Annotated in this window: 58 protein-coding genes, 1 tRNA gene, 2 pseudogenes and 1 riboswitch (1 of these 62 running past the window's edge); of the genes and pseudogenes, 18 read left to right on the plus strand and 43 right to left on the minus strand. The window is 73.9% G+C overall.

What is annotated here, in order from left to right:
* Positions 1–88: 88 nt before the first annotated feature.
* Positions 89–1,084, plus strand: coding sequence for a hypothetical protein (locus ACGFIZ_RS25495; RefSeq protein WP_393423186.1), 996 nt, complete (start codon positions 89–91; stop codon positions 1,082–1,084).
* 118 nt (positions 1,085–1,202) lie between these two features.
* Here the strand turns inward: ACGFIZ_RS25495 and ACGFIZ_RS25500 are convergent, their stop codons facing one another.
* The gene (locus tag ACGFIZ_RS25500) at positions 1,203–1,895 is read right to left on the minus strand and encodes a hypothetical protein (RefSeq protein ID WP_393423188.1); all 693 of its coding nucleotides are present in this window, start codon (positions 1,893–1,895) and stop codon (positions 1,203–1,205) included.
* Between the two features lie 160 nt (positions 1,896–2,055).
* Here ACGFIZ_RS25500 and ACGFIZ_RS25505 point away from each other — a divergent pair, with 160 nt between their 5' ends.
* The 5 genes from ACGFIZ_RS25505 to coaD all read left to right on the plus strand — a co-directional run bounded on the left by ACGFIZ_RS25505 (position 2,056) and on the right by coaD (position 5,284).
* A complete protein-coding gene (locus tag ACGFIZ_RS25505) occupies positions 2,056–2,784 on the plus strand; it encodes an SDR family NAD(P)-dependent oxidoreductase (protein WP_393423190.1) in 729 nt (242 codons plus the stop codon).
* 97 nt (positions 2,785–2,881) lie between these two features.
* Positions 2,882–3,088, plus strand: a complete 207-nt coding sequence (locus tag ACGFIZ_RS25510; protein ID WP_393423315.1) for an FAD-binding oxidoreductase — start codon at positions 2,882–2,884, stop codon at positions 3,086–3,088.
* Complete coding sequence (locus ACGFIZ_RS25515; RefSeq protein WP_393423302.1) at positions 3,088–3,156, plus strand: FAD-linked oxidase C-terminal domain-containing protein; 69 nt, start codon at positions 3,088–3,090, stop codon at positions 3,154–3,156. The genes ACGFIZ_RS25510 and ACGFIZ_RS25515 overlap by 1 nt, the downstream gene beginning before the upstream one ends.
* A 78-nt stretch (positions 3,157–3,234) precedes the next feature.
* Entirely contained in the window at positions 3,235–4,716 is a 1,482-nt protein-coding gene (locus tag ACGFIZ_RS25520; protein WP_393423192.1) for a glycoside hydrolase family 3 N-terminal domain-containing protein, read from the plus strand.
* Positions 4,717–4,846: 130 nt separating this feature from the next.
* Positions 4,847–5,284 carry a pantetheine-phosphate adenylyltransferase gene (gene coaD / locus ACGFIZ_RS25525; protein ID WP_393423194.1) on the plus strand — a complete coding sequence of 146 codons (438 nt, stop codon included), beginning with the start codon at positions 4,847–4,849 and terminating at the stop codon, positions 5,282–5,284.
* 253 nt (positions 5,285–5,537) lie between these two features.
* Here coaD and ACGFIZ_RS25530 read toward each other — a convergent pair whose 3' ends face one another.
* Positions 5,538–6,173, minus strand: a complete 636-nt coding sequence (locus ACGFIZ_RS25530; RefSeq protein WP_393423196.1) for a hypothetical protein — start codon at positions 6,171–6,173, stop codon at positions 5,538–5,540.
* On the opposite strand from ACGFIZ_RS25530, the gene ACGFIZ_RS25535 reads away from it, so the two are divergent.
* The 3 genes from ACGFIZ_RS25535 (at position 6,168) to ACGFIZ_RS25545 (ending at position 9,272) form a co-directional block, all read left to right on the plus strand.
* Positions 6,168–7,178 (plus strand): tyrosine-type recombinase/integrase, encoded by a 1,011-nt coding sequence (locus tag ACGFIZ_RS25535; RefSeq protein ID WP_393423198.1) that lies wholly within the window; start codon positions 6,168–6,170, stop codon positions 7,176–7,178. The two genes, ACGFIZ_RS25530 and ACGFIZ_RS25535, sit on opposite strands and share 6 nt — an antisense overlap.
* Before the next feature lie 123 nt (positions 7,179–7,301).
* Positions 7,302–8,183 (plus strand): bifunctional 5,10-methylenetetrahydrofolate dehydrogenase/5,10-methenyltetrahydrofolate cyclohydrolase, encoded by an 882-nt coding sequence (locus ACGFIZ_RS25540; RefSeq protein ID WP_393423200.1) that lies wholly within the window; start codon positions 7,302–7,304, stop codon positions 8,181–8,183.
* Between the two features lie 309 nt (positions 8,184–8,492).
* Positions 8,493–9,272 carry a sulfite exporter TauE/SafE family protein gene (locus ACGFIZ_RS25545; protein ID WP_393423202.1) on the plus strand — a complete coding sequence of 260 codons (780 nt, stop codon included), beginning with the start codon at positions 8,493–8,495 and terminating at the stop codon, positions 9,270–9,272.
* 53 nt (positions 9,273–9,325) lie between these two features.
* On the opposite strand, the gene ACGFIZ_RS25550 is transcribed toward ACGFIZ_RS25545, so the two are convergent.
* Positions 9,326–9,925, minus strand: coding sequence for a malonic semialdehyde reductase (locus tag ACGFIZ_RS25550; protein ID WP_393423204.1), 600 nt, complete (start codon positions 9,923–9,925; stop codon positions 9,326–9,328).
* Positions 9,926–10,019: 94 nt separating this feature from the next.
* On the opposite strand from ACGFIZ_RS25550, the gene ACGFIZ_RS25555 reads away from it, so the two are divergent.
* Positions 10,020–10,382 (plus strand): winged helix-turn-helix transcriptional regulator, encoded by a 363-nt coding sequence (locus ACGFIZ_RS25555; protein ID WP_393423206.1) that lies wholly within the window; start codon positions 10,020–10,022, stop codon positions 10,380–10,382.
* A 316-nt stretch (positions 10,383–10,698) separates the two neighbouring features.
* Positions 10,699–10,839 (plus strand): annotated as a pseudogene (locus tag ACGFIZ_RS25560) (IS256 family transposase); the annotation flags it as partial.
* Between the two features lie 124 nt (positions 10,840–10,963).
* Here ACGFIZ_RS25560 and ACGFIZ_RS25565 read toward each other — a convergent pair.
* Complete coding sequence (locus ACGFIZ_RS25565; RefSeq protein WP_393423208.1) at positions 10,964–11,743, minus strand: SDR family NAD(P)-dependent oxidoreductase; 780 nt, start codon at positions 11,741–11,743, stop codon at positions 10,964–10,966.
* Positions 11,744–12,228: 485 nt separating this feature from the next.
* Between ACGFIZ_RS25565 and ACGFIZ_RS25570 the strand changes: the two genes are divergently transcribed.
* Entirely contained in the window at positions 12,229–13,803 is a 1,575-nt protein-coding gene (locus ACGFIZ_RS25570) for a VWA domain-containing protein (RefSeq protein WP_393423210.1), read from the plus strand.
* A 51-nt stretch (positions 13,804–13,854) separates the two neighbouring features.
* Here the strand turns inward: ACGFIZ_RS25570 and def are convergent, their stop codons facing one another.
* Both def and ACGFIZ_RS25580 read right to left on the minus strand, forming a co-directional pair.
* Positions 13,855–14,364 carry a peptide deformylase gene (gene def, locus ACGFIZ_RS25575; protein ID WP_393423212.1) on the minus strand — a complete coding sequence of 170 codons (510 nt, stop codon included), beginning with the start codon at positions 14,362–14,364 and terminating at the stop codon, positions 13,855–13,857.
* Between the two features lie 9 nt (positions 14,365–14,373).
* Positions 14,374–15,585 carry a chorismate-binding protein gene (locus ACGFIZ_RS25580; RefSeq protein WP_393423214.1) on the minus strand — a complete coding sequence of 404 codons (1,212 nt, stop codon included), beginning with the start codon at positions 15,583–15,585 and terminating at the stop codon, positions 14,374–14,376.
* 123 nt (positions 15,586–15,708) lie between these two features.
* Here ACGFIZ_RS25580 and ACGFIZ_RS25585 point away from each other — a divergent pair, with 123 nt between their 5' ends.
* Positions 15,709–15,909 carry a DUF5999 family protein gene (locus ACGFIZ_RS25585; RefSeq protein WP_347669485.1) on the plus strand — a complete coding sequence of 67 codons (201 nt, stop codon included), beginning with the start codon at positions 15,709–15,711 and terminating at the stop codon, positions 15,907–15,909.
* A 109-nt stretch (positions 15,910–16,018) separates the two neighbouring features.
* Here the strand turns inward: ACGFIZ_RS25585 and gcvP are convergent, their stop codons facing one another.
* The 17 genes from gcvP to ACGFIZ_RS25670 form a co-directional block, all read right to left on the minus strand.
* The gene (gene gcvP, locus ACGFIZ_RS25590) at positions 16,019–18,841 is read right to left on the minus strand and encodes an aminomethyl-transferring glycine dehydrogenase (RefSeq protein WP_393423216.1); all 2,823 of its coding nucleotides are present in this window, start codon (positions 18,839–18,841) and stop codon (positions 16,019–16,021) included.
* A gap of 82 nt (positions 18,842–18,923) precedes the next feature.
* Positions 18,924–19,021: riboswitch (glycine riboswitch) on the minus strand.
* A 95-nt stretch (positions 19,022–19,116) separates the two neighbouring features.
* Entirely contained in the window at positions 19,117–19,974 is an 858-nt protein-coding gene (locus ACGFIZ_RS25595; protein WP_393423218.1) for an NAD-dependent protein deacetylase, read from the minus strand.
* An 88-nt stretch (positions 19,975–20,062) separates the two neighbouring features.
* Entirely contained in the window at positions 20,063–20,695 is a 633-nt protein-coding gene (locus ACGFIZ_RS25600; protein ID WP_393423220.1) for a DivIVA domain-containing protein, read from the minus strand.
* On the minus strand, positions 20,692–21,924 hold the full coding sequence (locus tag ACGFIZ_RS25605) for a globin domain-containing protein (RefSeq protein WP_393423222.1): 1,233 nt from the start codon (positions 21,922–21,924) through the stop codon (positions 20,692–20,694). The genes ACGFIZ_RS25600 and ACGFIZ_RS25605 overlap by 4 nt, the downstream gene beginning before the upstream one ends.
* Positions 21,925–21,927: 3 nt before the next feature.
* Positions 21,928–23,121, minus strand: coding sequence for a nitric oxide synthase oxygenase (locus ACGFIZ_RS25610; protein ID WP_393423224.1), 1,194 nt, complete (start codon positions 23,119–23,121; stop codon positions 21,928–21,930).
* A 360-nt stretch (positions 23,122–23,481) separates the two neighbouring features.
* On the minus strand, positions 23,482–24,063 hold the full coding sequence (locus ACGFIZ_RS25615) for a MerR family transcriptional regulator (protein WP_393423226.1): 582 nt from the start codon (positions 24,061–24,063) through the stop codon (positions 23,482–23,484).
* A gap of 208 nt (positions 24,064–24,271) precedes the next feature.
* Positions 24,272–24,736, minus strand: coding sequence for a bifunctional nuclease family protein (locus tag ACGFIZ_RS25620; protein WP_073833177.1), 465 nt, complete (start codon positions 24,734–24,736; stop codon positions 24,272–24,274).
* 226 nt (positions 24,737–24,962) lie between these two features.
* A complete protein-coding gene (locus ACGFIZ_RS25625) occupies positions 24,963–25,667 on the minus strand; it encodes a MerR family transcriptional regulator (RefSeq protein WP_393423304.1) in 705 nt (234 codons plus the stop codon).
* A gap of 50 nt (positions 25,668–25,717) precedes the next feature.
* The gene (locus tag ACGFIZ_RS25630; protein ID WP_347669478.1) at positions 25,718–26,167 is read right to left on the minus strand and encodes an FHA domain-containing protein; all 450 of its coding nucleotides are present in this window, start codon (positions 26,165–26,167) and stop codon (positions 25,718–25,720) included.
* Between the two features lie 212 nt (positions 26,168–26,379).
* A complete protein-coding gene (gene gcvH / locus ACGFIZ_RS25635) occupies positions 26,380–26,760 on the minus strand; it encodes a glycine cleavage system protein GcvH (protein ID WP_393423228.1) in 381 nt (126 codons plus the stop codon).
* 61 nt (positions 26,761–26,821) lie between these two features.
* Positions 26,822–27,745, minus strand: coding sequence for a DUF881 domain-containing protein (locus ACGFIZ_RS25640; protein ID WP_393423230.1), 924 nt, complete (start codon positions 27,743–27,745; stop codon positions 26,822–26,824).
* A 10-nt stretch (positions 27,746–27,755) separates the two neighbouring features.
* Positions 27,756–28,088, minus strand: a complete 333-nt coding sequence (locus ACGFIZ_RS25645) for a small basic family protein (RefSeq protein ID WP_347669475.1) — start codon at positions 28,086–28,088, stop codon at positions 27,756–27,758.
* The gene (locus tag ACGFIZ_RS25650) at positions 28,085–29,050 is read right to left on the minus strand and encodes a DUF881 domain-containing protein (protein ID WP_393423232.1); all 966 of its coding nucleotides are present in this window, start codon (positions 29,048–29,050) and stop codon (positions 28,085–28,087) included. Before ACGFIZ_RS25650 ends, ACGFIZ_RS25645 begins: the two co-directional genes overlap by 4 nt.
* Entirely contained in the window at positions 29,047–29,691 is a 645-nt protein-coding gene (locus tag ACGFIZ_RS25655; RefSeq protein WP_393423234.1) for a CDP-alcohol phosphatidyltransferase family protein, read from the minus strand. Before ACGFIZ_RS25655 ends, ACGFIZ_RS25650 begins: the two co-directional genes overlap by 4 nt.
* A gap of 301 nt (positions 29,692–29,992) precedes the next feature.
* Positions 29,993–30,454 (minus strand): MarR family winged helix-turn-helix transcriptional regulator, encoded by a 462-nt coding sequence (locus tag ACGFIZ_RS25660; protein WP_393423236.1) that lies wholly within the window; start codon positions 30,452–30,454, stop codon positions 29,993–29,995.
* Positions 30,455–30,500: 46 nt separating this feature from the next.
* Positions 30,501–31,688, minus strand: a complete 1,188-nt coding sequence (locus ACGFIZ_RS25665) for a PP2C family protein-serine/threonine phosphatase (RefSeq protein WP_347669472.1) — start codon at positions 31,686–31,688, stop codon at positions 30,501–30,503.
* A gap of 221 nt (positions 31,689–31,909) precedes the next feature.
* The gene (locus tag ACGFIZ_RS25670) at positions 31,910–32,656 is read right to left on the minus strand and encodes an SAM-dependent methyltransferase (protein WP_393423306.1); all 747 of its coding nucleotides are present in this window, start codon (positions 32,654–32,656) and stop codon (positions 31,910–31,912) included.
* Between the two features lie 120 nt (positions 32,657–32,776).
* Between ACGFIZ_RS25670 and ACGFIZ_RS25675 the strand changes: the two genes are divergently transcribed.
* From ACGFIZ_RS25675 to ACGFIZ_RS25685, 3 genes are all read left to right on the plus strand, one after another.
* Complete coding sequence (locus ACGFIZ_RS25675; RefSeq protein ID WP_393423238.1) at positions 32,777–33,652, plus strand: universal stress protein; 876 nt, start codon at positions 32,777–32,779, stop codon at positions 33,650–33,652.
* A 90-nt stretch (positions 33,653–33,742) separates the two neighbouring features.
* Entirely contained in the window at positions 33,743–33,952 is a 210-nt protein-coding gene (locus tag ACGFIZ_RS25680; RefSeq protein ID WP_347669470.1) for a phosphatidylethanolamine-binding protein, read from the plus strand.
* Positions 33,949–34,422 carry a hypothetical protein gene (locus ACGFIZ_RS25685; RefSeq protein ID WP_393423240.1) on the plus strand — a complete coding sequence of 158 codons (474 nt, stop codon included), beginning with the start codon at positions 33,949–33,951 and terminating at the stop codon, positions 34,420–34,422. Before ACGFIZ_RS25680 ends, ACGFIZ_RS25685 begins: the two co-directional genes overlap by 4 nt.
* Before the next feature lie 4 nt (positions 34,423–34,426).
* Here the strand turns inward: ACGFIZ_RS25685 and ACGFIZ_RS25690 are convergent, their stop codons facing one another.
* Complete coding sequence (locus tag ACGFIZ_RS25690) at positions 34,427–34,633, minus strand: hypothetical protein (RefSeq protein ID WP_347669468.1); 207 nt, start codon at positions 34,631–34,633, stop codon at positions 34,427–34,429.
* A gap of 122 nt (positions 34,634–34,755) precedes the next feature.
* Between ACGFIZ_RS25690 and ACGFIZ_RS25695 the strand changes: the two genes are divergently transcribed.
* Positions 34,756–35,409, plus strand: coding sequence for a hypothetical protein (locus ACGFIZ_RS25695; protein WP_393423242.1), 654 nt, complete (start codon positions 34,756–34,758; stop codon positions 35,407–35,409).
* Positions 35,410–35,418: 9 nt separating this feature from the next.
* Here ACGFIZ_RS25695 and ACGFIZ_RS25700 read toward each other — a convergent pair whose 3' ends face one another.
* The 17 genes and pseudogenes from ACGFIZ_RS25700 to ACGFIZ_RS25780 all read right to left on the minus strand — a co-directional run bounded on the left by ACGFIZ_RS25700 (position 35,419) and on the right by ACGFIZ_RS25780 (position 52,481).
* Positions 35,419–35,604 (minus strand): hypothetical protein, encoded by a 186-nt coding sequence (locus tag ACGFIZ_RS25700; protein ID WP_347669501.1) that lies wholly within the window; start codon positions 35,602–35,604, stop codon positions 35,419–35,421.
* An 89-nt stretch (positions 35,605–35,693) separates the two neighbouring features.
* Positions 35,694–36,971, minus strand: a complete 1,278-nt coding sequence (locus tag ACGFIZ_RS25705) for a hemolysin family protein (protein ID WP_393423244.1) — start codon at positions 36,969–36,971, stop codon at positions 35,694–35,696.
* A 46-nt stretch (positions 36,972–37,017) separates the two neighbouring features.
* Positions 37,018–37,215: a hypothetical protein gene (locus tag ACGFIZ_RS25710; protein ID WP_347669465.1), complete on the minus strand. Its 198-nt coding sequence runs from the start codon at positions 37,213–37,215 to the stop codon at positions 37,018–37,020.
* 77 nt (positions 37,216–37,292) lie between these two features.
* On the minus strand, positions 37,293–39,059 hold the full coding sequence (selB, locus tag ACGFIZ_RS25715) for a selenocysteine-specific translation elongation factor (RefSeq protein WP_393423246.1): 1,767 nt from the start codon (positions 39,057–39,059) through the stop codon (positions 37,293–37,295).
* Between the two features lies 1 nt (position 39,060).
* A complete protein-coding gene (gene selA / locus ACGFIZ_RS25720; protein WP_393423248.1) occupies positions 39,061–40,365 on the minus strand; it encodes an L-seryl-tRNA(Sec) selenium transferase in 1,305 nt (434 codons plus the stop codon).
* A 76-nt stretch (positions 40,366–40,441) separates the two neighbouring features.
* A tRNA-Sec gene (locus tag ACGFIZ_RS25725) sits at positions 40,442–40,537 on the minus strand.
* A 66-nt stretch (positions 40,538–40,603) separates the two neighbouring features.
* Positions 40,604–41,752 carry an NrfD/PsrC family molybdoenzyme membrane anchor subunit gene (gene nrfD, locus ACGFIZ_RS25730; protein WP_393423250.1) on the minus strand — a complete coding sequence of 383 codons (1,149 nt, stop codon included), beginning with the start codon at positions 41,750–41,752 and terminating at the stop codon, positions 40,604–40,606.
* Positions 41,749–42,660 (minus strand): 4Fe-4S dicluster domain-containing protein, encoded by a 912-nt coding sequence (locus ACGFIZ_RS25735; RefSeq protein ID WP_393423252.1) that lies wholly within the window; start codon positions 42,658–42,660, stop codon positions 41,749–41,751. Before ACGFIZ_RS25735 ends, nrfD begins: the two co-directional genes overlap by 4 nt.
* Complete coding sequence (fdh, locus tag ACGFIZ_RS25740; protein WP_393423254.1) at positions 42,653–45,925, minus strand: formate dehydrogenase; 3,273 nt, start codon at positions 45,923–45,925, stop codon at positions 42,653–42,655. The genes ACGFIZ_RS25735 and fdh overlap by 8 nt, the downstream gene beginning before the upstream one ends.
* Positions 45,926–46,417: 492 nt before the next feature.
* Positions 46,418–47,011 (minus strand): hypothetical protein, encoded by a 594-nt coding sequence (locus ACGFIZ_RS25745; protein ID WP_393423308.1) that lies wholly within the window; start codon positions 47,009–47,011, stop codon positions 46,418–46,420.
* Between the two features lie 826 nt (positions 47,012–47,837).
* A complete protein-coding gene (locus ACGFIZ_RS25750; protein WP_393423309.1) occupies positions 47,838–48,137 on the minus strand; it encodes a MazG-like family protein in 300 nt (99 codons plus the stop codon).
* A gap of 284 nt (positions 48,138–48,421) precedes the next feature.
* Positions 48,422–49,198 (minus strand): hypothetical protein, encoded by a 777-nt coding sequence (locus ACGFIZ_RS25755; RefSeq protein ID WP_393423256.1) that lies wholly within the window; start codon positions 49,196–49,198, stop codon positions 48,422–48,424.
* A gap of 218 nt (positions 49,199–49,416) precedes the next feature.
* A complete protein-coding gene (locus ACGFIZ_RS25760) occupies positions 49,417–49,638 on the minus strand; it encodes a DUF3626 domain-containing protein (protein ID WP_393423311.1) in 222 nt (73 codons plus the stop codon).
* Positions 49,639–49,677: 39 nt separating this feature from the next.
* Positions 49,678–50,111 (minus strand): annotated as a pseudogene (locus ACGFIZ_RS25765) (DUF3626 domain-containing protein); the annotation flags it as partial.
* A gap of 292 nt (positions 50,112–50,403) precedes the next feature.
* Complete coding sequence (locus tag ACGFIZ_RS25770) at positions 50,404–50,598, minus strand: hypothetical protein (RefSeq protein ID WP_393423258.1); 195 nt, start codon at positions 50,596–50,598, stop codon at positions 50,404–50,406.
* 168 nt (positions 50,599–50,766) lie between these two features.
* Positions 50,767–51,396 carry an MBL fold metallo-hydrolase gene (locus tag ACGFIZ_RS25775; RefSeq protein ID WP_393423260.1) on the minus strand — a complete coding sequence of 210 codons (630 nt, stop codon included), beginning with the start codon at positions 51,394–51,396 and terminating at the stop codon, positions 50,767–50,769.
* Positions 51,393–52,481 carry an S-(hydroxymethyl)mycothiol dehydrogenase gene (locus ACGFIZ_RS25780; RefSeq protein WP_393423262.1) on the minus strand — a complete coding sequence of 363 codons (1,089 nt, stop codon included), beginning with the start codon at positions 52,479–52,481 and terminating at the stop codon, positions 51,393–51,395. The genes ACGFIZ_RS25775 and ACGFIZ_RS25780 overlap by 4 nt, the downstream gene beginning before the upstream one ends.
* A 192-nt stretch (positions 52,482–52,673) precedes the next feature.
* Here ACGFIZ_RS25780 and ACGFIZ_RS25785 point away from each other — a divergent pair, with 192 nt between their 5' ends.
* Positions 52,674–53,096 (plus strand): hypothetical protein, encoded by a 423-nt coding sequence (locus tag ACGFIZ_RS25785; protein WP_393423264.1) that lies wholly within the window; start codon positions 52,674–52,676, stop codon positions 53,094–53,096.
* A 19-nt stretch (positions 53,097–53,115) separates the two neighbouring features.
* Here the strand turns inward: ACGFIZ_RS25785 and ACGFIZ_RS25790 are convergent, their stop codons facing one another.
* Complete coding sequence (locus ACGFIZ_RS25790) at positions 53,116–54,432, minus strand: nitrate/nitrite transporter (RefSeq protein ID WP_393423266.1); 1,317 nt, start codon at positions 54,430–54,432, stop codon at positions 53,116–53,118.
* On the minus strand, positions 54,429–54,917 hold the 3' portion of the coding sequence (locus ACGFIZ_RS25795) for a GntR family transcriptional regulator (protein ID WP_393423268.1). It continues 174 nt past the right edge of the window; 489 of the gene's 663 nt are visible here — the last part of the coding sequence; its start codon lies off the right edge, out of view — the gene reads right to left on this strand; the stop codon is at positions 54,429–54,431. Before ACGFIZ_RS25795 ends, ACGFIZ_RS25790 begins: the two co-directional genes overlap by 4 nt.

A 54,917-nucleotide genomic window follows, 5' to 3' on the forward strand; every position in this document is an offset into this window, starting at 1 on the left:
GCGGCGAATGGGCTATCCCTGACCTGCTCCGCAGGGGTTCCGTTTCCTCCCCACGGCTAAAGCCGGGGGTTTCCACGGAAGACATTCGATGAACGGCCTGGGCCTGGGCCAGTTCGACTACGGCAGCGGCGCCACCGGCTGGCGGGAACTCACCCTGCCCGTGGACAAGGCCGGCGACACCATCCAGGTCGACCTGGGCGTGGCCAACGTCGCCGACGACCTGTTCGACTCCCAGGTCGTCGTCGACTTCGTCGAGGAGGTACGCGACCAGATCCAGCCGAGCCTGGCCTGGAACAACACCGCCGGCGGCATGGACCTGCGCTACACGGTGGACAACGGCGACCTCAAGCAGGCCGCCACCATCGACGTGTACTGGGCCAACGGGCCCGGCCACGCCAACCGGCTCGGGACGCCCGTCTTCAGCCACTCCGTGCCGGCGGGCACCACCGCCGGCCAGCACGGGCCGATCCGCATCGCCGGGAACCTGCTGGCCGACAACCCGGCCGGCGTCACCCACCTGATCGCCGTGGCCAGCCCCAGCCGGGTGGGCGCCCTGGCCGACGTGCAGGTCGCCTTCGGCGCCAACGCCAACGCCACCGCGGTGAGCGCGGCCACCATCGACATCGTCAAGGACAGCCTGCGCGCCGCCGGCCAGCGCACCGTCACCATCACCAGCACCGCGCGCACTCCCGCCGACCAGGCGCGGGCGATGTTCCAGAACCTCACCAACGCGGCCAACCCGGTGAGCGTCAACGTCGCCAACCAGTTGGCGCTCTACGCCGCGCCCGGCGACGCGGTCGTCAACACCTTCGTCCAGCAGACCCAGGGGATGACCCGGGCGCAGATCCTGGCCAACGCCGCCACCATCCGCGCCGCCATGGAACAGGAAATCAACGATCAGGGCCCGCAGAACGTCTCCCGCCACTGCGCCGACCCCGCCGTCGTCAACGTGGCCGACCTCGGCGCCGGCGCCTTCAACGCCACCAACGGTCCACTGTTCGTCAACGCGATCCGCCCGCGGGTGACCCGCTTCCTCGACGAGCGCGCCACCAACAACTGCTACCACATCGAGGTGACGCAGTAGCCGACAGGCGATCCGGCGGCAGGCGGCGATGCCCGTCTGCCGCCGCGCCGGCTCCAGCCGGTCGGGCGCGGGGAAGCCAACCGACGTCGCCGGTCCGCGACCCCGCGCCGCCCGCGGGTCAGCCCGCCTCGCGCAGCTCCGCCAGCCGCGCCTCGATCTCCGCCAGCTCGGCGCGCAGCTTCTCCGCCTGCTGCTCCACCTCCGCCCGCTCCGCGGCCAGGATCTGCTCCACCGCCTCCTGCACCCCCGGCACGTCCACCAGCGCCACCATCTTCAGCGCCTCCGCCGGCTTCACCACGTACGGCTTCGCCAGGGCCTTGGCGCCCTGCTGCGCGGCCACCGTCCACTCGCCGTCGGCGTACGCCAACGTCACCGTCAGCCCCGCCGGCCCCTTCGGCTTGGCCGCCTTGACCGCCCGCTTCGCCGGCTTCGCCTCCGCCTGCTGCTCCACCCTCGGCTCCTCCCGCCGCGCCACCGGCACCCTCGGCGGGGTGTCCAGCACGAACTCCGGCTCCGCAGCCGGCTGCGGCTGCTCGGCCTCCGACTCCGGCCGCGCCTCGGCCGCCCTGCGCCCCGCCCCACGCGGCGCGATCGCCACGTCGGCGGGGGAGAACGGCAGCTCGTCGCGGCCGAACCGCACCACCACGTACTCGTCGGACTCCGCCGGATCGGTCAGCTCCACCACCTGACCCACCTGCCCGGCGATCTGCCCGGCGGAGGCGGTGAACACCACCTTCGGCTTCCGGCCAGCCGCCAACGCCTCCCGGATGCCCTCCACCTCGTCCGCCGACAAACCCTCGCCGCCGCCCATCGCCACCCTCTTCCGTACACCTGTCTGATTGCTGCCTTGATACCAGCCGGCCCCGACACCCCGAAGATCAGCCCCGCCCGGGATCCACTGTGACGCCGCTGTGTCGATCATCGCCGGTAACGTCAGCGCCAACACCCGCAGGGGGAGGGGAGCGGCCCGGATGAGCCCAGTCACCATCGTCACCGGCGGGGGCCGCGGCATCGGCGCCGCCACGGCCCGCCGCCTCGCCCACGACGGCCATGACGTCGTCGTCGGCTACCGCCGCGACCACGACGCCGCCGCCCGCGTCGTCGCCGACATCCGCGCCGCCGGCCGCCGGGCGACAGCCGTCGCCGCCGACACCGCCGACCCCGACCAGATCCCCCGGCTGTTCGACGCCGCCGCCGACCTCGGCCCGCTGACCGGCCTGGTCAACAACGCCGGCGTCACCAGCCCCATCGGCCCCTTCACCGACCTGCGTATCGACGACCTGCGCCACGTCGTCGACGTCAACCTCGTCGGGTACGTCGTGGCCGCCCAGCACGCCGCGCGCCGGATGGGCGCCGGCGGGGCGATCGTCAACGTCTCCTCCGCCGCCGCCACCCTCGGCAGCCCGGGGGAGTACGTGCACTACGCCGCCGTCAAGGCCGCCACCGACACCCTCACCGTCGGTCTGGCCAAGGAACTGGCCCCGCGCGGCATCCGCGTCAACACCGTCGCCCCCGGCATCATCCGCACCGACCTGCACGCCGTGTCCGGCGTGCCCGACCGCCCCGACACCGCCGCCGGGCGCGTTCCGCTGGGCCGCGCCGGGGAACCCGACGAGATCGCCGGCGCGATCGCCTGGCTGCTCGGCCCCGACGCCAGCTACACCACCGGCGCCGTCCTGCGCGTCTCCGGTGGCCTCTGACCGCTGCGGCGGGGCCGGCCCGAACCGTCCGGAACCCGTGATCGACTCAACGGCGGCGACATGGGGATATCCGAGTCCTCCGAATGCCCCCATTTCGGTGACACGGGGTGGATCACCGGGATCCGGCACCGGCGTCCTGCGCTACGGCACCATGCGCGACCTCACCCTCGGACTGGAGGTCGTCCTGCCCGACGGACGGATCTGGAACGGACTGCGCACACTGCGCAAGGACAACACCGGCCACGACCTCAAGCACCTGTTCATCTCATCGCCGACTACAAGGACCACCACGAACTGGACCTGATGCGCGGCATCAAACAACTGCTCGACCCGCGCGGGCTGATGAACCCGGGAAAGGTACTGCCCGGCTGACGCCCCCGGAATCGCCCACCAAACCCGGCAAAACAGTGCAAAAATCCCCACCAACGGAGGCCGAGGGGAAGGGAAACGGTGGCAACAGACCGAGGACTACGCCGGCTCGCGCTCGGCACCATCCTGGCCGCGTTCCCCGGGCACACACCACCGCCCTGGGCCGTGGAACTCGTCCGCGACGGCCTGGCCGGGCACGTCCTGTTCGGCCGCAACGTCGACAACCCCGCACAGCTCACCACCTGCGTCGCCGCCCTGCGCGAGGCCCACACCGACGTCCTCGTCGCCATCGACGAGGAGGGCGGCGACGTCACCCGCCTGGCCCACGCCACCGGCAGCCCTTATCCCGGCAACGCCGCACTCGGCGTGGTCGACGACCTCACCCACACCCGCGACATCTACCGCGCCATCGGCGATCAACTCACCGCCGTCGGCATCACCCTCGACCTGGCACCCGTCGCCGACGTCAACTCGGCCGCCGACAACCCGGTGATCGGCCCCCGCTCGTTCGGCACCGACCCGACCCGGGTGGCGGCCCACACCGCCGCCGCCGTCACCGGCCTGCAGGCGGCGTACGTCGCCGCCTGCGCCAAACACTTTCCCGGGCACGGCGCCACAGTCGTCGACTCGCACCTCGAACTGCCCACCGTCGACGTACCCATCGAAGTGCTCAAGACCCGCGACCTGCCGCCGTTCGCGGCGGCCATCGCCGCCGACGCGAAAGCGATCATGAGCGCGCACATCCGCGTCCCGGCGGTGACCGGCGACCGCCCCGCGACGTTCAGCCGGCCCATCCTGACCAATCTGCTCCGCGACGAGTACCGTTTCACCGGAACGGTCATCACCGACGCGCTGGAGATGCAGGCCGCCTCCACACCCGTCGGCGGCATGGGACCCGCCGCCGTGCTCGCCCTCGCCGCCGGAGCGGACCTGCTCTGCCTCGGCGCGACCGAGGACGCCGCCGTCGTCGAACGCGTGGCCGACGAGATCTGCACCGCCACCCGCGACGGACGACTGCAGGTCGCGCGCCTCGAACAGGCCGTGGAACGGTCCACGCGGCTGGCCGCCTGGACCCGCCCGTCGCCCGGGCCGATGCCACCACCGACCCGGCTCGGCTACGACGTCGCGCGCCGGGCCGTACGCGTGGACGGCATACCCCCGTCGGGCACGCCGCTTGTCGTGCAACTCTTCGCCACCTCGACCAACGTGCAGGGCCGCACGCCGTGGGGCCTCGGCCCGCACCTGACCGGCGTGGAGGAGATCCACAAGGTCGCTGCCCAGACCACCGCGGCGGAACTACGTCAGCACGCCGGCGGCCGGCCGATCGTCGTGGTGTGCCGCCGGCTGCGCGGGCTCGCCGGAGGACCGGCGCTGGTGGAGACGCTGGCCGCCGACCATCCGGTCACCGTGGTGGACATGGGCTGGCCGTCCAGCTGGCGCCCGCGGGGCGTGCGGGCGTTCGTCACCACGTACGGCGCGAGCCACGCCAACGGCCGCGCCGCCGCCGAGGCCCTCGGGCTGGTGTCCGCTCTCGGTGATGGGGAGCCACCCCGAGCGGTCTGAGCTGTGGTGGGGCATGACCGATCTGGGAGCGTAGGGCGACGACGGAATCAGGTACGGGCTGCGAGCCACCTCATGGATGGCCCGCCAGCAGGCTGCGGTGAGCCGCCCGGACCGCAGGTAGCATCTGTCGATGCTTCACGAGCCTGTTGGCGATCCTCGAAGCTCCCGCGCTGTCTATCCCGGAACGTTCGCCCCCTTCACCGCCGGTCATCGGGATCTCGTCGACCGGGCGCGGCGCTTGTTCGAACACGTGACGGTGCTGGTCGCGATCAACGATGAGAAGCGGCCCACCAAGACCGGTGCGGAACGCGCGCTGGACATCCGTGCCATCCTCCCGGCGGACTGGGAGAACGTGACAGTCGCAGCCTGGAGCGGGCTGACCGTGGCCTACTGCCAGCAACACGGAGCCGGAGTGATCATCCGTGGCGTGCGGAACGCTGCCGACGCGGTGGGCGAGTGTCGGCTGGCCGCCATGAACGAGACGCTGGGTATCGCGACCCTGTTCATGGCGGCTCGGCCCGAACTGGCGGCGATTTCCTCGACCGTGGTCCGCGCCGCCGCGACCTAGCCGCGGCCCGAACACCCACCCTCTCCCGCCCAACATGGATTCGATAATGTACATTATGTCAAGTTGACGGATCGGCGGCCCCCTCCCGCCCGGTCGAGGCCAACTCGTCACCGGCAGCGACCGCCCGGCCGGCAACCGCGCCGCCACCGCCGCCAGCAGCAACAGAGCGCACAACGCGGGCAACGCCGCGGCCAGACCGAACAGCACCGCGACGGCCGGACCCAGCACCGCGCCCGTGAGCGCCGCGAGCGCGTCACCGGCCTGGAACGCCGCCGCCACCGACGACGCCGTGAACAGCACCAGGAACGCCACGCCGACCGCCGCGTACCCCGCCGCCAGCAATACCCGCGCCGGGAACCGCAGCACCAGCCGCCGACTCAGCAGCGCCCCGCCCAGGTGGCCCACGCCCAGCCCCGCGACCAACCACCCCACCACCGCGCCGGAACCGTGCCGACCCGCCACGAACGGCACCAGCAGCGCGGTCAGAGCGGCGTTGGCCGTCCAGTACAGCCAGCAGCCCGCGCAGCAGCGGCGCGCCGGCCACCTGGGCCAACCCGTCCCGCAGGCCCCCGATCACGGGTACGGCGGGCGGGCGCCGGACGCCACGTACCCGCAGCCCGGCGGCGACCGACGCGGCGCCCAACTGGGCGGCGAGGGCGAGCGCGACGGCGGCCGGGAACCATCCCCGGGCGACGAGGAACGTGCCCACCGGAGGGCCCAGCATCCGCAACGCGTCGGTGCCGAACGCCCACAACGCGTTGGCGGCGGCCAGGTCCGCCTCGCTGTCGACCAGGCTCGGGGTGAGCGGGCGAGTCGACCCAGCCGTCCCGCTCCCCTCGCGGCAGACCCCCCGCCAACACGAAAATCCTGCATAATATCCCTTATGCACGACAAACAGGACGAAGCGGTGACGTCGCTGATCGAGGAGTTCCTGACGGCTCGGGCGACCCGCAAGCCCTCCCCCCACACCCTCGCCGCGTACCGGCGCGACCTGCTGGCCGTCGCCCACCTGGCGGCCGAGGACGGCACCCCTCCCCTCCCCCTCGACGAGTTGACGATCATCGCCCTGTCCCCCCGCCTCATGCGCGCGGCGTTCGCCCGCTTCGCCGCGCCCCGCGCCGCCGCCTCGGTGCACCGGGCGTGGTCGACGTGGAACAGCTTCTTCACGTTCCTGGTGGCCGAGGGGGTCGTGCCGGGAAACCCGATGCCCGCGGTGGGTCGACCCCGCGCGCCGCTCCCCCAGCCCAAGCCGCTGCGCGGCGACGACACCCCGGAGGAACTGCTCGCGGCGGTGGCCCGCGGCGAGGGCCGCCAGCGCGACCCGTGGCCGGAGCGGGACCTGGCCGTGCTCGCGCTGGCGCTGTGCGCCGGACTTCGGCTGTCGGAGTTGCTGGCGTTGCGGGTGGCGTCACTGGCGGGCCGGCCCGGTGAGCGCCGGGTCGACGTGGCGGGCAAGGGTGGGCGGCCGCGGGTGGTGCCGATCGAGGCCGACCTGGACCGGCTGTTGGCCGACTACCTGGACAGCCGGGCCCGCCGGTTCGGTGCCCGCAGCGTGCGGCCGGACTCGCCGCTGCTGGTGGACCGGCGGGGCGAGCCGCTGCGCCGCGGTGGTCTGCAGTACCTGGTGGAGTCCTGCTATCGGCGGGCGGGCATCGGCGACCGGGTGCCGCGTGGGGCGCGGTTGCACGCGCTGCGGCACACGTTCGCGACGCGGTTGGCCGAGGACGGGGCGAGCGCGGCGGAGATCATGCGGTTGCTGGGGCACGCGTCGTTGGCGTCGTCGCAGACGTACATCGAGGTGACGGCGGGTCAGCAGCGGGCGGCGGTGGCGTCGAACCGGACGAACCGGGCGTTGGCGGGGCTGGTGGGTGGGGGTGGCGGCCGGGTGGGGTGACCGGTCGCGGTGGGGTGTGGCAGGGTGGTGGGGTACGCGACTGGCGGCACCGGGGATGGGATCGACCATCGGGGAGCTCGTCGTGGGGGTCGTCCGCCTGGGCTCCCGCGGGCGAGGTGTCGCATGTCTGCTGTGGGTACGACGACCGCTCGGGTGTTGTCCGGCAAGCCGGTGGCGCAGCGGGTGCTGGCGGAGGTCGCCGAGGGTGTGGCGGCGTTGCGGGCGGCGGGGGTGACGCCGTCGTTGGCGACGGTGCTGGTCGGTGACGACGACGCGAGCGCCGGGTACATCCGGATCAAGCAGCGGCAGGCGGCGGAGTTGGGTTTCGCGTCGCCGCATGTGCATCTGCCGGCGTCGGCGTCGCAGGCGGATCTGCACCGGGTGTTGGAGGATTTCAACGCGGACGCGGGTGTGCACGGGGTGTTGCTGCAGCATCCGATTCCGGGGCATCTGGACTACGACCGGGCGTTGCAGGTTCTCGATCCGGACAAGGACGTGGACGGGATGCATCCGGTGAACATGGGCCGGTTGGCGTTGGGGTTGCCGGGTCCGTTGCCGTGTACGCCGGCGGGGATCGAGGCCTTGCTGGCGTTTCACGGGGTGCCGGTGGCGGGTCGCGAGGTGGTGGTGCTGGGTCGGGGTGCCACGTTGGGTCGGCCGTTGGCGATGTTGTTGGCGCAGAAGCGGCCGACGGCGAACGCGGCGGTGACGGTGGTGCACACGGGGGTGGCGGACTGGCCGCGGTACACGCGGCGGGCGGAGATCCTGGTGGCGGCGGCGGGGGTGCCGGGGATCGTGCGGCCGGAGCACGTGCGTGCGGGTGCGGTGGTGGTCGGTGGTGGGGTGCGGTACGAGGGTCGGCGGTTGTTGCCGGATGTGGACGAGTCGTGTGCGCGGGTGGCGGGGGCGATCACGCCGCGGGTCGGTGGGGTGGGCCCGACGACGGTGGCGATGTTGTTCGGTAACGCGTTGGCGGCGGCGCGGCGGGCGGCGGGTCGGGGTTGAGTCGCTTGTGTCCCGGGTCGTGGCTGTTGTCGCGGCCCGGGGTGGGCGTGTGGCGGGGCGTGGGAGGGTTGTCGGATGTTCAGGGTGTTGGTGTGTTCGATGCTGGTGTTCGTGGTGCTGGGTGCGGTGGGGATCTGGTTGCGGCGTCGTCGGGGTCGGTGAGGCGGCGTCGGGGGCGGGCGCTGCGGGGCCGTCGGGGGTCCGACTCCTCCCCTGGTGGCCGGGGTGTCGGGGCCGCGTGGTGAGGGCGGACACAGGGGTTCGTGGTGGTGGGGGCCGGGTGGGGGTGGGTGGGCAGAATGGCCGCCCGTGGATGTCGATCCCCTGTTGCTGACGACCCTGCTCGCTGCGGCCGCGATGGCCGGTTGGGTCGACGCCGTCGTCGGTGGGGGTGGGTTGCTGTTGTTGCCGGCGTTGCTGGTGGCCGCGCCGGGGGTGCCGGTGGCGACGGCGTTGGGCACGAACAAGCTGGCGGCGATCTTCGGTACGGCCACGGCGGCGGTGACGTACGGGCGGCGGACGAAGCTGGACTGGCGGGTGGCGGGGCCGGCGGCGGGGTTGGCGGTGTTGACGGCCGGGGTGGGTGCGGCGTTGGCGGGGGCGGTGCCGGCGGGGGCGTACCGGCCGGTGGTGTTGGTGGTGTTGTTGGCGGTGGCGGTGTTCGTGCTGACCCGGCCCCGGTTGGGGGTGGTGGCGCGTCCGGAGCGGCGTACGCGGGTGCGGGTGGCGGTGGCGGTGGGGGTGGCCGGGTTGGGGATCGCCCTGTACGACGGGTTGATCGGTCCGGGTACGGGCACGTTCCTGGTGTTGGCGTTCACGGCGTTGGTGGGGGCGGATTTCGTGCACGCCTCGGCGATGGCGAAGGTGGTGAACGCGGGTACGAACCTGGGTGCGTTGGTGGTGTTCGCGGCGACGGGGCATGTGTGGTGGCTGCTGGGGGCGGCGATGGCGGTGTGCAACGTGGCCGGAGCCGCGCTGGGCGCGCGGATGGCGTTGCGGCGCGGCTCCGGCTTCGTGCGGGTGGTGCTGTTGGTGGTGGTGGTGGCGTTGGTGGTGAAGTTGGGTTACGACCAGTGGCGGGCCGGTTGAGCGGCTGCGGGTACGCCGGCGGGGCGGCGCGTCGGTGGTCCGCCGCGGGCGGGTCAGGCGTGGCGGACGACGTCGTCGTAGTCGAGGCGGGGCAGTCGGGGGAACCAGGCGTCGGGGCCGGGCTTGCCGATGTTGACCACGAGCAGGGATTTCCAGGAGCTGTCGGCGAAGAATTCCTTGTCGACGCCGGCGGCGTCGAAGCCGCCCATGGGTCCGGCGGCGAGGCCGGCGGCGCGGACGGCGAGCAGCCAGTAGCCGATCTGCAGGCCGGCGTTGAAGCGGGCCATCTGTTCGCGGCCGGCGGGGTCGGTGGCGAGGCCGTCGCGCATCTCGGGGCGGATCGGGAAGATCCGGGGGATGAACTCGTGGAAGTCGGTGTCGGCGGCGAGGACGGCGACGACGGGGGCGGCGGCGGTCTTGGCGCGGTTGCCTTCGGCCATGTGGGTGAGCAGCCGCTGGCGGGGTTCGCCGTCGCGGATGAACAGCACGCGCAGGGGCTGGGTGTTGGCGGCGGTGGGCGGGTACTTGGCGAGTTCGAAGATGGCGCGCAGTTGGGCGTCGGTGACGGGTTCGTCGGTGAAGGTGTTGGCGGTGCGGGCGTCGGTGAACAGTTGGGCCTGCGCCTCGGGGTGCAGGGTGATCAGGTCGCTCATGGGGTCCTCGTTCTCGCGCGGCTGCTCCGCTGATCGGAGCGGCTAGCTTTTTAGTAGCTCCTTGCCGGCTCAGCGTAGCGCGTATCCTGGGGCCATGACGAGTAGGCCCGAGGCGGGTGCTGCCCCCCGCGCGTGCGACGCGGGTCTGGCCCGGGCCTTCGCGTTCCTCGGTAAGCGGTGGAACGGGGTGCTGCTGGGCACTCTGGCGGGCGGGCCGGCCGGTTTCGCGGAGTTGGCCCGGGCGCTGCCGGGCATCAGCGAGTCGGTGTTGTCGGATCGGCTGGGTGAGCTGTGCCGGGTGGGTCTGGTCTCGCGTACGGTGCGCCAGGGTCCGCCGGTGGGGGTCAGTTACCAGCTCACCGACCGGGGGGCGGCGTTGGTGCCGGCTCTGGAGGCGTTGGCCCAGTGGGCGCAGGAGAACCTGCCGCCCGAGGCGGGAGGTGGCGGCGGCTGCTGACCGCCGTCGTGTGATCATGGGCGGATGCCCGTCCGCGCCGAACACGTTGGGTGAGTTGGCGCCGGTGCTGCCGGCGCGGCTGTGGGCGCACCTGTCCCCCGGCCTGGACGCCGCCGTGGCCCGCCGGTGAACTGTCCGGTGATGGGGGCTATCCGTTACGCTGCCGGCCGTGCCGTGCCGTGCTGATCGGACACGCCCGCCCACCGACAAGCAGGACCTGGAAGCGAACCGGCAAATCTTGCTCGACCTCGGGGTGCCGGCCGAACGGATCTACCTCGACCGGGCGTATTCCGGCACCACCCGCGCCCGGCCCGGCTTGGACCAGGCGGGGGCGGTCGAGGTGGCCGCGCCGCGGGTCAACGACAAGCGCGTCGACGAGACGGGTGAGCGGCGGCGGTTCGCCTCGGCGGTCCTGCCGGCCTGGTGCCGCAAGTCCCCGCGGATCAGCGAGGTGCTGCGGGTCAGGCTGGTGATGTACGGGCCGGTCGGTAGGAGGCGGGAGCCGGAGGTGAATCTCCCCCTCCGGCTCCCGCCTCCGGGTTACCCGACCCTGGTCGTACGGGTGGCTGGTCAGCCGGGTTTCACGCCGAGTTCCCCCGCCAGGCCAGCGCGCCGCCGTCGATCAACCACTCGGCCCCGTTGACAAACAAGGCCTTGTCGCTGGCGAGGAAGCAGACGAGTTCTGCGATCTCGTTGGGTTGGCCGAGCCGCGGCACCAGATGTGTCCCGGACATCGCCCGCGCATGGGCCTCGGGGTCGGGGGCGGCGTTCATGTAGTCGGCCACCATCTGGGTCTCGGTAACGCCCGGGGCGATGCTGTTGACTCGTATGCCGTACTTCGCGAGGTCCAGGGCGAGGTTCTTCGTCAAGAGGCTGAGTCCGCCCTTGCTCACGCCATAGGCGATACAGCCGGGAAACGCCACAAACGAGCCGGTCGAAGTGGTGTTGATGATTGACGGATTGCGGCAGCTGGCCTTCAACTGAGGCAGCGCGTACTTGGCGCACAGCCATGCGCCGCGCACGTTCACGCCAAGGACATGGTCGAAGGTTTCGACCGCCATGTCCTCCAGCGACACCCCGCTGGTCAAGGCCGTCTCGTTGATGCCAGCGTTGTTGTGTAGCACGTCAATCCCGCCGTACAACTCCACCGCCCTGGACATCAGCGCCTGGACCTGCTCCGCGTCACGCAAGTCGCAGGCGACGAATGAAGCCTGGCCCCCAGAACTGACGATTTCATTCTCGACTGATTTGCCCGACGCCTCGCTCGTGCCGCTGATTACAACGTTTGCTCCGTAGCGCGCGGCAGCACGAGCGGTACTTGCGCCGATTCCTCTGGTGCCACCCGTGATAACGAACGTCATGCCCCGGAAGTCATATGACATGACCCAGCCTCGATTCGCGAAAGTGCGCGCTGCCTCCGCGCGCCCGACGGTCGCCCCGAAACCTACCCGCCAAGGCAACTTTTCGGAAGAGAGCAATAGATCACCAGGTGGTGAACTCGCGGCGAGTGCCCAAGGGTCTGGCCTGACATGTCGAGTCTGTATGGGTTGGCGGGCATTCTGACAATGAGGCTTTCCGAGTAACGGCGTGTGGCTGAGGCGCGGAAGCGGCTCGGCGGCGTCGGCGGGCGTCCGCGGCTGTGTAGGCAGGTGATTCACTTGCGCGCTGCACCGCCGGGCGTGATGGCGGGGGTCGGCCGGTCCGCCTTGTCCAGCCGCCACGCCGGGTCAACAACCCGACGCTGACCTGGGCCTGTGTCGCACCGGCGGGGACCGGCGCAGCCCCTAGCGTCTGCCTTCGAGGCCGCGCCCGCTGGCGGGCGCGGCGCAGCCGCGAAGGAGACACGATGGGTTTCACAGCAGTGCCCCGCGGGCGTGTCAGGGGGGTGACCGTCGCCGCCGTGACCGCGATGGTGACCGTCGTGGCAGCGCCGGCCTGGGCGGCCCCGGGGGTCGACCCGGGCACGGTGGACCGGGCCGCCGACCCGGGCACCGCCATCCCGATCAGCAAGGTGGTCTCGACCCCGGCGATCCCGCCGAAGCCGGATGTGGTGCTGCTGGTCGACACGACCGGCAGCATGGGCCCGGCGATCGAGAACGTCCGGAGCAACCTCCAGCAGGTGATCAACAGCGTCCGCACCGCGCAGCCCGGCGCCGAGTTCGCGGTCGCCTCCTACCGGGACGAGGAGGACGGGCCGGAGCTGTTCCAGGTCCGGCAGAACCTCACCGCCGACGCCATCGACCTGCAGAACGCCGTCGACGGGCTGCTCGCCGACGGGGGCGGGGACTTCCCGGAGGCCTGGGTGAACGCCCTGTTCGAGGTCTCCGACGGCGCGATCGCCTACCGGTCGGGCAGCAGCCGGATCGTGGTGCTGGTCGGTGACGCCCCCAGCCACGACCCGAGCGCCGGGCACACCCTCGCGCAGGCCACCGCCGCGTTGCAGGCCGACCACGCGCGTGTGCTCGCGGTCGACGTCGCCGGCGAGGGTGGCGGGCTGGACGCCGACGGCCAGGCCACGGCCGTGGCCACCGCCACGGGTGGCCAGGTGGTCGACAGCGCCCCGGACACGGTCACCGCGGCGATCCTGAACGGGCTGCGGGACCTGGACGTCACCGTCACCCCGACGGTGACGTCCTGCGACGCGGGTCTGTCGGTGAGCTTCGACGCGCCGTCGCGGACCCAGCAGAGCGGCACGGACGTGCCGTTCGCCGAGACCATCACGGTCGCCGGGGACGCCCCGCAGGGTGCCGTCCTGCACTGCACGGTGGACTTCCGGCTCAACGGGCTGCCCGGCGGGCCGGAGTTCGTCGAGCACATCACCGTGCGCGTCAACGACGTCACCCCGCCGACCGTCGTCGTCGACGACCGGACGGTCGAGGCGACCGGCCCGGCCGGCGCGGTGATCGACTACCCGGCCAGCGCCACCGACAACGTCGACGGGCCGCTGACCCCGACCTGCGTGCCGCCGCCCGGCAGCACGTTCCCGCTGGGCGCCACGACGGTCACCTGCACCGCCACCGACGCCGCCGGCAACACCGGCAGCGACACCGCGGTGATGCGGGTGGTGGACACCACCGCCCCGACCACGCGGTGCGTGCCGACGAACAACCCGAGCGGGGACAACACCCCCGGCTCGTACAACCCGGACGGGTTCTACGAGCTGACCGCCACCGACGTCGTCGACACGGACGTGGAGGTGTACATCGGTGACGCCGCCGACCCGTCGGTGACGTTCGGGCCGTTCCCCGCCGGCACCAAGATCAAGCTGGTGCAGGCGCCGGGCGCGCAGTCCCGGGTCAGGGACGGCACCGGCGACGTCGACTACAAGGTGACGCTGCGCGGCGACGCGGTGATCACCGGCGTGGACGACTCCGGGAACCGGTCGACCGCGACCTGTCTGGTGGCCCCGCCGCCGAAGTGACCGGGTGAGCGGGTGCGGGGGTGGCCGGCGTGTCCGGCCGCCCCCGCGTCGTCAGGGGCGCCGGCGGGGCGAGTCGAACCGGCCGGCGCGGATCTCCCGCAGCGCCCGCCGCCGCACGTCCCCGCGCAGGGTGTCGACGTAGAGGCGGCCGGCGAGGTGGTCGGTCTCGTGTTGCAGGGCGCGGGCGAGGAATCCGCTGCCGGAGATGGTCAGCGGCTCGCCGTGCTGGTCGACGCCGCGGGCGGTGGCGTGCAGGGCGCGGGGGGTCGGGAAGTACAGGCCGGGAATGGACAGGCAGCCCTCGTCGTCGTCCTGCAGTTCGTCGGACAGCTCCAGGGTCGGGTTGATCATGTGCCCGCGGTGGCCGTCGGCGTCGTAGACGAACACCTGGGCGTTCACGCCGATCTGCGGGGCGGCGACACCGGCGCGCCCGGGGGCGCCGAGCAGGGTGTCCATGAGGTCGCCGACCAGGGCACGCAGTTCGGCGTCGAAGCTGGCCACCGGCTCGCAGGCGGTGCGCAGCACCGGGTCGCCGATGATCCGGATGGGCCGCATCGTCATGGCAGCAGGCTATCGGTGCGCCCGCGTGCGGCCGCCGGCGAGGGCGGCGCGTACGGGGCGGGCCTTGGCGGCGGCCTCGGCGACCTCGGCGTCGGGGTCGCTGTCCCAGGTGATGCCGCCGCCGGCCCAGCCGTGCAGCAGGTGGCCGTCGGCGGCGGCGGTGCGGATGGTCAGGCCCAGGTCGAGGCGGCCGGGGCCGATCCAGCCGAGCGCGCCCATGCCGGCGCCGCGGCCGACGGGTTCGCAGGCGGCGACGAGGTCGAGGGCGGCCAGTTTCGGGGCGCCGGTGACGGACCCGCCGGGGCAGACGGCGCGCAGCAGGTCGGCCAGGCCGAGCCCGTCGGCGCAGGCGGCGGAGACGGTGGACTCGGCCTGCCACAGGTCACACCAGCGGCGTACGGCGAACAGTTCGTCGACGGTGACGCTGCCGGTGGCCGCGACGCGGGCGAGGTCGTTGCGTTCCAGGTCGACGATCATGATGTGTTCGGCGCGTTCCTTGGTGGAGGCGAGCAGGTCGCGGCGGCCGGCGGCGGTGGCGGGGCGGGTGCCCTTGATGGGGCGGGTGACCAGCCGGCCGGCGTGCAGGGCGATCAGGGTCTCCGGGGAGGCGCAGCCGATGGACCAGCCGGGGCCGTGCAGGGTGCCGCCGTAGCGGGCGCCGGGCAGGCGGGCGAGCCGGGCGAGGGCGGGTCGGGGGTCGCCGGTGTACGGGGCGGCGGCGTGGCCGACGAGGTTGACCTGGTAGACGTCGCCGCGGCCGATGGCGGCGCGGACGGCGGCCACGGCGTCGGCGTGCTGGCGGTCGGTCCAGCTCGGGGTCCACGGCCCGATCCACCATCCGCCGCCGGGTGGCGGGGCGGGTGGCGCCGGGGTGGCGGCATGGTCGTAGACGACGACGGCGAGGTCGGGCAGGGCGGGTGCGGGGGTGGGCGCGCCGGGGTGGCCGGCGGCCATCACGGCGCCGGCGGCGGCGGAGACGTACAGGGCGGCCCCGCACGGCCCGTCGAGGTGGTGGGCCGCGGGGCGGCTCAGGTCGTCGGCGGCCAGGCCGTGGCCGGCCAGGAACGCCTCGGCGAGGGCGGCGGGGTCGCCGCCGTCGGCGAGGCGCCACTCGAGTCGGTCGCGTTCGACGAGCCGGTCGCGGCAGCCGTGCGGGGCGGCGGGTGCGTCGACCCGCGTCAGTGGAAGCGCTTCCACGCCGTCTGGCCCATTCTCCATCATCCGTTCAGTGGATTTCCCGCCGACATGACGGGAACCGGCTCGATGCTGCGCGCAAACGCTTGGTACTGTGCGTCACTGGTCATGTGAACCATGACACAGTGCCCCCACAGTCCGGAGAACCCGATGTGCCAGCACCAACCCACCTGCCCCTCCGCCGAAGCCACCGACCGGGAAGCCGCCAGGGTCCTCGCCTGCTTCCCTGAGCAGGGCTGGAGCCTACTCTGCAATGGTGTCATCGTCTTCGAGGACACCGGCGAACTACTCCCTGACGGCCGCACCATCGCCCCCCACCGCGGCCCCGCCCGACACGCCCTCGTCGCCTGACCAGTCACTCAGCGTCAACGCCCGGGCCGGTCACCCGGGCACACCGGCCGGCGCCGGCATCGACGCGCCGGCCGGGGCGGCACCCTCGGCACCGCCCCGGCGCCGCCCGTCACAGCTCGAACGCCTCCGGCGACGGACACGAGCACACCAGGTTCCGGTCACCGTACGCGCCGTCGATGCGCCGCACCGGCGGCCAGTACCGCCCCGCCCGATCCACCCCCGCCGGGTACGCCCCCACCGACCGCGGATAGGCGTGCCCCCACTCGTCGGCCGACACCATCGACGCCGTGTGCGGGGCGTTGACCAGGGGATTGTCCCCCGCCGGCCACTCACCCGAGGCCACCTTGTCGATTTCACCCCGGATGGCGATCATCGCATCGCAGAACCGGTCCAGCTCGGCCAGGTCCTCACTCTCCGTCGGCTCCACCATCAGCGTCCCCGCCACCGGGAACGACATCGTCGGCGCGTGGAAACCGTAGTCGATCAGCCGCTTCGCCACGTCGTCCACGCTCACCCCGCTGGCCTTCGTCAACGGACGCAGGTCCAGGATGCACTCGTGCGCCACCAGGCCCTTGTTGCCGGCGTACAGCACCGGGAAGTGCTCCCGCAGCCGCGCCGCCACGTAGTTCGCCGCCAGCACCGCCACCCCCGTCGCCCGGGTCAGCCCCGCCGCGCCCATCATCCGCAGGTACGCCCACGGGATCGGCAGGATCCCCGCCGACCCGTAGCGCGCCGCCGAGATCGCCACCGCGCCCTCGGCCCGCTCACCCGCCGGGTCACCCGGCAGGAACGGCGCCAGATGCGCGCGCACCGCCACCGGCCCCACCCCCGGACCACCGCCCCCGTGCGGAATGCAGAACGTCTTGTGCAGGTTCAGGTGCGACACGTCCGCCCCGAACCGGCCCGGCTTGGCGAACCCCACCAGGGCGTTGAGGTTCGCCCCGTCGACGTACACCTGCCCGCCGGCGTCGTGGACCTTCGCGCACAGCGACGCGATGCCCGTCTCGTACACCCCGTGCGTCGACGGATACGTCACCATGATCGCCGCGAGCGCGTCCCGATGCTTGTCGATCTTCGCGTCCAGGTCGACCAGGTCGACGTTGCCGTCACCGTCACAGCCGACCACCACCACCCGCATACCCGCCATCACCGCCGACGCCGCGTTCGTGCCGTGCGCCGACGACGGGATCAGGCACACGTCCCGGTGCCCCTCACCCCGCGAGCGGTGGTACGCGCGGATCGCCAGCAGCCCCGCCAGCTCCCCCTGCGACCCGGCGTTGGGCTGCACGCTGACCGCGTCGTAGCCGGTCACCTCCGCCAGCCAGCCCTCCAGCTGCGCGATCATCTCCCGGTACCCGGCGGTCTGCGACTCGGGGGCGAACGGGTGGATGTGCGCGAACTCCGCCCAGCTCACCGGCTCCATCTCGGTGGTGGCGTTCAGCTTCATCGTGCACGACCCCAACGGGATCATGCCCCGGTCCAGGGCGTAGTCGAAGTCGGCCAGCCGCCGCAGGTACCGCAACATCGCCGTCTCCGACTGGTGGCTGCGGAACACCGGGTGGGTGAGGAAGTCACCGGTGCGTCGCAACGCCTCCGGCAGCCGGGTGTCGGTCCCACCGTGCGCGGCCGGCACCCCGAACGCGGCGCACACCGCGTCCAGGTGCGCGCCGGTGGTGGTCTCGTCGCAGGAGATCCCCACCCGGTCGGCGTCGACCAGCCGCAGGTTGACGTTGCGCTGCGCGGCGGCGGCCACCACCTCGGCGGCCCGGCCCGGCACCACCGCGGTGATCGTGTCGAAGAACGGCACGTCGACGACCTCGACGCCACCGGCCCGCAGGCCGTCGGCGAGCCGCGCCGCCATCCGGTGCGTGCGCTCGGCGATCCCACGCAGCCCGTCCGGGCCGTGGTAGACCGCATACATGCCGGCCATCACCGCCAGCAGCACCTGTGCGGTGCAGATGTTGCTGGTCGCCTTCTCCCGACGGATGTGCTGCTCCCGGGTCTGCAACGCCAACCGGTACGCCGGGGCGCCGGCCGCGTCGCGGGACACCCCCACCAGGCGCCCCGGCAGCATCCGCTCCAGACCGGCGCGCACCGCCAGGTAGCCGGCGTGCGGGCCACCGAAACCCATCGGCACCCCGAACCGCTGCGTGGTGCCGGCGGCGATGTCCACGCCGATCTCCCCCGGCGGGCGCAGCAGCGTCAACGCCAACAGGTCCGCCGCCACCGTCACCAGCGCCCCCACGGCGTGCGCCGCGGCGACCAGGCCCGCGTGGTCGCGTACCGCCCCCGACGCCCCCGGGTACTGCAGGTGCAGGCCGAAGAACTCCGCCGGCAACTCGTCGGCGTCCAGGTCGACCACCCGCACCTCGATGCCCAGCGGCTCCGCCCGGCCGGTGATCACCGCCACGGTCTGCGGGAGGGTGTCCGCGTCGACCACGTACACCGGACTCTTGCTCTTCGACGCCCGCCGGGCCAGGGTCATCGCCTCCGCCGCGGCGGTGCCCTCGTCGAGCATCGACGCGTTCGCCGTGGCCAGCCCCGTCAGGTCGGTCACCATCGTCTGGAAGTTCAGCAGCGCCTCCAGGCGGCCCTGGCTGATCTCCGGCTGGTACGGCGTGTACGCCGTGTACCAGGCCGGGTTCTCCAACACGTTACGGCGGATCACCGCCGGGGTGTGCGTACCGTGATAGCCCAGGCCGATCATGGACACGGCGACGGTGTTGCGGGCGGCCAGGGCCCGCAACTCGGCCAGGGCGTCGTGCTCGCTGGCCGGCTCCGGCAGGTCCAGGGTGCCGTGCCAGCGGATCACCTCGGGGATCGCCGCGTCCATCAGCTCGTCGATCGAGTCGTAGCCGACGGCCTGCAGCATGCGACGCTCCGCCTGCGGGTCGGGGCCGATGTGCCGGGCGGCGAACTGCTCTGCGGTCATGGGCGGACACTCCGGGGTGAGGTCGAACAGGTCGGCCTCCCCCTGAGTCGCACCCCACACGGCGTGGGGCTGCTCCACAGTGCCTGCCCACGAGGTCCTTTTGCCTGAGAGGTTCCGGGGAGGGGTCTGCCCCTTCGGCGCCGCCCGCGACACCCGGGCGGTCTCTCCCACGTGGGTGTACCGGCGCACTCCACGCTACCAGCGCCACCCGGCCGGCCGCGCCGCCGGTCCGGGTCGGCGCCCGGCGGCCCGGCCCGGACGCCCCTGCCGCCCGCTCAGACCGGCGACCCGACCGGCTCGCCGGCGACCCGGTCGGCCAGGGCCGGCAGCACCACCCCCAGCGGCGCGTCCACCGTCACCGCCGCGTACCCGTCACCGCGGGTCGCCCCCTGGTTGACGATCGCCACCGGAACACCCCGCCGCGCCGCGCGGATCACGAACCGGCGCCCCGACAGCACCGTCAACGACGACCCGAGCACCAGCAGCGACCGGGCCCCGTCCACCAGGTCGAAACAACGCGCCACCCGCGCCGGCGGCACCGCCTCCCCGAAGAACACCACGTCCGGTTTCAGCATCCCCGTGCCGCAGAACGTGCAGTCGACCGTCGTGAACCCGGCCACCGCCTCGTCCGGCAGGTCCACGTCACCGTCCGGGTTGACCGCCGCCGCCGCGGCCGCGAACCCCGGGTTCGCCTCCCGCAGCCGCCGGTGCAGCTCCCACCGGGAGGTCAGGTTGCCGCAGCCGAGGCACACCACCTCGGCCAGCCGGCCGTGCAGCTCCACCACCGACGGCGACCCGGCGGCGGTGTGCAGCCCGTCGACGTTCTGGGTGATCACCGCGTCGACCAGCCCCGCCCGCTGTAGCCGGGCCACCGCCCGGTGCCCCGCGTTCGGCGCCGCCCCGGCGATCGTGTGCCACCCCAGGTGGCTACGCGCCCAGTACCGCCGCCGGGCCACCGGGTCACCGGTGAACGTCTGATACGTCATGGGGGTGTGCCGGCGGGCCACGCCGCTCGGCCCCCGGTAGTCCGGGATGCCCGACTCGGTGGACAGGCCGGCGCCCGACAGCACCACGACCCCGCCGGCGGCGAGCAGCCCCGCGAGGGCGTCGATCGTCTCGGTCACGCCGTCCATGCTGCCGCACCGCCGGCGGTGACGGCGACCGCCGCCGCACCCGCGTCCACGGGCCCACCCGGCCGGGGCGGCCCGCACCGGCGCCGGGCTACCCGCCGAGCACCTGCCGCAGCTGCGCGCTGGCTGCCCCGGCCGCGACCGCGTCGGCCCGCAACTGCTCCGCCTGCTCCGCCAGCCGCGCCTGCCACTGGCTCAGGTGCTGCTGCGCCGCCGCCACCGCCGCCGACAACGCCGCGTGCCGGCCCTCCAACTCCCGCACCTGCCGCCGCAGATCCTCACCCGCCGGACCCGCCTGCGCGGGCACCGCCCCGGCCCGCCGGTGCGCCTCCGCGAGGATCTCGTCGGCCTGCCGCCGGGCGTCGGCGATGATCTCCGCGCCCTCCTCGCTGGCCTCACCGATCGTCCGGTTCGCCTCGTCCTGCGCCCGCACCGCCAACTCCACCACCATCGGGTCGGGGCCCTGCTGCCCGGCCGCGCCCGGCAACGCCCCGTGCCGCAGCAACTCCACCTGCTGCGCCAGAAGCTCGTTCTCCCGCCGCAGCCGGCCCAGCTCACCGCCGAGGAACGCCAGCCGCTCGTCGGCCGAGCGGACCACGCGCGTCACCTCGTCCGCGTCCAACCACTGGGCGCCGCGGAACCGGCGCGCCTCCAACGCGGCCAACGCCCGCGACGTCTCACCACGCGGGTCGACGGCGACCAGATCGCCATGGTTCGTGCTCATTGGGCACCCATCCAAGTGACGTCAGGCGACGCGGACGCCGCCGCGTTCACCAGAGGCGGATACAGGGAATGGTCGTAACTCTCCACGAGTATCCGGTCCGGCGCGACGCCGGAGGCCGCCAGGGCGGAAAGCGTCGCCTGGGTCATCTCCGGGCTGCCGCACACCAGCACCTCCGCGTCCCGCCACGGACCCAACCGCACCGCCGCGTCCGCGGCCGTACCCACCGCACCCTGCCACTGCCACCCGGTCTCCACCGTCGGCACGTACCGCAGCCACCCGCCGCCGCCACCGGACTGCCACGCCCCCGTCGGCGGCATCGCCGCCAACTCCCGCAACGCCCGGTCGTCGTACAGGTCGTCCGGCGTCTTGCCGCCCACCACCAGCGTCGTCGGCCGCCCCGGCCCCTGCTGCACCGCCTCGGCCACCGCCCGCAGCGGCGCCAGACCCGTACCGCCGGCCACCAGCAGCAGCGGCAGCTGCGGCGACCGGTTGAACGACGACAACGCCGTACCCACCGGCAACCCCAGCAGCAGCTGGTCACCCACCTGCAGCTTGCGCACCAGATGCGTGGAGAACCGGCCCGCCGCGCGGACGTGGAACTCCATCGTCCCGTCCGGACGCGGCGCGTTCGCCGGCGACAGGTACCGCCACGTCCGCAACGCCGGCACCTGCACCGGCAGCGACTGCCCCGGCAGGTACTCGCACAGGTAGTTCGGGCGCACCGTGAACACGCACACGTCCGCCCGCCGCCGCTGGGTCGCCAGCACCTCCGCCTCCCAGTACGGCGGCGACGTCCGCTCCGCCTCCGCCGCGCCGGTGAGCATCATCCGCGCCACCGTCTCGTACGCCGCCGCCCAGTCCGCCCGCAACGCCGGCGTCCACCGCGGCCCCAGGAACCGCTCCAACGTCGACAGCAGCGCCTGCCCGACCCAGATGTAGTGCCACTCCGCCAACGGCACCGGCCGGCCCTGCCGGTCCTCGCCCCGGAACCGCCGGTGGTCGGCGCCCAACCGCTGCGCGAACGCCGTCAACGCCTGCTCGTCGTCGACGTGCGTGATGATGTGCCCCAACGCCGCCAACAGCTTGTCCTGCTGATACTGCATGCTCGTCGGGAACATCGACCGCGTCTCCGGCGCGATCAGGAACAACGTGGCGTAGAAGTACTTCGCCGCCTCGGGGCCCGCCATGGCGAACTGGGCCCAGCTCTGCCGCAGCGCCGCGACGTCCACGGCTCAGCCCTCCCGCAGCCGGGCCGCGACGTGCCGCTGCCGCAGACCCAACTGCGCCACCCCGGTCGGCCCGTACGCGCGCTCCCCCGGCCACAGGTTCGGGTTCGGCACCCGCGTGTCGTAGTAGCGGTGGTGCACCGCGTGCAACGCCGCCCACCCCACACTGCCGTTGAGCCACGACCAGTCACCGTGCACCGGCCGGCCCGCCCGCTCCTCCTGCGCGCAGAACTTCATGAACAGCTCCGACTCGGTGTGCGGATCCGACACCCGCACCCCGGCCAGCTTGAACGAGTACAGCACCGCCTGGTTGAGCACCAGGGCGGCGTGCTCCCGCCACAGGGTGTCCTCCCGGGACGTGTCCAATCCCAACCCCCGCGCCACCGGCAGCAACTGGTCGTAACGGCCCTGGTCGCCCATGTTCCGGGTGCCGATCTCGTCACCCAGATAGTGGCCGTTGAACGGAGCGCAGCTGTAGTCCACCCCACCGATGCGCATCCGCATGTTACTGATCACCGGCAGGGCATGCCAGCGCAGCCGCAGCTGCTCGAACCACCGGTGCTCCGGGTGCACCAGCGCGACCTCCCGCACCAGCTCCCGCGGCGCCTCCACCAGCGTCGGGTCCTCGTACTCCGTCTCGATCACCCACGGCAGCAGGTCGAACCGGCCCAACACCGGCGGCGGACGCCAACCCAGCCGCTGCGCCGCGTCCGTCATCGCCACCTGCGCCGGGTCACCCAGCACCGTGTCGCCGCCCGCCCGGTACCCGCAGTACCGGATCAGCTGGTCGTTCCAGATCCGCGCCCGCGGACCCACCCCCGGCCGGTCCGGCGCGAACACCGTCATCACCGACTGGATCCGCCCGCCGTTGTCCGCCGCCACCAGATGCTGCGCCAACTCCTGCGCGATCCCCGCTACGGTGCCCACGTCACGGCGGTCCCGGACCCGCAACCCCGCCCACCGCACCCGGCCCACGCACCGCACCGAGTTGCGCCACGCCACCTTCGCCCCGTACACCAACTCCTCGGTGGTGTGCCGGTACGTGCCGGTCAGCGCGACCTCCTCCCGCACCTGCGCGACCCGCGCCGCCACCCCGGGCAACCGCCGCTCGTCGTGATACAGGTGCAGGAACTCCACCGCCTCCGCCAGGACCTCGCCGGGCGGCGGCACCAGCGGCGCCGCCGGCCGAGGAGCGTGCATGACCGGGCAACCCGACCCGGTCCCGTTCATGAGACGTCCGTCGACATTCACCAACGTCGTGGTGGCATGACTGTCAGCATGCACTCTGCTTCAAATCCGATCGTCGGGCAGCGTCCTCGCCGTTCCTCGCATCGTCACCGGCTCACCGACCCCACGCAGTGCGGACACGCGCGGCGACAACCCTCCCACCGGGCGACGAGCCGGCCACCAGGATTCCTGGGAACACAAAAACTGTCAACAAGGCGACTTACCCCAGGACCGTGCAGAACCGACACATCTCGCCAGGGGCGCCACAGTGGACACCCGGAACCGGCGGTGACCAGCGCAGACGCCCGTGCGTCCCGCCGAGGATCGCCGCCGTCAGCCCGCGCGGCGACGCGCCCGGCGCGCCGCCAACTCGTCGCCCACCGGGTCCGCCGCCGGCTCCTGCGGCACCGCCGCCGGCTCCGCCGGCAGATGCGACAGCGAACCCTCGATTTCCTTGAACGCCCCACCGATCGCGATACCGAACACGCCCTGGCCGCCCTGCAACAGGTCGACCACCTCCTCCGGCGACCGGCACTCGTACACCGTCGTCCCGTCCGAGATCAACGTGATGCCCGCCAGGTCGGCCACCCCACGCGAGCGCAACGCCTCGATCGCCTTACGGATGTTCTGCAACGACACCCCGGCGTCCAACAGACGCTTCACGACCTTCAACACCACCAGGTCGCGGAACGAGTACAGCCGAGACGTCCCCGAACCCGACGCGTCCCGCACGCTCGGCACCACCAGCGACGTCCGCGCCCAGTAGTCCAACTGCCGGTACGTGATGCCCACCGCGTGGCACGCCGTCACACCCCGGTAGCCCACCGCACCGTCACCCTCAGTCGCCGGCCCCGCCGGCACACCACCCGCCCCCTGCTGCTGCGTACCAGGATCGGGATCTCGCGGCTCGTGCATCCGGACAACCTCCCCGCCAGTGCGGTGACACGTCGTTTCCGGGACGTGCACCCCTCTCGACACGGCAACCCTATAGCGCCCTTGAAGGGTTACCGGGCAGGAAGGGACGCGACACGCCGCGCAGCCACAGCAAAGATCACCAACGCCACCGGGCCGTCACCCACAGTGACCAAGCCGGAACGTGAAAACCGGGAACGGACCGAGCGCCTCAGCCGGCGAAATCCTCCGGACGCACCTGCTCCAGGAACTCCCGGAACTTCTCCACCTCGTCCTCCTGCTCGTCCGGGATCACGATCCCCGCCTCACTGAGGACCTGCTCGGCACAACGAATCGGCGCCCCGACCCGCAACGCCAACGCGATCGAATCGCTCGGCCGCGCCGACACCCGCACCCCGTCACCGATCAACAGATCGGCGTAGAAGACGTTCTCCTTCAACTCGGTGATCTCCACCGCCCGCAACGGCGCCTGCAACGCCGCCAACACGTCCCGCAGAAGATCATGCGTCAACGGCCGGGCCGGCTTGACCCCCTGCTGCTCGTAGGCGATCGCCGTCGCCTCGACCGCGCCGATCCAGATCGGCAGATAGCGGTCCCCCTCGACCTCCCGCAGCAGGACGATCGGCTGGTTGCTGGGCAACTCCACCCGAACCCCGACCACGCTCAGCTCGCGCACCGCCGCCTCCGTGTCGTTGTCACCTACGCCCGCCACCGTGCCCTTCCTGCACGGTACACGGACCGCGACACGCACGTCCCATGCGCTACGTGCACCACGCCCCGCGCCAGAAAGGGGTTACCCCGGCAAGCCTACGACACGCACCCCGACCCAGATCTTTCCCACCGCCCCCGCAGACACCGACGCGGCCCGGGCCAACGCCCGGGCCGCGCCGCACCACACAGGATCAGCGACCCAACGTCGACCGCAACCCCACCCGCACCAACGCCGCGTGCAACTGCTGCGACAACGCCACCAACTCCCGCGCCGTCTCCGCCGCCCGCGCCCGCGCCGCCGGATCACTCTGCCGCGCCAACGGCGCCACCAACTGCGCGAACAGACCGACCTCCCGATCCGCCGCCGTCCGATAACCCCGCAGATGCCGCGGCTGGAACCCGTACGCCGCCAACCCCGCCACCGCCCGCGCGATGATCAACGCATCCCCGTCGTACCAACCCGGCGGATCCGACACCACCAACCCGAGCCGCTCCAACTCGGCCAACGTCGACTCGTCGACCCCGCTACGCGCGATCAGATCCGACCGACCCAGCCGCACCTGCGCCGAATCCGCCGGCTCCGCCGACGCGGCCCGCCCCGGCACCTCACCACCCGGACCCACCGCCACCAACGTCGGCCGCGACGACACCGGCCCGTCACCGGACGCGTCCCACCCGGCAAGCTGCTCACGGATCACCCGCAACGGCAGATACTGGTCCCGCTGCGCGGTCAACACGAACCGCAACCGCGCCACATCGTCCCAGGTGTACTTCCGGTACCCCGCCGCCGTCCGCTGCGGCTCCACCAGCCCCTCGGCCTCCAGGAACCGCAACTTCGAGATCGTGACGTCCGGAAACTCCGCCCGCAGATGCGCCAGCACCTCACCGATGCTCATCAGCGCCTGGGACCGGGCCGCCCCGGCCGGCATCGAAGCCGCAGGCTCGTTCACCCCCGGCCGGCCTCCTCCGGACGCGGACCGGCGATGAACACCACCCGGAACTTACCGATCTGCACCTCGTCACCATTACTCAACGTGGCCGCCTCGACCCGCTCCCGGTTCACGTACGTGCCGTTCAGGCTTCCCACGTCCCGCACCGTGAACGTGCCACCGTCCCGGTGGAACTCCGCGTGCCGCCGGGACACCGTCACATCGTCCAGGAAGATGTCACTGTCCGGGTGCCGACCACTCGTCGTCACATCATGATCCAACAAGAACCGGGCGCCCGCGTTCGGCCCCCGACGAACCACCAGCAGCGCCATTCCCGGCGGCAACGAACCGGACATCCGGCTCGGCACCACATCGGTGTCCGGCCCCTCCAGTACTTCTTCGAGCGAACCGAGATTGAGCGTCGAAGTGACGTCGAGCGGGGTGAACTCGTCGTCTGGGCGCGTCATGGATCACCTCACGGATCTGTTTCGCGTCGGCGTCGGGTAATGGCGGGTCTGGCCGCCGGGCACGTACACACCCGGCGGCTGGCTCCCCGTGCCCGCAAAGGCAATTCCGCAACGCTCAACTATTTGGTTCTCGGTCGACTGGGCGAGCCTAGCCAGCGCCGAAATACAGGGCAACCGGACGCGCGGAAACAACCCGCACGCCCAACGGACACTCAGCTCTCGGTGAGCTCCCGGTACGCACCGGCGGTCAACAACCCGTCCACCGCCGCCGGATCACCCGGCGTGATCTCCACCAACCAACCCGCACCGTACGGATCCGAGTTGATCACCTCAGGGGCGTCCGCCAACGCCTCGTTACGCGCCACCACCGTCCCACCGACCGGGGCGTAGATCTCCGACACGCTCTTCGTCGACTCGATCTCACCCAACGAGTCACCCGCGGCGACCTCCGCGCCAACCTCCGGCAACTGGACGTACACGATGTCGCCCAGCGCGTCCTGCGCGAAGTGCGTGATGCCGACCCGGACCGAACCCGACCCGTCACCCGCCACCCACTCATGCTCGGCGGTATACCGCAGATCCTCAGGAATCACCAGACGTCCCTCACCGTCGTCGACCATCGTCGCACCGGAAGAACCGGCGCCACCGCGCCGGTCAGGAGACCGGACGGGCGTGCTCCAACTTCACAGGCGCGTGCAGCGCCGAAACCTCGGCAACATCACGCTCCTCGACGATCACGGTACCGCCGTCGCCGGCAACCGATGCGGCCACCCCGCCCGGAATCTTCAACGCCGTCGCCATCGTCGCCGGATCACCGATCACCGTGATCGTGAACGGACCCGGCAACCGCCGCCCGTCCACCACCAACGAACCGTCCTCCCCGTCCAGGAAGTACGTCGACGCGATGATCCGCACCGGCGCCTGATCCCCCGCCGAGATCTGCATCGCCTCCGCGCCCGCACCCCGCAACTCCTGCACCGCGTCCAGAATCCGGTACGCCGAAATCGGCTTCGCCCCCGCCTCGAAGCGCACCGCCAACCCCGGCCCCCGCGCCGGCAACGTCCCCGCCAGGATCCCCAACTCGTCCGCCCGACGCGTCGCCTCCTCCAACGCCGCCTGACGACCCTGCTCACCCGAACGCAACTGCCGCTGGCTCTCCTCCAACGACTCGATGTCCTGCCGCAGCCGCTTCTCCCGCGAATCCAGATCCGAGAAGATCCGGACCAGGTCCTCCTGCCGCGTCGCCGCCGTCGTCGGATCCGTCGATGTCGTCCGCAACTGCACCACCAGCGTGAAACCCAACAACCCCAGCAACAGCGCGATCATCACCCCCGCCGAGGTGAACCGCCGCCCCGCCGCCGCCAACCCACCGGCCGAACCCGCCGACCCGTCGGCACCCGGCTCCGCCTCCGGCGACGGCCGCTGCCCGTCACCCGGCTCACCCTCCGGCGCCAACGGACTGATCTCGTCCGCATCGGGCGCCTCCGGCCGCGGATCAGGCTCCCCCGCCGGCCCACCCGCGCGCCCCGGAACCGCCCCCGGCCACCCCGTACCCGTCCCGCCCTGCTCCTCGCTCATCGCCACACACCTACGCCCGGAACAGGTGCCGGCGAATCGCCGCCACATTGCCGAAGATGCGCACCCCGAGCACGACCACCACACCGGTGGACAGCTGCCCACCCACCCCCAACTGATCGCCCAGATACACGATCAGCGCCGCCACCAGCACGTTCGAGATGAACGACACCACGAACTGCTTGTCGTCGAAGATCCGATCCAGCTTCGCCCGCACCCCGCCGAACACCGCGTCCAACGCGGCCACCACGGCGATCGGCAGGTACGGCTGCAACGCCGCAGGAACACTGGGATCGAGGTACACCCCGAGGACCACACCGGCGAGCAACGCCAGCACCGCGATCATCGGCCACCTCCGGAGGGGCTGGGAGACGAACCCGAACCGGTCGGCCCGGGACTGGACTTGGGCGCCACCGGCGAACCCGACACGAGCGGACTCGGACTGACCGACGGCTCGGCGTAGCGTAGCCGTGGCTCCGGAGCCGCCGGCAGGGTGAGGTCGTCCACCTCACGCACCTGGAACGACAACCCCACCGACTCCACCAGGTCCCGCATCAGAAACGCCGCCCGGCTGTCCTCGAACCGCTCCCGCATCGACCCCGGCCCGACCGCCGCCACCTCGTACGGCCCCGTCACCGGACGGAAATCCACCAGGATCGCCTCACCCGCCGCCCGGATCGTCGACGTCGCCGTCAACCGCTGACCGTTGATCGCCACCGCCTCCGCGCCCGCCGCCCACAGGTCGTTGGCCACCTTCTGCAGATCCGTGTACAACACCCGCGGCGGACCGGCCGACGACCCCGTCACCGCGTTCTTGTCCTTCACCGGCGCGTCCGCCAGGCGCACCACCACCCCGTCCCCGCGCACCCGACCCAGGCCCGTGCCCGCCTCCAGCGTGCGCAGCCGCGACGCCTGCGAACCGCTCAACGCCGCGTCCCGCTGCCGACCGACCTCCTCCCGAAGCCGGTCCGCCCGCGCCGCCAACTCGTCCGTCTCCGCCTCGCGCTCCTTGATCTGCGCCACCAGACCCGCCCGCGCCGTGCTGCGCCCCGGCTCCTCCGCCACCGTCTGCCGGTACGCCACCGCGAACAGGAAACCCACCACCACGATCACCAACAGGCTCACCGAACGCGTCGAGGCCGCCCGCCACCCCGCCGGCGGCGGCGACTCCCGGCGCCGGGCCGCCGCGTCCTCGTACCCCGGATCCAACGGCTTGCGGAACAACTCCATCAGGAAGTCCGGCGCGTACACCCGGGTCGCCGGACCCCGGCCCGCACCGCTCGTCCCCGCGCGCTGCGGCCCCGTCATGCCGCCACTCCCCCCGACCCGGCGGCCCGCACCAGCCGCGACGCCTGCACCACGTAGAGCGCCCCGGCCGCCCAGTACAGCACCAGGCCCCACCACGCCAGGCCCCAGCCCACCGCACCGGCCACCGTCGCGGTGACCGCCGTGGTGGCGTGCGCCAGCAGCAGGATCGGGAACGCGGCCAGCAGCAGGAACGTCGCCGTCTTGCCCACGTAGTGCACCGGCGGCGGGCCGTACCCGTGCCGGCGCAGCACCCCCAGCGACCCCAGCAGCAACAACTCCCGGGCCAGCAGCGCCGCCGTGAACTGCCACGGCACCACCTCCCGGGTCGTGAACGCCAGCAGCGTCGCCAGGATGTAGAGCCGGTCAGCGAGCGGGTCCAGCAGCTCGCCGAGACGGCTGACCTGGCGCAGCCGGCGGGCGATCCAACCGTCCACCCAGTCGGTCGTGCCGCCGATCGCGAGCACCACCACGGCGGCCACGTCGGCGTGCGCGACCAGCAGCAGATAGAGGAAGAGCGGCACGCCCAGCAGCCGAACGAAGCTGATCAGGTTGGGCACGGTGAGCACCCGATCCCCGCTCGGCGCGGCGCCCGGGCCGCCGGTGGTCTCCGGGGGCTGCGCCCCCACCGGCCGACGCGACACCGAACCTCCCTCCGCAGCACGATCCGGCGCCGCGGCGGGCGCTGCGGAGGTACGTGCGCGTTGCCGGCCGGCCCTCGCCGGCGCCTTGTGCGATCCCGGGCTGGGACCTCCCCTGGTACGGCCCGAAACCGCGGTGATCACGGGCCGACGCGTTGCGCTGCCACTATATCGGGCTCGCTTTCGCCTCCCCGGAGGCCGCGTCCGCGTCGCCGGGGCGTTCGTGTGACTGTGCAGACGCTCACGTCGCGTAGTTCGTCCTGGGACACCAGCTGTCGAAGGGGGTCGGTCGGCGGGCGGGCGTTCAGGCGGTACGGGCGGACGAGTCCGGCTGTGCCTCCGACGCGGCGGCCCGCGCGAACGCCAGCAGCCCCAGCAGCAGCTCCTGCTGCGTCCGGGGCGGCATCCGGTCCAGCACCGCCCGCACGGCGCGCTGCCGGCGCTCCCGCAGCTCCCGCAGCAGGGCCTCGGCCGCCGGCGTGGGCACCAGCCGGACCTCGCGGCGGTCCCGGGGATCGGTCACCCGGCGCAGCAGGCCGACCGCCTCCAGCCGGTCGCACAGCCGGCTCGCCGACGAGGGCACCACGTCCAGCAGCTCGGCGAGCCCGTTGACGTTGGTCACCGGGCGGCTGCTGATCAGCGACAGCACCCGCAGCTGCGTCGGCGAGACGGTCATCCGGTGCCGCACGCCCGCGGCGTCCAGCACATCGACGAGCGCCACGGCGGCAGCGTCGATCGCCGCGGCGAGATCCGAAGATTGCTCCACCCGACGTCCCCTGCGATTTCCCGCTCGTGTCCCGCTACGGCCCGTCTCACCGCGTCCCGCCGCCCGCTCCCCCGCCCCGGCCGTGCCAGTCGAGGCAGACGACCACCGCGTCGTCACGCAGATCGCGCTCGGCGTGGTAGGACTGCAGTCCGCGCATAACCGTACCAACCGCCTCGGTCGCCGGCTGCAGGCGCGTCGCGCGCATCGACCGCGCCATCGCCGCCTCCCCGAACGGCTCCCGGCCGCCGGGGGCCGCCGCGTACACGCCGTCGCTGACGACGAACAGCCGGTCGCCCGGCTCCAGGCCGAACTCCTGCACCTCGTAGCGGGTCTCGGCGAACATGCCCAGCGGCAGCTGCTGCTCCAGCGGCACCCGCACCACCGAGCCGCCGCGCAGTCGCAGCACGTGCGGGGATCCGGCGTCCACGGCCCGGACCCGGCCGTCGGTGGCGTCCAGCTCCAGCAGCAGCGTCGCCACGTGCCGGTTGCCCCGGTGCTGGTAGAAGATCGTGTCCGAGGCCAGCTCCGCCTGTTCGACGAGGCTGCCGCCGGAGCGGCGGGCGTTGCGCATGGCGTTGACCGTCACCGCGGTCAACAGGGCCGCCGACAGTCCGGTGCCCGCGCCGTTGAGCACCGTCACGGTGAGCCGGTCGCCGTCGACGGACCAGTCGAAGTGGTCGCCGCCCACGGTGTACGCCGGCTCCAGCTGACCGGCCAGCAGGAACGCGCCGTGGGTGACGCTGCGCCCCGGCAGCAGGTCCCACTGCATCTCCGCGGCCATGCTCAGCCGTTCCCGGCGCCGGGCCCGCCGGTACCTGTCGGTCCCCCGGTCGGCCGCGCGCAGCGCGAGCGCCAGCTCGCCGGCGATGTCCCCGGCGGCCTCCAGGACGGCCGGCGACGGCCCGGCCGGCAGCTCCACCAGCAGCACACCGAGACGCTCGCCCCAGACCGTCAGCGGCAGGTACACCCGGCACCGCCCGTCCCCGGCCCCGTCCAGCACCGGCTGTTGGCTGCTGAAGCACCGCTGCGCCAGGCCGTGACAGGCCAGGAAGCCGGCGTCCGGCAGCTCCGGGTCCAGCACCGGCCACAGCCCGCTGATCCGGTAGTCGGCGACGAACACGTCCGTCCGCGACGCGCCCAACCGGGCGCGGATGGCCCGGTCGGCAGCCTCCGCCAACCGGTCGGGCGGCGCCTCCCGCAGCGCGCGGGACACGGTTGCGGACGCGTCCGGCATAATCACCCTCCGACAACTCTTGCTGTAGGGCAAGCATCATACGGAGGGAACCTGACAGGGCACGGGCACGGTCGACGGCTCTGCCCGCGACAGGGGCGAGAACACGGTTGACGGGCACGATCACCTGGAAGCCGGTGACGATGGCTGGCGACACGGCAGCCGGGTCGGTGAAGGCGACGTCGTGGCCCGCAGGCGGTCCGACGCGGGCGGGCCTGCGCCGGTCAGGCGGCGGACTTGGTGGCCAGGGCCCCGTAGAAGGCGTCGGGCAGGTCCGCCGGCGGCTCCTCCGGCCGCCAGTGCTGCACCGGGACGATCCCGTCGTCCGTCGGCGTCCACCGGCCCAGCAGCGGGGCGAACGCCGCGGGCGGGCGCATCCGGAACGCCGGCCCCATCATCGCCAGGGCCTGCGGGTGCGCCGCCAGTTCCTCGCTGTCGAAGTCCACCGCCAGGAAGCTGCCCGGCGCCACCGCCGCGTACAGCTCGTCGAGGGTGCCGGCCAGGGTCGCGTCGTCGAGGAACGCCGCCAGCCCGAGGAAGACCACCCCGACCGGGCGCCGCCCCCAGCCGGGCACGAACCGGTGCAGCAGCGCCGGGTCGATCGTGCCGACGTCGGTGGCGTCGCCGAAGCCGTAGCCGGCCCGGTCGCTGCCGGCCAGGATGCGCTGGCCCAGGCGGATCGTCACCGGGTCGACGTCGGTGTAGAGCACCGTCGCCTCCGGGGCGACCTCGTGCACGTTACCCCGGGTCGGCACACCCGCGCCGAAGACGAGGAACCCGTCCACCCCGGCCGCCGCGATCGCACGCACCGCCCGACCGAGGAACCCGCGCATCTGGCGGAACAGCGGGGCGCACGGGCCGTACGCGCCCTCGAAGGCGCGGGCCGCGGCCACGTCGACGGGAAAGTGGTGCTCCCCGCCCAGCCAGAAGTCGATCATACGTGCGGTGCTCGGCTGGTCGGCCTCTTCCATCGACACTGCCCCCTCTTCGGCGGTTCGCGCCAGCGTACCGATCCCGGTGGCCTGCGCGGTATCGCCCCGGCGGCCCCGGCCCGGCCGGGATACTGGCCGCGAGCCCACGGGAGGTACGCGGTGGACGACGGCGCGGCGGTGGTGGTCGGCGTGGACGGCTCGGAGCCGGCCCGACGGGCGGTCCGGCTCGCCGCCGCGGAGGCGACCCGGCGACGCCTGCCGTTGCGGGTGGTGCACGGCTTCATCTGGCCGCTGCTACGCGTGCCGGTCGGCCCACCACGCGACGCGCCCGCCGGCGGCGGGCTGCGCCCCCAGGCCGAACGGCTCGTCGCGCAGGCGGTGGCCGAGGCCGAGGCGGCCGCCCCCGGCGTGCGGGTCACCGGCGAGGTCGTCGACGGGGAGGCGGCGGCCGTGCTCGTCGGCGAGTCACCCACCGCCGCGATGATCGTCCTCGGCGACCGGGGGCTGGGCGGGTTCGCCGCCCTGGTGGTCGGCTCCGTCGCCGGCCAGGTCACCGCGTACGCCGAATGCCCCGTGCTGGTCGCCCGCGGCGCCGAACGCACCGACGGACCGGTCGTGGTCGGGGTCGACGGCTCCGCGCTGTCGCGGGCCGCGGTGCGGTTCGCCGCCGGCGAGGCGGCGGTGCGCGGCGCCCCGCTGCGGGCCGTGCACGCCTACCGGCACCCGGCCTCCGCCGGGCCCGGCGACATGCAGCCCCTGGTGCACGACCCGGACCTGCTGCGCGGCGAGGAGGATCGGGTGCTGGCCGGGGCGCTGACCGAACTCGCCGAGCGGTACCCGCGCGTCCCCGTCGAACGGGTGGTGGCCCACGCCCGACCCGCCGCGGCGCTCACCGAGGCGTCCCGCGCCGCGCAGCTGCTGGTCGTCGGCGCGCGGGGCCACGGCGAGTTCACCGGCCTGCTCCTCGGCTCGGTCAGCCACGCCGTGCTGCACCACGCCGACTGCCCCGTCGCCGTGGTCCGCGCCGGCGGGTGACCGCCCGCCCCCGTCCCGGCGACGGTTGGCCCCGACGCAGCCGGGTAGACGGCGTACGCGACACGGCCACAGCGACCTCGGGAGGCGACGATGCCAGGACCACGGCCGGGCAGCAGCGCGTACGACAAGGAGCGGGCGCGGCTGCGCGATCTGATCGAGAACTCCGGACGGGCGGCGGACCAGGAGGCCGACCAGGTCGCCAACCGGATCCTGCAGGAGGACCGGGGACAGCGCGGCGTCGTACGCGGGGAACGGACATACGGGCCCAAGGGCGAACGCGAACCGGGCGACCCGAAGTGAGCCGCCCCGGCGCCCTCGACGGTGCCGTCGCCGGCGCGGTCGGCACCGTCGCACTCAACCTCGTCACCTACCTCGACATGGTGCTGCGCGCCCGCCCGGCGAGCAGCACCCCCGAGGAGAGCGCCCGCCGCCTCGCCCGGGTCGCGCACATAGACCTCGGGCCGGAGGACCGGGCGGCCAACCGCCGCTCGGGCCTCGGCGCCCTCATCGGATACGCCACGGGCATCGCCGGCGCCACCGCGTACGCCGCGCTCGCCGGCCGCCGACGGGTCCCGCTGCCCCTCGCGGCGGCGGCCCTCGGCGCGGGCGTGATGGCCATGGCGGACGGGTCGTTGGCCGCCCTGCGGGTCAGCGACCCGCGCCGGTGGAGCAGGTCCGACTGGCTGTCGGACGTGGTGCCGCACCTGGCGTACGGAACGGCGGCCGCGGCCACCCTGGGGAGGCTGCGACCGCCGGACTCCCGGCGCTGACCTGTCAGCGCCCGGAGTCGCTCTCGTCGTCGGCGACCTGCGCGCCGGCAGGGCCGTACGGCGAGACCTGGCCGCGCGGCACGGTGCGGCCGCGGTCGCCCTGGGAGGTGCCGCTGTTGCGGGGATGGCCGGACGTGCCGGGGCCCTTGGCGTCCTGCACCGCGTCGTTGCGCGCGTTGCGGCGCAGCTCGGGTTGCTGCGGGTTCGTCACGGGAATCTCCCTTCCGGGTGGAGGCGCGCTGAGCCGCGCCCACGACGGGTTACCCGCGGCCGTGGCCGCCATGCCGCCGGGCGCGCACGGGTGGGTGGCCCGCCAGCGGGTACCCACGGGTCGTGGCAGCAGACGATCGGAGGACCGCCCGGGTCCTGCTGGAGCGGCAGGGCCGCACGTACGCCGAGGAGGCGGGCATCCGGCTCGCCGACCGGCCCGCCCCGCTGTACCAGCTGCTGGTGCTGGCCACCCTGCTGAGCACCCGCATCCGGGCGAGCGTCGCGGTGGCCGCCGCCCGGGAGCTGATCGCCGCCGGCTACCGGACGCCGCAGGCGATGGAGGCGGCGAGCTGGCAGGATCGGGTCGACGCGCTGGGCCGGGGGCACTACCGCCGCTACGACGAGCGGACCGCCACGATGCTCGGCACGGGCGCCCGGCTGTGCCTGGACCGCTGGCGCGGGGACCTGCGCCGGCTGCACCGCGAGGCCGACGGGGACCGGCAGGCGCTGCGCCGGCTGCTCACCGAGTTCCCCGGGATCGGCCCCACCGGCGCGGACATCTTCCTGCGCGAGGCGCAGACGGTCTGGCCGGACGTGCGCCCGTACGCCGACCGGCGGACCCTGTCCGGGGCGAAGCGGCTGGGTCTGCCGGCCAACCCGCAGGGGCTGGCGGGGCTGGTCGGCGAGGACGAGTTCGGCCGGCTCGCCGCGGCGCTGGTCCGGGTCGCCCTCGGGCAGGAGTCCGCCGCGGAGGTCACCCGCACCGCCGCCGGCTGACCCGGCCGCTCACTTGGTGGCGCCGTCCTTCGGCCGGGTCAGGTGCCAGGCCAGCGCGGCGGCCAGCACGGCGAGCACGACCACGCCGCTGGACACCCCACCGCCCTCCTCGGGGCTGCGGCCCTTGCTGCCAAAGTAGATGACCGCGAGGCCGGCGAGCACCGCGACGACCGTCCGCATTCCTCGGTCCTTCACCCTCGGGACGGTACGGCCGTGCGGGGCGCGCGGCGGCCGGAGCGGGTCGCGTTCCCCCGTCCGGGTGCCCGGCCCGCCGGTCGCGGGGCTCAGCGACGCAGCGCCTCGCCGCGCAGCCGGACCCGGCGGATCGCCCGGCCGGACATCTCCACCACCTCGGCGGTCAGCCCGGGCAGCCGCACGGTCTCCCCCGGGGCTGCCGGCACGTGTCCCAACTCGGCGAGGACCAGCCCGGCCACGGTGGTGTAGTCCCGAGACGGCGCGGCGGTCAGCCGCACCCCGACGTCGGGCAGGTCGTGCAGCGGGAAGTCCCCGGCCAGCAGCAGCGACCCGTCCGGTTCCCGGACCACCTCGCCGACGTCCCGGTCGGTCTCGTCGTACAGCTCGCCGACGACCTCCTCCAGGAGGTCCTCCATGGTGACCAGGCCGTCGACGCCGCCGCGCTCGTCGACGACCAGCGCGAGCTGCTGGCGGTGCTGGCGCAGCTGACGTATCGCGTCGGCCACCGGCAGGCCGGACGGCAGCAGCAGCGGCGGACGGGCCCGCCCACCCACCGTGTCGTCGCCGGCGTCGACCAGGTCGCGGATGTGCACCACCCCGACGACGTCCTCGCGCCCGCCGGGGCCCACGACCGGCGCCCGGGACCGCCCCGCCTCGGCCAGCCGGCGCATCCCCTCCCCGGCGGCGAGCGCGGCGGGCAGCACGGTCATGTCCCCGCGGGGGATGAGGATCTGCCGCAGGGTACGGCCGGCGATGTCGAACGCCCCGCTGACGATCTCCCGCTGCTGGGCCGACAGCCCACGCTGGCTGACCAGCATCTCCCGCAGCTCCTCCTCGGTGACCTCCGCCCGCTGCGCCCGCGGGTCGCCCCCGGAGAGCCGTACCACCACGTCGGTGGCGCGGCTGAGCAGCCACACGGCCGGGCGGGACAGGCGGGACACCAGGTCCAGCGGGCCGGCGCCGAGCAGCGCCCAGCGTTCGGCCCACTGCATCGCCAGCCGCTTCGGGGCCAGCTCCCCCAGCACCAGCGTGGCGAAGGTGAGCAGCACGGTCACCGCCAGCAACGCCACCGGGTGGGCCAGTTCGCCGAGGACGTCCAGCGACCCGGCCAGGGGCTCGGCCAGGGACACCGCGGCGGCCGCCGAGGCGAGGAACCCGGCGAGGGTGATGCCGAGCTGGATGGTGGCCAGGTAGCGGTTCGGGTCGCGGGTCAGGTCCGCCAGCCTGGCCCCGGAGCGGCCGTGCCGGGCCAGCCGGCGCACCTGCCCCTCCCGCAGCGACACCAGCGCCATCTCGCTGCCCGACAGCGCCGCGTTCAGCAGCACCAGCACGGCGATCAGCGCCAGCTCGCCGAGACGACCGTCCACCGCCACACCCCTCCCGCGTGCCCTGCCCCGCCGGTCCCGGCCCGTTTCAGACGCTCTCCAGGTCACCGAGGGACAGGGAGTGGGTCATCAGCCAGCGGGCCAGGGCGGCCATCCCGAACAGCCACAGCGGCGCCGACTCGGTGGTGCCGTTGGTGGCGAAGATGGCGAAGCGCAGGTCCGGCGCCCGGTACGCCTCGATCCGCCAGCGGTGGTTCTTGTCCCGCCACGTCGCCGCAGGGTCCATGCCGTCACGGTAGGCGACCGTCCCGGCGCCGGGACCGGGTTGCCGGGGATCGGCACGACCGGCTCGACGGGGCCCGGTCACGGGCCGGGCGGGGCGACCACCGTTCGGGCGTCGTCGGGCAGCCGGCGGGTCACCCCGCGCCGGTCCAGCAGCTCCAGCAGCGGCACCGCCACCCGCCGGGTGGTGTCCAGGGCCTGCCGGGCGGCGCTGAGCGTGAACGGCTGCGGCAGCCGGGCCAGGACGCGGGCCGCGTCGTCGACCGCCCCGGGCAGCAGCACCACGTTCTCGGCCAGCCGCAGCAGCGCGCCCGCCCGCACGGCCGCCCCGATCTCCCGTGGCCCCAGCCCCAGGTCGGCCAGCCGGTGCGCCTCGGGGGCCTGGAACGGGCGGTCGCCGTACTCGGCGCGGACCCGGGCCACGGCGCGGGCCACCGGCCCGGGCAGCGCGCCCTGCCCCGACCCGGTGACCCGGCCGGCGGCCAGCCGCAGCGGCGGGCGGACGAGGGCCTCGACCAGCGCCCGGTCGGGCAGGCCGAGGCGGTGGCGCAGCACGTCCACCGGGACGCCCGGCTCCAGGAGGTGCTCGGCGGCGTACCGGGCGGCCTCGGTGGCCAGCCGGGCGGCGAGGCCGCGCCAGTGGTCCGGGTCGGCCAGCCAGTCCCCGGCGACCGCGGCCGCGGTGACGGGCACCCCCATCCGGGTCAGCTCGCCGCGGCGGGCCAGGCCGCGGCGGCGCAGCTCCCCGGCCAGGTCGGGCCGCCCGTCCAGGCCGGCGAGCACCCGGGCGCGGGCGGCGGCCGCGCCACGGCGGGCCAGCGGCGGCGGGGCCACGTCGAGGACGGTGACGCCGCCGGCCACGTGGTGCCGGCCGGGATCGCGCAGCAGCGCCCGGTCGCCGACGAGCAGCGGCAGCGGTCGGGCCAGCCGCAGCCGGGCGGCGTCCGGGCCCAGGGGACGCACCCGGGCGGCCACGGCGGCCGAGCCGACGTGCAGCGTGAGGGTGACCGGCAGGTCCGCCGCCGGGTCCCCGGCGATCCGCACGTCCAGCAGGTCGGTGCGGCCGAACCGCCCGGGGGTGAGCAGGGCGTCGCCCCGGCCCAGCCGGTCCCGGGGGACGTTGCGCAGGTTGACCGCCACCCGGGCCACGGCCTCGACCCGCTCCCGGGCCGCGCCGAGGCGGTGCAGGCCCCGTACCCGCACCGGCTCGCCGGTGTCGGCCAGCTCCAGTTCGTCGCCGACGGCGAGCCGGCCGCCGCCGAGGGTGCCCGTGACGACGGTGCCGCTGCCCCGGACGGTGAAGGCGCGGTCCACCCACAGCCGCACCGGCGCGTCGAGCGCCGGTGCGGGCAGCCGGGCGACGAGCCGGTCCAGGGCGGCCCGCAGCTCGGGCAGGCCCGCGCCGGTGACCGCGCTGACCGCGACGGCCTCCACGCCGCCGAGGCGGGTCGCGGCGATGCGCTCCCGCGCCTGCGCCAGCGCCGGCCCCGGGTCGGCCAGGTCCGCGCGGGTCACCGCCAGCAGCCCGTACGACACCCCGAGCGCGTGCAGCGCGGCCAGGTGCTCGGCCGACTGCGGCATCCACCCCTCGTCCGCGGCGACGACCAGCAGCGCGGCCGGGGCGGGACCGACACCGGCGAGCATGTTCGGCACGAACCGCTCGTGGCCGGGCACGTCGACGAACGCGACGGTGCCGCCGGAGGGCAACGCCGTCCAGGCGAAGCCGAGGTCGATGGTCATGCCCCGGCGGCGTTCCTCGGCCCACCGGTCGGGTTCCATCCCGGTCAGCGCCCGGACCAGGGTCGACTTGCCGTGGTCGACGTGCCCGGCGGTGGCCACCACCCACACGTCAGCCGTCCCCGGGCACGCGCAGGATCGCCGCGCGCAGCGCGTCGTCGGCGTCCGGCGGCACGCAGCGCAGGTCCAGCAGCAGCCGGCCGTGGGCGAGGCGGCCGAGCACCGGCGGAGCGCCGGTGCGCAGCGGCGCCGCGTACCGCTCGGGCAACGCGAGGGCCCACGAGTCCAACTCGACGCCAGGCGCCCCGCCGCCGCCGACCACCGCCACGGCGGGCACCACCTCGGCCTTGCACCCGTCGGCGGCCAGCCGGTCACGCAGCCGCTCCGTACGCTCGCGCAGCCGGCCGGGGTCGACGTGCAGGGCGGCCCGGGTGGGGGTGTCGGGGCGGTGCAGGGTGGCCGCGAGGGCGGCGAGGGTGAGCTTGTCGACCCGCAGTGCCCGGGCGAGCGGGTGCCGGCGCAGCCGCTCCACCAGGTCGGCGTCGCCGAGCAGCAGCCCGGCCTGCGGCCCGCCGAGGAGCTTGTCGCCGCTGGCGGTGACCAGGTGGGCGCCGGCGCGCAGCGTGCTGGCCGCGTCCGGCTCGGCGGGCAGCAGCGGGTCGGGGACGAGCAGCCCGGAGCCGATGTCGGCGACCACCGGCACGCCCAGCGTCGCCAGCCGGTCCACCCCGACGGCGGAGGTGAAGCCGGTGATCAGGAAGTTCGACGGGTGCACCTTGAGCACGAAGCCGGTGTCGGGGCCGAGCGCGGCGGCGTAGTCGGCCAGGGTGGTGCGGTTGGTGGTGCCGACCTCGCGCAGCCGGGCGCCGGTGCTGGCCAGCAGGTCCGGCAGGCGGAACCCGTCGCCGATCTCGACCAGCTCGCCCCGGCTGACCACGATCTCCCGCCCGGCCGCGAGGGCGGTGGCGGCGAGCAGCAGGGCGGCGGCGCCGTTGTTGACCACGTGCACCGCCGGCGCGTCGGGCACGGCGGCGGCGAGCGCGTCGAGGGCGTCGCGGCCGCGGCGGGCCCGCCGGCCGGTGGCCAGGTCCAGCTCCACGTCGGTGTGCCCGGCCGCGGCGACGAGGGCGTCGACGGCGGCCGCGGACAGCGGGGCCCGGCCGAGGTTGGTGTGCAGCACGACACCGGTGGCGTTGAGCACGGCCCGGGGGGCGGGGGCGGGCAGCGCCGCGAGGGCGGCGTCGCGTACCCCCTCAGGGGTGATTTCGCCGCGGCGGGCCCGGTCCTGGGCGGCGGCGACGGCGGCCTTGACCCGGTCGCGGCCGAGCGTGCCGACGGCGGCCGCGATCCCAGGGTCGGCGAGCAGCGCGTCGGTACGCGGCACGCGCCGCCGCGGGTCGGCCGTGCCGTCACGCATCGGGTGATCTCCCCTGGTCGCCTCGAAGAGGCCGAGTCCCCTGGTCACCGCGGCGAGGCGGCGTCCCGTGGCTGCCTGGCGGAGACGGACGGGAATCGAACCCGCCTGGCCCGGATCCCGGGCCACACCGGTTTTGAAGACCGGGAGGGGCACCAGCCGCCTGAACGCCTCCACCGAGCACTTTAACCACACGGGGGCTCCGTCGACCCGCCGGAGGGCAGAGGCGAACCTCTGGTGGTCAGGGCCCGGGCGTCTCGGCCCGCGGCTCACGCCGCCGGGCGCGCTCCCGTTGGGGAGCCACCGTGTACCTCGGGTCGCGGGCGGAGGCGACGCCGGCGTGGAACACGCCGAAGCGCAGGGCCACCGACGCGCCGAGCAGGGCCGCGCCGGCCACGGCCGACACGACGCGGCTGCGCCGGCCGGCGAGGGCCCCGACGGCCCCGGCGACGGTGAGCGCCCGGGCGGCGCGCAGCAGCCGGCCGGGGGTGCCGGTGCGATAGGGCTCGCTGAGCAGGCCGAGGCCGGTCTCCACCCGGTGCGCGGCCCACAGCTCCAGGGCCGCGCCGGCCACGGCCATCCGCCGGGCCGGGCCGGCCTGGTCGCGGGGCGCGGCGAGCAGGCCCACGCCGGCGCCGCTGGCCAGGGCGCTGCCCGCGAACATGACCGGCAGCTGCGGGTACGCCTCGTGCCACGACGGCACGGCCGTGTCGGCGAGCAGCACCCCGGTGTACGTGGCCAGGGCCGGCGCGGTGGCGGCGGCGAACAGCCCGGCGGCGTGCCCGACCGGCGGCAGCAGCCGGCGGCCCAGCCCGAGCACACCCCGCTCCGGCAGCCACGGCGCGGCCTCGGCGACGACGGCCACCCCGGCGGCCGGACCGTAGGCGGCCAGGATCCAGGTGCCCACCGACATGGGGGAGGTCGGCTTGGCCACCCGCAGCATGTGGTGGAACCGGTCGGGTCGGCCGAGGTCGTGGACGAGGAAGTACGTGCTGGCGCCGAGCGCGGCCAGGGCGGTGACCCGGCCGGCGCGGCGCAGCACCGGCCGGCCGGTGAGCTGCCCGCCGGCGGCCAGCAGCGACGATCCGGCGGCCAACCCGCCGGTGAACAGGTACCCGGCGATGTCCCACTTCCACACCGGCGCCTTGAGGACGGGCCGGCCGTAGTAGGAGGTGAACTCGGCCGGGGGCACGGTCACGCCCTCGCCGCCGCGGCGCCGCCGCTTCCCGGGAGCCGGCCGGCGGGGCGGCTCCGGTGCCAGGTTGGCGGCTCGGTCGGTGCGCCCGGCGCTGAGCTCGTCCCGGTCGGCCTCGCCGGGCCGGTCGGCGCCGTCGAGGCGGCGCAGGAAGCGGCGGAACCTCTCGCCCACCTCGGGGCGGCGCGCGCTCACGAGGCACCTCCGACGAACGCGGCGACGGCCGCCGCCGCCATGGCCAGGGCGGCCAGCCCGGCCCGCTTCCACATCCTCGGCAGGTCCCGGGTCGTCACCACCGGGTCCGGGGGCAGGCCGTACACCTCGGGCTCGTCCAGCAGCAGGAAGAACGCGCCGTTGCCGCCGACCCCGTCGCCGGGGTCGTGGCCGTACAGCCGGGCCTCCGGCACGCCGCGTTCGTGCAGGGTGGCCACCCGCGCGGCGGCCCGCTCCCGCAGCTCGTCCACCGGGCCGTACTGGATGGACTCGGTGGGGCACGCCTGCGCGCAGGCGGGGGTCTTCCCGACGCCGATACGGTCGTAGCACAGCGTGCACTTCCACGCCCGGCCGTCGCCCCTGCGCTGGTCGATCACCCCGTACGGGCAGGCGGGGATGCAGTAGCCGCAGCCGTTGCAGATGTCCTCCTGCACCACGACCGTGCCGAACTCGGTGCGGAACAGCGAGCCGGTGGGGCAGACATCCAGGCAGGCGGCGTGGGTGCAGTGCTTGCAGACGTCCGACATCATCAGCCAGCGGAAGTCGGTACGCTCGGCGCCGCCGGTGGCCCGCCCGGGCGGCGCGGCGCCGGGCATGCCGAGGAACTGCGGCCCGGCGGGCGCCCGGTGCCCGGCCGGGCGGGGCTGCTCGACGAACGCCACATGCCGCCACGAGTTCGCCGTCAGCGCGCCGGTGTTGTCGTACGACATGCCGAGCAGGTCGAACCCGGAGGCCGGCACGCCGTTCCACTCCTTGCAGGCCACCTCGCACGCCTTGCAGCCGATGCACACGCTGGTGTCGGTGAAGAAGCCCATCCGGGGCGGGGCGTCGGTCCAGCCGGCGTCCGGGGCCGGGTCCAGCGGACCGTAGAGGCTGTTCGCGTCAGGCATCCTCGCCTCTCTCGTCCTCGGCCGTGGTGGTGACGATGGGCACCTCCCGGCCGGGGTCGATCCCGGCCCGGCGGCGATACCCGGCCACCAGCTCCAGCAGGGCCGGCCCGGCCGGCCGCCGGCCCGGCCGGACGTCGCAGGTGCCCACCTTGCTCTCCTGGATCAGCACGTTCGGGTCCAGGGTGATGCCGAACAGGTCGTTGGCCGAGTCGCCGGTGACCAGCCCCTCGGTGCCGAAGTGGTACGGCAGCCACAGCTGGTGGATCAGGCGGCCCTCCACGCGCAGCGGGGTGAGCCGGTCGGTGACCAGCACCTTCGCCTCGATGACGGCCCGGCCGCTGATCAGGTGGGCCCAGCCCAGGTGGGACAGCCCGGCCTCGGCGGCCAGCTCCGGGGACACCTCGACGAACATCTCCGGCTGCAACTCGGCCAGCGGCCGCACGGTGCGGCTCATCCCGCCGGCGGTGTGGTGCTCGGTGAGCCGGCTGACCGTGAACACGTACGGGAAGACGTCGCTCTGCGCCTGCGGCGGGCTCGGGTTGACCGAGTTCGCCGGGTGCTCGTACACCTTGCGGGTCGGGTTGGCCTGCTGCCCGTACATGGGGTTGCGGACCGGGGACTCGGCCGGCTCGTAGTGCGCCGGCAGCGGGCCGTCGAGCACGCCGGCGGGCGCGTACAGCCAGCCCTTGCCGTCGCCCTGCATGACGAACGGGTCGTCGCCGGCGATCGCCTCGGGCCCGGTGGCGTCGGCGGGCGGCCGGTACGTCGGTGGCTTCGTCCGCTCGAAGTCCGGCACGTCGTACCCGGTCCACTCCCCGGCGTCCGGGTCCCACCAGACGTACTTCTTGCGCTCGCTCCACGGCCGGCCCTCCGGGTCGGCGGAGGCGCGGTTGTACAGGGTGCGGCGGTTCGCCGGCCACGCCCAGCCCCACTCGGCGGCCACCCAGTCCTGCTCGTGGCGGGACCTGCGCCGGGCGGCCTGGTTGACCCCGTCGGCGTACACGCCACTGTAGATCCAGCAACCGACCGCGGTGGAGCCGTCGTCGCGGGCCTCCGGGAACCCGCCGAGGAGACGGCCGCTGGCCACCTCGTACCCGTTGATCTCGCGCAGCACCGCGTCGGCGCTCGGCTCCGCGTCCGGGCCGTGCGTGGGGTAGTCCCAGGCGAGGTCGAGCAGCGCCCGGTCCCGCGGCTCGGTGGAGCCGGCCAGCTTCTCCCGCAGCCGGCGCCCCAGGTGGTAGAAGAACCACAGCTCGGAGCGGGCGTCGCCTGGCGGGTCGACGGCCTTCTCCCGCCACTGCAGCAGCCGCTGGGTCTGGGTGAACGTGCCCTCCTTCTCCACGTGCGAGGCGGCGGGCAGGAAGAACACCTCCGTGCGGCACTCCTGCGGCACGATCTCCCCGGTGGCCACCTCGGGGCTGTTCTTCCAGAACGTGGCGCTTTCGATCATGAACAGGTCGCGGACGACCAGCCAGTCGAGGTTGGCCATGCCGAGCCGCTGGGCGCGGCCGTGCGCGGAGCCCACCGCCGGGTTCTGGCCGAGCAGGAAGTAGCCCCTGATCTTGCCGTCGATCATGCTGAGCACCTGCTGGTACGTCCCGTGGTCGCCGGTCATCCGGGGCAGGTACCCGTAGCAGAAGTCGTTTCCCGGCGTCGCCGCGTCCCCCCAGTACGCCTTCAGCAGGCTCGCGGCGAACGCCCGCGAGTGGCCCCAGAAGCCCTTCTGGCGGGGGTTGCGGATGCTGTCGACCCAGTCGTCGAAGGTGACGTGGTCGGCGTGCGGCATCGGCAGGTAGCCGGGCAGCAGGTTGAACAGCGTCGGGATGTCGGTGGAGCCCTGGATGCTGGCGTGCCCGCGCAGCGCCAGGACGCCGCCGCCCGGGCGGCCCACGTTGCCCAGCAGCAGCTGGATGATCGCCCCGGTGCGGATGTACTGCACGCCGACGCTGTGCTGCGTCCAGCCCACCGAGTAGACCAGCGCGCCGGTGCGCTCCCGGCCCGAGTTCTCCGTCCAGGCGCGGGCCAGTTCCAGGAACTTCTCCCGCGGGACGCCGCAGACCCGCTCCACCATCTCCGGGGTGTAGCGGGCGAAGTGCCGCCTGAGGATCTGGTACACGCAGCGGGGGTGCCGCAGCGTGTCGTCCCGCAGGGTCCGCCCGGGCACCGGCATGCCGTGCGACTCGTGGCGCAGCCCGGCCGCGGTCTCCCGCTGCATGCTGGTGCCTGCGCTGCCGGCCGGGCCGTTCTCCTGACCCTCGTACTGCCAGCTCGTCTGGTCGTACGAGCCGGTCTCCGGGTCGTAGCCGGAGAAGAGGCCGTCCAGGTCCTCGGTGTCGGCGAACCGCTCGCTGACGATCGTCGCCGCGTTCGTGTACGCCAGCACGTACTCCCGGAAGTCCAGCTCGTTCTCCAGGATGTACCGCACCACGCCGCCGAGCAGCGCGATGTCGGTGCCCGCCCGGATCGGCAGATACGTGTCGGCGAGCGCGCTCGTCCGGGTGAACCGCGGGTCGACGTGGAAGACCCTGGCGCCGCGCTTCTTCGCCTCCATCACCCACTGGAAGCCCACCGGGTGGGCCTCGGCCATGTTGGAGCCCTGGATGACGATGACGTCAGCGTTGGCGAGGTTCTGCTGGAAGTCCGTGGCGCCGCCGCGACCGAAGCTGGTCCCCAGACCGGGGACGGTGGCGGAGTGTCAAATGCGGGCCTGGTTCTCGATCTGGAGCGCCCCCATCGCCGTGAACAGCTTCTTGATGAGGTAGTTCTCCTCGTTGTCCAGCGTCGCCCCGCCCAGGGCCGAGATGCCCATCGTCCGGTTGAGCGGGCGGCCCGCGTCGTCGACGTCCTCCCAGGTCTCCGCGCGGGCGGCGAGGATCCGGTCGGCGATCATGTCGACGGCGGTGTCGAGGTCCAGGTCCTCCCACTCCGTGGCGTACGGCCGGCGGTAGCGGACCTTCGTCTGCCGCAGCGGGCTGGTGACCAGGCTCTTGCTGGCCGAGCCCTTCGGGCACAGCCGGCCCCGGGAGATCGGGCTGTCCGGGTCGCCCTCGATCTGCGTGACCCGGCCGTCGGAGACGTACACCCGCTGGCCGCAGCCCACCGCGCAGTACGGGCAGACGGAGCGGGCCACGCGGTCGGCGGCCTCCGTGCGCGCGGTCAGCGCCGCCGAGCGGGGCGACCGGGCCGCGGCGCCCCGGCCCAGCGGGTCGGTGCCGGTGAGCTGCCGGTAGACCGGCCAGCCCTCGATGAAGGTCCGCAGACCCATCCCGGGACACCTCCTTCCCCGTTGACGGGAAGCCGACCCCCCGAACATAGGCCAGGCCCGCCGTCCCCGCGACCCGGGACCGATTTTTTCCCCGGCCGGCGGGGGCGTTCTTGCTGCCTGCTCCTTGGGTGGTTGCGGTGGGGGTGGGGGCCCGCCGTGACCGGCTCCGGGCGGTCAGGCTTGATCCCTGCGCCGGTCACGGCGGGCCCCACCCCGTCGTGCGCGGTCGCGTACCCGTCCGCTGAGCCGCCTTCCAATCTTCGGGTCGGCAGACGAAACCGCCCCCGGCCATGCGGCCGGGGGCGGTTCGGGGTGTCGGTGTGCAGGTCGCCTCTCGGCGAGTGGCGCGACGCGGCTCCAGCCGAACGGTATTCCGCGAAGGCAATATGGTGAGGCCCGGGGACACTGGACACACCGACACCGGGTTCAACGTACCCCCTCGGCGCCCTGTTCCGCCCGGCGCCGTAATCCACCTCACCCAGCGGATCAGGGTCAGCTGTTCCAGTGCTGGGCGACGAGGTCGGCGGCCTGCTGCTCCCACTGCGCGTACGCGTCGGGGTACGCGGACACCTGCACCGTCTGGGCGGCGTCGGTCAGCGGCATGTCCTGCCACCTGTCGACCTGCTTCAGACCCTTCAGGAACGCGGTCGTCGAGTACTGCGGGTCGGTGATCTGCTCCGGGGTGCCCCAGCCCGAGGACGGGCGCTGCTGGAACAGGCCCAGCGAGTCGTGGTCGTTCCGGTCACCCAGGTGCCCGAGGTTCTCCAGCTTCGACTCCTGCAGGCTGGTGGCGATCGAGATGACCGCGGCCCGCTCGGGCAGGCCGGCCTTCTTCGTCGCCGCGATGATCGCCTTAGCATTCGCGACCTGCTCGCCGTCAAGGTCGATGCGGGACTGCGCGCCCTGCACCCCGTGCGGGATCAGCTTGCCGCTGTCGGGCTTGTCGGCCTGCACCACGGCGACGGGCTTGGCCTCGACCGGCGAGGCGGTGATGGCGTTCGTGGCGTGCAGCGGACCGGCGGCGAGGCCACCGGCGAACGCGAGACCGGCAACACCGAGAACGCTCTTACGCAGCATCGTGTTCATCATCGAAAGCTCCATTCGGGGGTTGGCGCACACCGCCGAGGGGGATCGGACAGGCGTGCGCAAGCACCGTCAGGCGCTCGAAAGCTCGAAAAGCCGGGGGAAGAGTCTCTGGCCGGTGCGACCACGGGGCAGGGGTGCCTCGTCACGGGGGTTGCCTCGTCGCGGGCGCCGGGACCATGCACAACGACCGACAGCCGGCCCGCATTCCACCCGACCCGGACCCGGCGAGGGCTCGCCTCGATCGGGGACACCGACGGGGGCATCGTGTCCCCTCCCGGGGCATCGTGTCCCCTCCGGGGCATCGTGTCGCCTCCGGGGGTGTTGTGTCGCCTCCGGGGTTGTGCTGCTCGGGCGTGGGTCAGGTGTAACGACCCCGCCCTGGCCCCGATTCCGCCCCCCACGATGGCGCCGATCACACCCAACAACCCTCCCAAGACGGACAGACGGGGCGGATCGCCGCGTTCGGGTCGGTTGATCGACTCGATGTCGGCGACATAGGGGTATCAGGGCCCACGGATGCCGCAATGTCGCCGACATTGAGTCGATCAAGACGCGGCGGCCGCCTCGGGGGCCGTTGACCGGCGTAGGGATCAAGCCTGACCGACCGGAGCCGGTCACGACGGCCGCCGCAGCCTCCAATGAATCCCGCCATGTCGCCGACGTGGCGGGGTCGGCCAGAGACCTTGGTGAAGCCGGCCCCTCCAAGGGCCATCCCACAGCACGATCTCGAAAGTCGAAGTGCGGATGCGGCCCGCCTCGCCGACACCGAGGCGACGGCCGGAGGGCAGGACACCGGCGAGGCGGTTTCGGCGAGCCGAGACACGGCCTAACTGATCCGGGAGCGGACCTTGGCCGCGCACTGCGCCAGCGCCGACCGCGCGTCGAACCCGAGGCTCTCGATGGCGACCAGCGCCGTGAACGCCACGTCGGCCAGTTCGGCGGCAACGTCGTCCCGCGTGTGCGTGACCCCCTTTCGCGGGTTCTGCCCGAGGGTGCCGATCCACGCCCCGGCCACCTCGCCGGCCTCCTCCGTCAGTTTCAGGATTCGGCAGGTCAACTCCGCGTCTCCGACGCCGTTCGTCGCATCCAACCAGCCACGTGACACCCGCACCGAATCCCAGATCATGTCGTCCACCCGTCCAGTGAACCGGACGAGCCACATGGCACGAGGGGCGCCGGTGGCGTACGGGAGATGGTTGGGATCGTGCGCCGGGAACCGGGACCGCCCGACGGACGGCCCCAGGGGCGGACCTGGTGGGGCCCGCCGTGACCGGCGCAGGGATCAAGCCTGACCGCCCGGAGCCGGGCACGGCGGGCCCCACCCCCACCGCGACCACCCCCGACCGGGCGGAAACCGGAAGGCCCCGGCCAGCCCCGGAAGGGGCCGACCGAGGGCCGCGCAGAAAAGGGTCACCACAGCTGCTGGACGATGTCCGCCGCCTGCTCCTCCCACTGCGCGTACGCGTACGGGAACGCCGACACCTGCACCGTCTGCGCCGCCGCGGTCAGCGGCAGGTCCCGCCAGCCGCCCACGTTCTTCAGCGCGTCGAAGAACGCCCTGGCGGCGTAGTCCGGGTCCGTTACCTGATCGGGCGAGCCCCAGCCCGACGACGGCCGCTGCTGGAACAGCCCCTGCGAGTCGTAGTCGTTGTACACGCCCAGGTGCCCGAGGTTGTACAGCTTCGACTCCTGCAACGACGTGGCGACGCCGATCACCGCGCCGCGCTCACCCACGTCGGTCTCCTTGGCGGCCTTGATGATCGCCTTGGCGTTGGCGAGTTGCTCGTCGTCGAGCGGGATACGCGACTGCGCGCCCTCGACGCCGTGCGGGATCAACTCGTCCCGGCTCGGCTTGTCGGCCGACGCCTTGCCGCTGGCCTTGTCGCTCGCCGCGCCGGTGGTCAGCGCGGACTCGGCCGTGGCGCCCTGCCGGGCCTTGCCGGTGGCGAGGTCGATGGCGGCGACGGCACCGGCGTGGGGGCCGCCGGTGACCGGTGCGGCGACGGCCGTCGGGCCGAAGGCGAGGCCGCCGAGGACGGCGACGCCGGCGATGCTCAGCACCGCCTTGCGGTCCGTGGTCTTGGCGATGGCCGGAAGCCACCGGTCCGTGGTCTTGGCGATGGCCGGAAGCCACCGGTCCGTGGTCTTGGCGATGGCCGGGAGCCATCGAGTGAAGTCGGCCTTCACGATGGTTGCCCTTTCGATCGTTGCGACGCGCTCCGGTTGAGCGCCCCTTGGGGGAACTGCCGCGCCGGTGAGGTTTACCGGCGGGAGGTACGGGGGACACAACCAGGTTGCCGTGTCGGTCATTCCGGAAATGCGGGGACCATGGCGGCTGCGACCCGGGTCACCCGGAGCACGGGACCACCGAGCGCCTCGGAACCGAACCGGGAGGCGGGAACCGGTCAGCGGGCGCGAGGCGCCCCGAACCGGACGAGTACGTGCCAGAGCTGCTTGAGGTGCTGGAGGGTCACCGTCGGCGTCCCCCGGTCCGCCCAGCGGTCCGGCTCGGTGACCAGCGAGGCCGCCGCTCGGCCGACGAGCGCGGCGTCGACCGGTTCGCCCGGCCGGGCGAACTCGGCGTGGATCCGCGCGGCCAGCGGCGGGCCGTGGACCTGCGCCTCCACGTAGTCGTCCAGGGAGCGTGCGGCGGGCCCGGGGCGCCACGTGTCCCGTTCGCGGCGGCGCAGCAGCGCCCGGGCCGGGGCGGCGGTGTCCATCCCGGCCACGCCGAGGCTGACCCCGGTGGCGGCGAGGAGGGCGGCGAGCACCGGTTCGGGGACGTCCACGGTGCCGAGACACGTCGGCCCCAGGTGGCTGTCGCCGAAGCAGAACGTCGCGCGGGTCAGCACCTCGGGGCGCAGTCGCAGGTGGCAGGAGCCGAACCGCGGGCAGGCGCCGTCGGGGTGGTCGAGCAGTTGAGCCCGCCGTACTTCGGACGGTCCGCCGGCCGTACGCCCGGGGCCTGGTACGCGCCGCCGAACAGTTCCTCCTCCCACCGGTCCCGGTCCCCTCCCGGGTACGCGCTGAGGCCGCCGTTGGAGATGCCCGTCTCGAACTGGCTGCGGTACACGCCCTCCCCGGCCAGCGCGGCGGCCACCGTGCGCCCGTCGGCGAGCAGCCGGTCAGGGTGGAAGTTGAGCGTGAGCCGGCCGTGCGCGGCGACCGCGGTGATCAACTGCTCCGGCTGGTACGTCGTCCCGGAGCCGGCGAGGTGCCGGGCGATCGCGGCGAGGGCGGCGGTCCCGCAGCGCCGTGCGGCGCACGTGGGTAAGCGCGGATGACTGGGCGGGGGTCAACACGGCGGGGGCGGGCACGGGCCCGAGTATGCCGGCGCGGGACGTCCCGGCCCCAACGTTTTCCGGCGGGTCAGGGCTGCTGGCCTGGACCGGTCAGCGATAGGCGGCGGCCTGCACGGCGCTGGTGGCCACGATGAACCCGACCGGCGTGACGGCGCCGAAGGTGTGCAGCACGGCCGCGGCGGCGAGGGTGCCGAGCCCCGCCTCGGGCAGCAGTCGCAGGATCGCCACCCGTCGCCGGACCCGCTGGCGCAGGCTCACTCCGGCGGTCGAACCGGCCGGGCCCATGCGGACGACCGTACCAGGACGGACATATGGCTCACCGGAGCCGATGGGGCACAGTGGACGGCACGCGGGGGCGGCGGCCACGCATTCGTGGCAGCCGCAACCCCGCGGCACGCCCGGGGAAACTCGTGCCCCACCGGCCGGACGCCGGGGTCGGTGGCCCCGCCGGGGTCAGTGGCCCCGGGCGATCCACTCGTCGAGGTGCGGGGCCTCCGCGCCGACGGTGGTGCTGTCGCCGTGGCCGGTGTGCACCACCGTCTCATGCGGCAGGGTGAGCAGTCGGGTGCGGATCGACTCGATGATGGTGCCGAAGTCGCTGTACGAGCGGCCGGTGGCACCCGGCCCACCGGCGAAGAGGGTGTCGCCGGTGAAGACCGCGCCGAGCGCCGGGGCGTACAGGCAGCAGGCGCCGGGGCTGTGGCCGGGGGTGTGCAGCGCCCGCAGCGGCGTACCGGCCACCTCGATCGTCGTCCCGTCGCGCAGTTCGCCGTCGGGGGTCACGTCGGGGTGGACCATGTCCCACAGCACCCGGTCGTCGGGGTGCAGCAACACCGGCGCGCCGGTGGCCCGGGACAGCGCCGGAGCCACCCGGACGTGGTCGTCGTGGGCATGGGTGGCCAGGATCGCCACCACCCGGCGCCCGCCGACCACCCGCAGGATCGCCTCGACGTCGTGCGGGGCGTCGACGACCACGCACTCGGTGTCGTCGCCGACGACCCACACGTTGTTGTCGACGCCGAAGGTCTGCCCGTCGAGGGAGAAGGTGCCGGAGGTGACGGTGTGGTCGACGCGGGCGGTCACGGGAAGACCACCACCGAGCGCAGCACGTCGCCGTGGTGCATCCGGGTGAACGCCTGCTCGACCTGCTCCAGGGCGATCTCCTCGGTGACGAACGCGTCCAGGTCGAGCCGGCCCTGCAGGTACAGCTCGGTGAGCAGCGGGAAGTCGCGGCTGGGCAGGCAGTCGCCGTACCAGCTGGACTTGAGGGCGCCGCCGCGGCCGAAGACGTCCAGCAGCGGCAGCTCGACCTGCATCTGCGGGGTCGGCACGCCGACCAGTACGACGGTGCCGGCGAGGTCGCGGGCGTAGAACGCCTGCTTCCAGGTTTCGGGCCGGCCGACGGCGTCGATGACCACGTCGGCGCCGAAGCCGCCGGTGGCCGCCCGGATCGCCTCGACCACGTCGCCCTCGGAGGCATTGACGGTGTGGGTGGCGCCGAACCTGCGCGCCCAGTCGAGCTTGCGGGAGTCGGTGTCGACCGCGATGATCGTCGTCGCGCCGGCCAGCGTGGCGCCGGCGACGGCGGCGTCGCCGACCCCGCCGCAGCCGATGACGGCCACCGAGTCGCCGCGGCCGACCGCGCCGGTGTTCATCGCCGCGCCGAGGCCGGCCATGACGCCGCAGCCGAGCAGGCCGACGGCGGCCGGGCGGGCGGCCGGGTCCACCTTGGTGCACTGCCCGGCGTGGACGAGGGTCTTCTCGGCGAACGCGCCGATGCCCAGCGCCGGGGCCAGTTCGGTGCCGTCGGTGAGGGTCATCTTCTGGGCGGCGTTGTGGGTGTTGAAGCAGTACCAGGGCCGGCCACGCCGGCAGGCGCGGCAGGCGCCGCACACCGCCCGCCAGTTCAGCACGACGAAGTCGCCGGGCGCCACGTCGGTGACCCCGTCGCCCACCTGCTCCACGATGCCGGCCGCCTCGTGGCCGAGCAGGAACGGGTACTCGTCGTTGATCCCGCCCTCCCGGTAGTGCAGGTCGGTGTGGCAGACCCCGCACGACTGGACGCGGACCACCGCCTCACCCGGCCCCGGGTCGGGTACCACGATGGTGGCGACCTCCACCGGCGCGCCCTTGCTGCGTGAGATGACTCCCCGGACTTCCTGGCTCACGTTTCGCCCCTCCTGCTCCACACCGTGTCCGTCGCCGCCGGCCGGCAGGCCGGCCGTGGCCTGCGCGGACGCCGCCGCCCACGCCCCAGACGAAACTACCTGTCGATCATCGCGTCGGCCTCATCGGCCGGCGGTTACGGCCGCCGGTGCCGGGTAGGCGGGGGCACTGTCGTCGGGGTACGGGAGGGCCAGATGAAGCTCACGCATGTGCCGCTGCGCACCACTGTCGGCGCATTCATCCTGAACTCGGGGCTGGGCAAGCGGAGTCTGGAGGGTGAGGCCGCCGCGGGCATGCACGGCATGGCCGCCGGGGCCGTCCCGCAGCTGCGGCAACTCGGGCCGGACCGCTTCGCCCGGTTGCTGTCCCGGGGCGAGATGGCGCTCGGGGCCGCCCTGCTCGCGCCGTTCGTCCCGTCCCTGCTCGCGGGGCTGGGTCTGACCGCGTTCGGGGCGGGACTGCTACAGCTGTACCTGCGCACACCCGGCATGCGGGAGCCGGGCAGCCTGCGGCCGACCCAGCAGGGCATCGGCCTCGCCAAGGACGTCTGGCTGGTCGGCGCCGGGCTGACCCTGGTGCTGGACGACCTCACCCACCGCCGCTTCCGCCGCCCGTGACGACCGGGGCCTCGGGGAGTCAGGCCGCCGGCTGCGCCGGGGCCGGTGGGGGCGCCGGCTGCGGCTGCGCCGGGGCCGCCGCGGCGCGCAGGAGGCGGCGGGCGGCGTTGCGGTAGCGCAGCACCTGGACCGCGCCGAGCGCCCACAGGGCGTACTGCGCGGCGAAGGCCCAGCGGAACGCGGCGAGGTCCGGGGCAGGCCGGCCGGCGGGGGTGGCCAGGTCCAGGACGACGCCGACGGCGAGCATCAGGACGATCGAGGCGACGAAGCCGCCGACGTTGACGATGCCGGTGGCGCTGCCGATCCGGCTGGCCGGGTTGAACGTGCGGGCGTAGTCGAAGCCGATGGCCGAGCCGGGGCCGTTGACGGCGAGCACCAGCACCAGGACGACGAGCAGCCAGCCCGGGGCGCGGCCGGGCCAGGCGAGCACGACCGTCCACACCACGGCGCTGGCGGCGGTGACGCCGAGGACCAGCGCGGAGCGGTGGTACGGGTGCCGCGCGCACAGCTGGGCGACGACGGGCCCCACCACGAGGCCGGCGAGGGTCATCAGGGTGAGCAGGGACGCGGCGGCGGTGGGCGCCATCCCCTGCCCCTGCACGAGGAACGGGTAGCCCCACAGCAGCGCGAAGACCGAGCCGGAGAACTGGGTGACGAAGTGCGTCCACAGGCCCAGCCGGGTGCCGGGCTGGGCCCAGGCGGCGGCCAGCTGCCGGCGTACGGTGGCCGGGTCCGGCGCCGGCGCGGCGGCGCGCTCGCGGTGCGGCGTGTCCCGGACGGCCGCGGCGACCATCGTCAGCGCGGTCGCGCCGAGCGCGGCGGCGGTGAGGAACGCGGGGGTCCAGCCGGCGTGGTGCAGCAGCGCCACCAGGGGCACGGCGCCGAGGACCGCGCCGAGCTGGCCGAGGGTGCCGGTGAGCTGCACCAGCATCGGGTTGCGCCGGCCCGGGAACCAGAACGTGATGATGCACAGCACGCTGATGAAGGTGGTGGCGTCGCCGAGGCCGACCAGGACGCGGGCGGCGATGGCCAGCCGGACGTCGGTGACCAGGGCGAAGCAGAGCTGCCCGGCGACCATCAGCGCGCCGCCGGTGATGAGCAGCCGGCGGGAGCCGAACCGGTCGAGCAGCACCCCGACGGGCACCTGCATGGCGGCGTACACGGCGAGCTGGGCGACGGAGAAGGTGGCCAGCGTGGCGGCGTTGATGTGGAAACGGTCGGCGGCGTCGACCCCGGTCACGCCGAGGGAGCTGCGGTGGAACACCGCGGCGACGTACGCGCTCAGCGCCACCGCGAAGACCAGGACGGCGCAGCGGCGGCGGGCGGGGGCGCTCACCGCAGGGTCCGCAGCACGGTCGCGGCGTTGTCGACGTGCGCGGCGACGCTGTCGAGCCAGGCCTGCGGGTCGTCGCCGTCGAGGGCGGCGAGCTGGGCGGCGTGCTCGGCGAGCACCACCTGGGCCCAGCCGGGCGAGAGCCGGAAGCTGGCCTCGCCCATGCGCACCTGGCGGTCGCGCAGCCGGTGGTACAGCTCGGCCAGGATCTCGTTGCCGGCCGTCTCGACGACGGCGGCGTGGAAGGCCCGGTCGGCGGCCATGAGCGCGGTGACGTCGCCGGCGGCGTGGGCCTCGCGCATCCGGTCCAGCCAGCGGGCCAGGTCGGCCCTCAGCTGCGCGCGGCGGGGCCAGACCCGCTCGGCGGCGTACACCTCGACGAGGCGGCGCGCCTCGATGACGTCGGCGATCTCCCGGGCGGAGACGGGCCGGATCAGGGCGCCGCGCTTCGGGTAGAGCGCCACGAGCCCCTCGGCCTCCAGTCGCAG

The organism is Micromonospora sp. NPDC048830 (assembly GCF_043198215.1).
Lineage (GTDB): Bacteria > Actinomycetota > Actinomycetes > Mycobacteriales > Micromonosporaceae > Micromonospora.

Excerpts from the sequence above, each read along its gene's own strand:
- ACGFIZ_RS25495 (WP_393423186.1), top strand. The coding sequence starts at position 89 with ATGAACGGCCTGGGCCTGGGCCAGTTCGACTACGGCAGCGGCGCCACC.
- ACGFIZ_RS25500 (WP_393423188.1), bottom strand. The coding sequence starts at position 1,895 with ATGGGCGGCGGCGAGGGTTTGTCGGCGGACGAGGTGGAGGGCATCCGG.
- ACGFIZ_RS25505 (WP_393423190.1), top strand. The coding sequence starts at position 2,056 with ATGAGCCCAGTCACCATCGTCACCGGCGGGGGCCGCGGCATCGGCGCC.
- coaD (WP_393423194.1), top strand. The coding sequence starts at position 4,847 with ATGCTTCACGAGCCTGTTGGCGATCCTCGAAGCTCCCGCGCTGTCTAT.
- ACGFIZ_RS25535 (WP_393423198.1), top strand. The coding sequence starts at position 6,168 with ATGCACGACAAACAGGACGAAGCGGTGACGTCGCTGATCGAGGAGTTC.
- ACGFIZ_RS25540 (WP_393423200.1), top strand. The coding sequence starts at position 7,302 with ATGTCTGCTGTGGGTACGACGACCGCTCGGGTGTTGTCCGGCAAGCCG.
- ACGFIZ_RS25550 (WP_393423204.1), bottom strand. The coding sequence starts at position 9,925 with ATGAGCGACCTGATCACCCTGCACCCCGAGGCGCAGGCCCAACTGTTC.
- ACGFIZ_RS25555 (WP_393423206.1), top strand. The coding sequence starts at position 10,020 with ATGACGAGTAGGCCCGAGGCGGGTGCTGCCCCCCGCGCGTGCGACGCG.
- ACGFIZ_RS25565 (WP_393423208.1), bottom strand. The coding sequence starts at position 11,743 with ATGACGTTCGTTATCACGGGTGGCACCAGAGGAATCGGCGCAAGTACC.
- ACGFIZ_RS25570 (WP_393423210.1), top strand. The coding sequence starts at position 12,229 with ATGGGTTTCACAGCAGTGCCCCGCGGGCGTGTCAGGGGGGTGACCGTC.
- def (WP_393423212.1), bottom strand. The coding sequence starts at position 14,364 with ATGACGATGCGGCCCATCCGGATCATCGGCGACCCGGTGCTGCGCACC.
- ACGFIZ_RS25580 (WP_393423214.1), bottom strand. The coding sequence starts at position 15,585 with ATGATGGAGAATGGGCCAGACGGCGTGGAAGCGCTTCCACTGACGCGG.
- ACGFIZ_RS25585 (WP_347669485.1), top strand. The coding sequence starts at position 15,709 with ATGTGCCAGCACCAACCCACCTGCCCCTCCGCCGAAGCCACCGACCGG.
- gcvP (WP_393423216.1), bottom strand. The coding sequence starts at position 18,841 with ATGACCGCAGAGCAGTTCGCCGCCCGGCACATCGGCCCCGACCCGCAG.
- ACGFIZ_RS25595 (WP_393423218.1), bottom strand. The coding sequence starts at position 19,974 with ATGGACGGCGTGACCGAGACGATCGACGCCCTCGCGGGGCTGCTCGCC.
- ACGFIZ_RS25600 (WP_393423220.1), bottom strand. The coding sequence starts at position 20,695 with ATGAGCACGAACCATGGCGATCTGGTCGCCGTCGACCCGCGTGGTGAG.
- ACGFIZ_RS25610 (WP_393423224.1), bottom strand. The coding sequence starts at position 23,121 with ATGCACGCTCCTCGGCCGGCGGCGCCGCTGGTGCCGCCGCCCGGCGAG.
- ACGFIZ_RS25615 (WP_393423226.1), bottom strand. The coding sequence starts at position 24,063 with ATGCACGAGCCGCGAGATCCCGATCCTGGTACGCAGCAGCAGGGGGCG.
- ACGFIZ_RS25625 (WP_393423304.1), bottom strand. The coding sequence starts at position 25,667 with ATGAGCATCGGTGAGGTGCTGGCGCATCTGCGGGCGGAGTTTCCGGAC.
- ACGFIZ_RS25630 (WP_347669478.1), bottom strand. The coding sequence starts at position 26,167 with ATGACGCGCCCAGACGACGAGTTCACCCCGCTCGACGTCACTTCGACG.
- ACGFIZ_RS25640 (WP_393423230.1), bottom strand. The coding sequence starts at position 27,745 with ATGAGCGAGGAGCAGGGCGGGACGGGTACGGGGTGGCCGGGGGCGGTT.
- ACGFIZ_RS25645 (WP_347669475.1), bottom strand. The coding sequence starts at position 28,088 with ATGATCGCGGTGCTGGCGTTGCTCGCCGGTGTGGTCCTCGGGGTGTAC.
- ACGFIZ_RS25650 (WP_393423232.1), bottom strand. The coding sequence starts at position 29,050 with ATGACGGGGCCGCAGCGCGCGGGGACGAGCGGTGCGGGCCGGGGTCCG.
- ACGFIZ_RS25665 (WP_347669472.1), bottom strand. The coding sequence starts at position 31,688 with ATGCCGGACGCGTCCGCAACCGTGTCCCGCGCGCTGCGGGAGGCGCCG.
- ACGFIZ_RS25670 (WP_393423306.1), bottom strand. The coding sequence starts at position 32,656 with ATGGAAGAGGCCGACCAGCCGAGCACCGCACGTATGATCGACTTCTGG.
- ACGFIZ_RS25680 (WP_347669470.1), top strand. The coding sequence starts at position 33,743 with ATGCCAGGACCACGGCCGGGCAGCAGCGCGTACGACAAGGAGCGGGCG.
- ACGFIZ_RS25710 (WP_347669465.1), bottom strand. The coding sequence starts at position 37,215 with ATGGACCCTGCGGCGACGTGGCGGGACAAGAACCACCGCTGGCGGATC.
- selA (WP_393423248.1), bottom strand. The coding sequence starts at position 40,365 with ATGCGTGACGGCACGGCCGACCCGCGGCGGCGCGTGCCGCGTACCGAC.
- ACGFIZ_RS25735 (WP_393423252.1), bottom strand. The coding sequence starts at position 42,660 with ATGCCTGACGCGAACAGCCTCTACGGTCCGCTGGACCCGGCCCCGGAC.
- ACGFIZ_RS25745 (WP_393423308.1), bottom strand. The coding sequence starts at position 47,011 with ATGAACACGATGCTGCGTAAGAGCGTTCTCGGTGTTGCCGGTCTCGCG.
- ACGFIZ_RS25750 (WP_393423309.1), bottom strand. The coding sequence starts at position 48,137 with ATGATCTGGGATTCGGTGCGGGTGTCACGTGGCTGGTTGGATGCGACG.
- ACGFIZ_RS25770 (WP_393423258.1), bottom strand. The coding sequence starts at position 50,598 with ATGGGCCCGGCCGGTTCGACCGCCGGAGTGAGCCTGCGCCAGCGGGTC.
- ACGFIZ_RS25785 (WP_393423264.1), top strand. The coding sequence starts at position 52,674 with ATGAAGCTCACGCATGTGCCGCTGCGCACCACTGTCGGCGCATTCATC.